At 61.7% G+C, this 50,526-nt stretch carries 49 protein-coding genes and 1 tRNA gene (1 of these 50 cut by a window edge); 14 read left to right on the top strand and 36 right to left on the bottom strand.

The features are described 5' to 3' along the window. Positions 1 to 220 precede the first annotated feature (220 nt). A tRNA-Met gene (locus tag HMPREF2967_RS02070) sits at positions 221 to 297 on the bottom strand. Between the two features lie 157 nt (positions 298 to 454). Next, positions 455 to 3,433, bottom strand: coding sequence for a UPF0182 family protein (locus tag HMPREF2967_RS02065; RefSeq protein WP_070684773.1), 2,979 nt, complete (start codon positions 3,431 to 3,433; stop codon positions 455 to 457). Between the two features lie 123 nt (positions 3,434 to 3,556). Here HMPREF2967_RS02065 and HMPREF2967_RS02060 point away from each other — a divergent pair, with 123 nt between their 5' ends. After that, positions 3,557 to 4,147 (top strand): PPA1309 family protein, encoded by a 591-nt coding sequence (locus HMPREF2967_RS02060; protein WP_070520224.1) that lies wholly within the window; start codon positions 3,557 to 3,559, stop codon positions 4,145 to 4,147. Positions 4,148 to 4,183: 36 nt separating this feature from the next. After that, positions 4,184 to 4,921, top strand: a complete 738-nt coding sequence (locus HMPREF2967_RS02055; protein ID WP_369816012.1) for a beta-N-acetylglucosaminidase — start codon at positions 4,184 to 4,186, stop codon at positions 4,919 to 4,921. A gap of 20 nt (positions 4,922 to 4,941) precedes the next feature. On the opposite strand, the gene HMPREF2967_RS02050 is transcribed toward HMPREF2967_RS02055, so the two are convergent. After that, positions 4,942 to 6,018, bottom strand: a complete 1,077-nt coding sequence (locus HMPREF2967_RS02050; protein WP_070532446.1) for a YlbL family protein — start codon at positions 6,016 to 6,018, stop codon at positions 4,942 to 4,944. A gap of 93 nt (positions 6,019 to 6,111) precedes the next feature. Between HMPREF2967_RS02050 and HMPREF2967_RS02045 the strand changes: the two genes are divergently transcribed. Beyond that, positions 6,112 to 7,530, top strand: coding sequence for a zinc-dependent metalloprotease (locus HMPREF2967_RS02045; protein WP_070684759.1), 1,419 nt, complete (start codon positions 6,112 to 6,114; stop codon positions 7,528 to 7,530). Here the strand turns inward: HMPREF2967_RS02045 and HMPREF2967_RS02040 are convergent. Then, positions 7,527 to 8,024, bottom strand: coding sequence for a M48 metallopeptidase family protein (locus tag HMPREF2967_RS02040; protein ID WP_070520212.1), 498 nt, complete (start codon positions 8,022 to 8,024; stop codon positions 7,527 to 7,529). The genes HMPREF2967_RS02045 and HMPREF2967_RS02040 overlap by 4 nt on opposite strands. Before the next feature lie 73 nt (positions 8,025 to 8,097). On the opposite strand from HMPREF2967_RS02040, the gene HMPREF2967_RS02035 reads away from it, so the two are divergent. Continuing rightward, entirely contained in the window at positions 8,098 to 8,928 is an 831-nt protein-coding gene (locus HMPREF2967_RS02035; protein ID WP_070684757.1) for a TOMM precursor leader peptide-binding protein, read from the top strand. On the opposite strand, the gene HMPREF2967_RS02030 is transcribed toward HMPREF2967_RS02035, so the two are convergent. Genes HMPREF2967_RS02030 through HMPREF2967_RS01995 form a run of 8 tightly spaced genes read right to left on the bottom strand, consistent with a single transcriptional unit; the run spans position 8,925 to position 21,219 of the window. Further along, positions 8,925 to 10,979: an ATP-dependent DNA helicase UvrD2 gene (locus HMPREF2967_RS02030; RefSeq protein ID WP_070684755.1), complete on the bottom strand. Its 2,055-nt coding sequence runs from the start codon at positions 10,977 to 10,979 to the stop codon at positions 8,925 to 8,927. The genes HMPREF2967_RS02035 and HMPREF2967_RS02030 overlap by 4 nt on opposite strands. Beyond that, positions 10,948 to 11,682 carry an NAD(+) diphosphatase gene (locus tag HMPREF2967_RS02025; RefSeq protein WP_070597316.1) on the bottom strand — a complete coding sequence of 245 codons (735 nt, stop codon included), beginning with the start codon at positions 11,680 to 11,682 and terminating at the stop codon, positions 10,948 to 10,950. Before HMPREF2967_RS02025 ends, HMPREF2967_RS02030 begins: the two co-directional genes overlap by 32 nt. After that, the gene (locus tag HMPREF2967_RS02020) at positions 11,682 to 12,794 is read right to left on the bottom strand and encodes a potassium channel family protein (protein ID WP_070520204.1); all 1,113 of its coding nucleotides are present in this window, start codon (positions 12,792 to 12,794) and stop codon (positions 11,682 to 11,684) included. Before HMPREF2967_RS02020 ends, HMPREF2967_RS02025 begins: the two co-directional genes overlap by 1 nt. A gap of 42 nt (positions 12,795 to 12,836) precedes the next feature. Further along, a complete protein-coding gene (locus HMPREF2967_RS02015; RefSeq protein WP_070684753.1) occupies positions 12,837 to 16,049 on the bottom strand; it encodes an ATP-dependent helicase in 3,213 nt (1,070 codons plus the stop codon). Beyond that, positions 16,042 to 19,218: an ATP-dependent helicase gene (locus HMPREF2967_RS02010; RefSeq protein WP_369816011.1), complete on the bottom strand. Its 3,177-nt coding sequence runs from the start codon at positions 19,216 to 19,218 to the stop codon at positions 16,042 to 16,044. The genes HMPREF2967_RS02015 and HMPREF2967_RS02010 overlap by 8 nt, the downstream gene beginning before the upstream one ends. A gap of 3 nt (positions 19,219 to 19,221) precedes the next feature. Then, a complete protein-coding gene (locus tag HMPREF2967_RS02005; protein ID WP_070684749.1) occupies positions 19,222 to 19,995 on the bottom strand; it encodes a hypothetical protein in 774 nt (257 codons plus the stop codon). 28 nt (positions 19,996 to 20,023) lie between these two features. Next, positions 20,024 to 20,965, bottom strand: a complete 942-nt coding sequence (locus HMPREF2967_RS02000; RefSeq protein WP_070684747.1) for a DUF3152 domain-containing protein — start codon at positions 20,963 to 20,965, stop codon at positions 20,024 to 20,026. Positions 20,966 to 20,997: 32 nt separating this feature from the next. Then, on the bottom strand, positions 20,998 to 21,219 hold the full coding sequence (locus tag HMPREF2967_RS01995; protein ID WP_070520196.1) for a DUF3107 domain-containing protein: 222 nt from the start codon (positions 21,217 to 21,219) through the stop codon (positions 20,998 to 21,000). Positions 21,220 to 21,323: 104 nt separating this feature from the next. On the opposite strand from HMPREF2967_RS01995, the gene HMPREF2967_RS01990 reads away from it, so the two are divergent. Next, entirely contained in the window at positions 21,324 to 22,712 is a 1,389-nt protein-coding gene (locus HMPREF2967_RS01990; protein WP_070564923.1) for a DEAD/DEAH box helicase, read from the top strand. Continuing rightward, on the top strand, positions 22,709 to 24,010 hold the full coding sequence (locus HMPREF2967_RS01985) for an Rv3212 family protein (protein ID WP_070684745.1): 1,302 nt from the start codon (positions 22,709 to 22,711) through the stop codon (positions 24,008 to 24,010). The genes HMPREF2967_RS01990 and HMPREF2967_RS01985 overlap by 4 nt, the downstream gene beginning before the upstream one ends. A 10-nt stretch (positions 24,011 to 24,020) precedes the next feature. On the opposite strand, the gene HMPREF2967_RS01980 is transcribed toward HMPREF2967_RS01985, so the two are convergent. Next, complete coding sequence (locus tag HMPREF2967_RS01980) at positions 24,021 to 24,479, bottom strand: hypothetical protein (protein WP_070684742.1); 459 nt, start codon at positions 24,477 to 24,479, stop codon at positions 24,021 to 24,023. 577 nt (positions 24,480 to 25,056) lie between these two features. On the opposite strand from HMPREF2967_RS01980, the gene HMPREF2967_RS01975 reads away from it, so the two are divergent. Further along, positions 25,057 to 25,314 (top strand): WhiB family transcriptional regulator, encoded by a 258-nt coding sequence (locus HMPREF2967_RS01975; RefSeq protein ID WP_010189168.1) that lies wholly within the window; start codon positions 25,057 to 25,059, stop codon positions 25,312 to 25,314. Between the two features lie 85 nt (positions 25,315 to 25,399). Beyond that, entirely contained in the window at positions 25,400 to 25,474 is a 75-nt protein-coding gene (locus tag HMPREF2967_RS13525) for a 50S ribosomal protein bL37 (protein WP_100227335.1), read from the top strand. A gap of 59 nt (positions 25,475 to 25,533) precedes the next feature. Here the strand turns inward: HMPREF2967_RS13525 and rsrA are convergent, their stop codons facing one another. Both rsrA and HMPREF2967_RS01965 read right to left on the bottom strand, forming a co-directional pair. Next, complete coding sequence (gene rsrA, locus HMPREF2967_RS01970) at positions 25,534 to 25,806, bottom strand: mycothiol system anti-sigma-R factor (RefSeq protein WP_070520186.1); 273 nt, start codon at positions 25,804 to 25,806, stop codon at positions 25,534 to 25,536. Next, the gene (locus HMPREF2967_RS01965; RefSeq protein WP_070684145.1) at positions 25,806 to 26,411 is read right to left on the bottom strand and encodes a sigma-70 family RNA polymerase sigma factor; all 606 of its coding nucleotides are present in this window, start codon (positions 26,409 to 26,411) and stop codon (positions 25,806 to 25,808) included. The genes rsrA and HMPREF2967_RS01965 overlap by 1 nt, the downstream gene beginning before the upstream one ends. A 37-nt stretch (positions 26,412 to 26,448) precedes the next feature. Between HMPREF2967_RS01965 and ybaK the strand changes: the two genes are divergently transcribed. Further along, positions 26,449 to 26,952: a Cys-tRNA(Pro) deacylase gene (ybaK, locus tag HMPREF2967_RS01960; RefSeq protein ID WP_070520181.1), complete on the top strand. Its 504-nt coding sequence runs from the start codon at positions 26,449 to 26,451 to the stop codon at positions 26,950 to 26,952. A gap of 188 nt (positions 26,953 to 27,140) precedes the next feature. On the opposite strand, the gene HMPREF2967_RS12695 is transcribed toward ybaK, so the two are convergent. Together HMPREF2967_RS12695 and HMPREF2967_RS01955 are read right to left on the bottom strand one after the other, a co-directional pair. Then, positions 27,141 to 27,875 (bottom strand): hypothetical protein, encoded by a 735-nt coding sequence (locus HMPREF2967_RS12695; RefSeq protein WP_198531004.1) that lies wholly within the window; start codon positions 27,873 to 27,875, stop codon positions 27,141 to 27,143. Between the two features lie 41 nt (positions 27,876 to 27,916). Further along, positions 27,917 to 28,579 (bottom strand): SOS response-associated peptidase, encoded by a 663-nt coding sequence (locus HMPREF2967_RS01955; RefSeq protein WP_070684143.1) that lies wholly within the window; start codon positions 28,577 to 28,579, stop codon positions 27,917 to 27,919. On the opposite strand from HMPREF2967_RS01955, the gene aroA reads away from it, so the two are divergent. Together aroA and rsgA are read left to right on the top strand one after the other, a co-directional pair. Next, positions 28,578 to 29,882 carry a 3-phosphoshikimate 1-carboxyvinyltransferase gene (aroA, locus tag HMPREF2967_RS01950; protein ID WP_070684141.1) on the top strand — a complete coding sequence of 435 codons (1,305 nt, stop codon included), beginning with the start codon at positions 28,578 to 28,580 and terminating at the stop codon, positions 29,880 to 29,882. The genes HMPREF2967_RS01955 and aroA overlap by 2 nt on opposite strands. Then, positions 29,875 to 30,897: a ribosome small subunit-dependent GTPase A gene (gene rsgA, locus HMPREF2967_RS01945; protein ID WP_070522591.1), complete on the top strand. Its 1,023-nt coding sequence runs from the start codon at positions 29,875 to 29,877 to the stop codon at positions 30,895 to 30,897. Before aroA ends, rsgA begins: the two co-directional genes overlap by 8 nt. Before the next feature lie 69 nt (positions 30,898 to 30,966). Here rsgA and HMPREF2967_RS01940 read toward each other — a convergent pair whose 3' ends face one another. From HMPREF2967_RS01940 to HMPREF2967_RS01925, 4 genes are all read right to left on the bottom strand, one after another. Continuing rightward, positions 30,967 to 31,572: a hypothetical protein gene (locus HMPREF2967_RS01940; RefSeq protein WP_070522588.1), complete on the bottom strand. Its 606-nt coding sequence runs from the start codon at positions 31,570 to 31,572 to the stop codon at positions 30,967 to 30,969. A 53-nt stretch (positions 31,573 to 31,625) separates the two neighbouring features. Continuing rightward, positions 31,626 to 31,967: a hypothetical protein gene (locus HMPREF2967_RS01935; RefSeq protein ID WP_070522585.1), complete on the bottom strand. Its 342-nt coding sequence runs from the start codon at positions 31,965 to 31,967 to the stop codon at positions 31,626 to 31,628. An 85-nt stretch (positions 31,968 to 32,052) separates the two neighbouring features. Next, positions 32,053 to 32,559 carry a DUF6912 family protein gene (locus HMPREF2967_RS01930; RefSeq protein ID WP_198531007.1) on the bottom strand — a complete coding sequence of 169 codons (507 nt, stop codon included), beginning with the start codon at positions 32,557 to 32,559 and terminating at the stop codon, positions 32,053 to 32,055. Positions 32,560 to 32,571: 12 nt separating this feature from the next. Further along, the gene (locus tag HMPREF2967_RS01925; RefSeq protein WP_070522579.1) at positions 32,572 to 32,982 is read right to left on the bottom strand and encodes an HAD-IA family hydrolase; all 411 of its coding nucleotides are present in this window, start codon (positions 32,980 to 32,982) and stop codon (positions 32,572 to 32,574) included. Positions 32,983 to 33,105: 123 nt separating this feature from the next. On the opposite strand from HMPREF2967_RS01925, the gene HMPREF2967_RS01920 reads away from it, so the two are divergent. Further along, positions 33,106 to 33,627 (top strand): hypothetical protein, encoded by a 522-nt coding sequence (locus HMPREF2967_RS01920; RefSeq protein WP_227486282.1) that lies wholly within the window; start codon positions 33,106 to 33,108, stop codon positions 33,625 to 33,627. Here the strand turns inward: HMPREF2967_RS01920 and HMPREF2967_RS01915 are convergent. From HMPREF2967_RS01915 to HMPREF2967_RS01875, 9 genes are all read right to left on the bottom strand, one after another. Then, positions 33,624 to 33,950, bottom strand: coding sequence for a hypothetical protein (locus HMPREF2967_RS01915; RefSeq protein WP_232755616.1), 327 nt, complete (start codon positions 33,948 to 33,950; stop codon positions 33,624 to 33,626). The genes HMPREF2967_RS01920 and HMPREF2967_RS01915 overlap by 4 nt on opposite strands. A gap of 180 nt (positions 33,951 to 34,130) precedes the next feature. Continuing rightward, on the bottom strand, positions 34,131 to 36,683 hold the full coding sequence (gene secA / locus HMPREF2967_RS01910) for a preprotein translocase subunit SecA (RefSeq protein WP_070522573.1): 2,553 nt from the start codon (positions 36,681 to 36,683) through the stop codon (positions 34,131 to 34,133). Between the two features lie 274 nt (positions 36,684 to 36,957). Beyond that, positions 36,958 to 37,602 carry a ribosome hibernation-promoting factor, HPF/YfiA family gene (hpf, locus tag HMPREF2967_RS01905; RefSeq protein ID WP_070522571.1) on the bottom strand — a complete coding sequence of 215 codons (645 nt, stop codon included), beginning with the start codon at positions 37,600 to 37,602 and terminating at the stop codon, positions 36,958 to 36,960. 171 nt (positions 37,603 to 37,773) lie between these two features. Then, a complete protein-coding gene (locus tag HMPREF2967_RS13370; RefSeq protein WP_070684738.1) occupies positions 37,774 to 38,454 on the bottom strand; it encodes a ComF family protein in 681 nt (226 codons plus the stop codon). Between the two features lie 21 nt (positions 38,455 to 38,475). Further along, positions 38,476 to 40,185 carry an MtrAB system accessory lipoprotein LpqB gene (lpqB, locus tag HMPREF2967_RS01895; protein ID WP_070522565.1) on the bottom strand — a complete coding sequence of 570 codons (1,710 nt, stop codon included), beginning with the start codon at positions 40,183 to 40,185 and terminating at the stop codon, positions 38,476 to 38,478. Then, positions 40,182 to 41,855, bottom strand: coding sequence for an MtrAB system histidine kinase MtrB (gene mtrB, locus HMPREF2967_RS01890; protein WP_255365779.1), 1,674 nt, complete (start codon positions 41,853 to 41,855; stop codon positions 40,182 to 40,184). The genes lpqB and mtrB overlap by 4 nt, the downstream gene beginning before the upstream one ends. 69 nt (positions 41,856 to 41,924) lie before the next feature. Next, entirely contained in the window at positions 41,925 to 42,611 is a 687-nt protein-coding gene (gene mtrA, locus HMPREF2967_RS01885) for an MtrAB system response regulator MtrA (RefSeq protein WP_070684131.1), read from the bottom strand. 1 nt (position 42,612) lies between these two features. Next, positions 42,613 to 43,233 (bottom strand): dTMP kinase, encoded by a 621-nt coding sequence (locus tag HMPREF2967_RS01880; protein WP_070522557.1) that lies wholly within the window; start codon positions 43,231 to 43,233, stop codon positions 42,613 to 42,615. A gap of 33 nt (positions 43,234 to 43,266) precedes the next feature. Continuing rightward, on the bottom strand, positions 43,267 to 43,620 hold the full coding sequence (locus HMPREF2967_RS01875; protein ID WP_070522555.1) for a DUF4259 domain-containing protein: 354 nt from the start codon (positions 43,618 to 43,620) through the stop codon (positions 43,267 to 43,269). 377 nt (positions 43,621 to 43,997) lie between these two features. On the opposite strand from HMPREF2967_RS01875, the gene HMPREF2967_RS01870 reads away from it, so the two are divergent. Continuing rightward, the gene (locus HMPREF2967_RS01870; protein WP_070684736.1) at positions 43,998 to 44,930 is read left to right on the top strand and encodes a DNA-directed RNA polymerase II; all 933 of its coding nucleotides are present in this window, start codon (positions 43,998 to 44,000) and stop codon (positions 44,928 to 44,930) included. A 51-nt stretch (positions 44,931 to 44,981) separates the two neighbouring features. Here HMPREF2967_RS01870 and manA read toward each other — a convergent pair whose 3' ends face one another. Both manA and HMPREF2967_RS01860 read right to left on the bottom strand, forming a co-directional pair. Beyond that, the gene (manA, locus tag HMPREF2967_RS01865) at positions 44,982 to 46,211 is read right to left on the bottom strand and encodes a mannose-6-phosphate isomerase, class I (RefSeq protein WP_070684734.1); all 1,230 of its coding nucleotides are present in this window, start codon (positions 46,209 to 46,211) and stop codon (positions 44,982 to 44,984) included. A gap of 9 nt (positions 46,212 to 46,220) precedes the next feature. Then, positions 46,221 to 47,174 (bottom strand): exopolyphosphatase, encoded by a 954-nt coding sequence (locus HMPREF2967_RS01860; RefSeq protein ID WP_232770576.1) that lies wholly within the window; start codon positions 47,172 to 47,174, stop codon positions 46,221 to 46,223. Positions 47,175 to 47,203: 29 nt separating this feature from the next. Between HMPREF2967_RS01860 and cobA the strand changes: the two genes are divergently transcribed. Continuing rightward, positions 47,204 to 47,932, top strand: coding sequence for a uroporphyrinogen-III C-methyltransferase (gene cobA, locus HMPREF2967_RS01855; RefSeq protein ID WP_070684730.1), 729 nt, complete (start codon positions 47,204 to 47,206; stop codon positions 47,930 to 47,932). A gap of 22 nt (positions 47,933 to 47,954) precedes the next feature. Here the strand turns inward: cobA and HMPREF2967_RS01850 are convergent, their stop codons facing one another. The 4 genes in view from HMPREF2967_RS01850 to HMPREF2967_RS01835 are tightly spaced (at most 20 nt apart) and all read right to left on the bottom strand, a layout consistent with a single transcriptional unit that may run on beyond the window. Further along, complete coding sequence (locus HMPREF2967_RS01850; RefSeq protein ID WP_070624423.1) at positions 47,955 to 48,971, bottom strand: sulfite exporter TauE/SafE family protein; 1,017 nt, start codon at positions 48,969 to 48,971, stop codon at positions 47,955 to 47,957. Beyond that, a complete protein-coding gene (locus HMPREF2967_RS01845) occupies positions 48,964 to 49,656 on the bottom strand; it encodes a sirohydrochlorin chelatase (protein WP_070624422.1) in 693 nt (230 codons plus the stop codon). Before HMPREF2967_RS01845 ends, HMPREF2967_RS01850 begins: the two co-directional genes overlap by 8 nt. A 20-nt stretch (positions 49,657 to 49,676) precedes the next feature. Further along, complete coding sequence (locus HMPREF2967_RS01840) at positions 49,677 to 49,925, bottom strand: hypothetical protein (protein WP_070624421.1); 249 nt, start codon at positions 49,923 to 49,925, stop codon at positions 49,677 to 49,679. After that, a protein-coding gene (locus tag HMPREF2967_RS01835; protein ID WP_070597284.1) for a nitrite/sulfite reductase crosses the window boundary here: on the bottom strand, positions 49,922 to 50,526 show its 3' portion. It continues 1,066 nt past the right edge of the window; only the last 605 of its 1,671 coding nucleotides appear in the window; its start codon lies off the right edge, out of view — the gene reads right to left on this strand; its stop codon occupies positions 49,922 to 49,924. The genes HMPREF2967_RS01840 and HMPREF2967_RS01835 overlap by 4 nt, the downstream gene beginning before the upstream one ends.

Genomic DNA, 50,526 nt, shown 5'->3' with positions numbered 1-50,526 from the left:
TATAGAAGATGAAGCCGAGGATGTAGTCCTTGTAATCCTGCGCTTCGATCTTTGAGCGTACCGACGATACCGTACAGCGAGAAGATTTTACTTTCTAAGTGCATGGCTTGGGGGGAGCGGCGAAGTCCTACGTGGTGCAGGATTCAAAGCCCCAAATGGCGATTCCAGCACAAAACAGAAAAGGCCCCTACCGGTGTTTCCACTGGTAGGGGCGGGAAGTTGGTAGCGGGGGCAGGATTCGAACCTACGACCTCTGGGTTATGAGCCCAGCGAGCTACCGAGCTGCTCCACCCCGCGTCGAGATGTACTTCCGAACATCAAGCGCTTCAGCACACTGTGGTTAATCACTAGGATTTTTACCCCGTGTGCCGGCGACTCATGTAACTATACAGACGCCATGGCGCCTACCCAAATCCCCTGGGCAGGCGCCATTTCTCTGGACTACGTGGAGCTACTACTGAGACTGCAGCGAGCGGTACTCCTCCACTGCCTTGTCCAGCTCGTCCAAGGCCTTGCCGTACTCCTCAAAGGAACCGTTCTTAGCCTTGTCCACGCCATCGAGAGCCTTGTTGATGGCGTCGATAGCCTCGCCTTCACTCGATGCCTTCGGAGCGGAGGCCGGTGCGGAAGCGTCGGAGTCCTTGGAGTCAGCCGCGTCCTTCTTGTCACCGCCAGTGTTTCCAGCCTGGTCACCGTCCTTGCCGGTATCGCCTTCGATCTCCGTGATGTTCTGCGCGGCCTTCGGGTCGATTCCAACCTGGTCCAGGGCCTCACCGATGGTCGGGGCATAGCCCACACGGCCCTTGTAGGACACCAGCACGCGCAGCAGCTTCGGGAACGCGGACTCTTGGCCCTTACGCTGCGAGTAAATCGGCTCGAGGTAGAGGATCTCCCCATCCCCCACTGGCAGCGCCAAGAGGTTACCGTTCTTCAGGTCATTCGAGCCCTGCCACAGCGTGCGGTCACGCGCCACCTGGTCGGAAGACATCATCGCGTCCTGTGCCTGCTTCGGGCCCTGGGTCTGGGTATTCGTCGGCAGCACGCGCACGGTGATGTTGCCGTAATTGTCCGGGTCAGAGGACACCGCCATGTGTGCGGAGAGGAACTGACGGTTCAGGCCACGGTAGGAAGTGATGAGCTGGAAGCTCGGCTTCTTGGTCTCCGGGTCGGCTGCCAACACGTAGTACGGCGGCTGGTTCAGTCCCTGAGATTCACCGGCGGTGGGGTCCTCCGGCACGGACCAGAAGGCATCGTTGTTGAAGAAGACGCCCGGGTCATCCACGTGGTACTTGGCCAGCAGATTGCGCTGCACCTTGAACATGTCCTCCGGGTAGCGCAGGTGCTGGCGCAGTTCGTCGGAGATCTCCGACTCTGGCTTGACGACGCCCGGGAACACACCCTCCCACGCCTTGAGCACGGGGTCCTCGGTGTCGAACTCGTAGAGATCGACGGTGCCATCGTAGGCGTCGACAGTCGCCTTGACCGAGTTGCGGATGTAGCCCACTTGGTCGTTGACCAAGCGCTGCGTCGTGCCCGTCGGGTTCTGAGTGTCCTGGGTGGTCTCCGTCAGGGAGGTGCGCTGCGAGTACGGCAAGGAATCCAGCGTGGTGTAGCCGTCCACGACCCACTTGACGCGGCCGTCGATAACCGCCGGGTAGGTGGAGGAATCCGTGGTCAGCCACGGGGCGACCTTCTCCACGCGCTCGCGCGGATCGCGGTCATAGAGCAGCTTGGATTCCGAGCCGACACGATCCGAGAGCAGGAAGTTTAGCTCCTGGTATTTCAAGGCGTAGGCAGTGCGGTCAACGATGTTTCCGATGTCTACGCCACCCTTACCGTCGTAGGTGTAGGTGGAGGTATCGGTATCGTATTCCACCGGTTTATCGCCGGTCTTGCCCACGATGGCGTAGTCCATGCCATCCTGTGCGCTAGCGATCACAGGGCCGAAGTAGGTGCGCGGCTGGTCAACCTTGATGCCGAGGGATTCCTCAGCGTTCTTGGTCTCGCCCTCGCCTTCGGCGTCCTTGCCCGCCTGGGTCTGCAGGTCAGCAACAGTGAAGATGGGGAAACCACCGCGGGCGGAGCCGGCGTCACGAGCCACCTCATCGACGGTATTTGCCTGCGCGGCGATAAAGCCGTTGCCGTGGGTGTACACGGTGTGGCGGTTGATCCAGTTTTGCTGGTTCTCCTGCAGCTCGTTGGGGTCCAGCTCGCGCGCGGCAACCACGAAGTCACGCAGCTCGCCGTCGATTTCATAGCGATCCATGGCTAGCGTTTCTGGGAAGCCATAGAAGTTCTTCAGCTGCTGCATCTGGGTGAACGTCGGCGCCAAAATGTCCGGGTCCAGCAGGCGCAGGTTGGAAATGGTGGAGTCATCGGAGGCGACCTTGTCATCGGAGACGTCGTCAGCACCCCAGTTCTCCTCGTAGGTCACCTTGTCATCGGTGAGGCCATAAGCAAAACGCGTGGACTCAATGTTGCGGGAGATGGACTCCGCCTCTTTAGCCTGGCGGTTCGGGTTCACGGAGAAGCGCTCCATGATGAGCGGCCAGCCCTGACCAATAACCAAGGAAGACAGCACCATGAGCACCACGGCCAGGCCGGGGATGCGCAAGTCCTTGATCACGACGGCAGAGAAAATCGCCACGGCCACGAACACGCCGATGATCATCAGAATGATCTTCGCCGGCAGGTAGGCGTTGATATCCGTGTAGGAACCACCCGTAAACAGCGAGTGCTGGTTATACAACAACTCATAGCGGCCCAGCCAGTATCCAGCCACCTGAAGCAGCATCCAGATTCCGGCGGTCACAGCAAGTTGAGTGCGCGCCGACTTCGACAGCGAACCACGCACACCCGAGGCGCGGTTACCCAGGCGAATGCCACCGAGAATGTAATGCCCCACGAGTGCGATGAGGAAGCACACGGCAACCAGCATGGAAGCAGCGCTGACCAGCATCGACCACACCGGCAGGCGGAAGGCGTAGAAGCCGAGATCGTGGTTGAACTGCGGGTCAGCCACCCCAAAGTCATGGGAGTTCAGGAAGAGCATGACGGTGCGCCAATTTGCCTGGCCCAGCAGGCCAGAGACAACGCCGACGAGGACTGGGATGACCTTGAGGAAGACCCTCATCGTGCTTTCAATGGATTTGCGATATTGATAAACCGGGGAATTGAAATCCGCCATGTCCATCGAATCGCCGCGCCCGCGCCAGACAATCAGCCCTGCTACGTAGGTGACGGCCGCCGCCACTAGTCCGAAGAAGATGAAGAGCACGATGCGCGTGATCAGGGTCTTGGTGAAGACCCCGCGGTACTCAATCGCGCCGAACCACTTCCAATCCGTGTAGAAGCCCACGAGCATGGGGCCAATGAACAAGAGGACCGCGATGATGGCGACAACCCACGAGAGAAACTTGGGCGGACGTTTCATCGGGGCGGTGGGTCGGTTGAGTCCGGAAGCCAACTCCAGCTCCAATCAAGTGTCGTGCGAATATAGAGGTATCAAGCTTCTAGTCTAGAGAAGCACTATGACCGTCAACGAACAAGGACGCTTATGAGTTCCCAACCTTCCTCCCAGCCCGCTGTACACCGCGCGCTCAACAAGGCCATGCGCGAGGCCGTGGATTTCATCCACGCCGAGGGTTGGGATGCACCTCCTACCCTTTTTGCTCTCGTCCCCACTGAGCTGGTGGCCGCACAGCTCGGTGACGTCGATGACTCCTCTCCCCTCACCCTCGTGGTGCAGGAATTGCCGGAGGGCATCGAGCCGGGCTCGGAGCACCTCGCGGACTACGTCTCGCGGCTGGCGTGGCCGCGGGAGATCGCCGGCGTCATCCTGGCACAGGAGATCATGTTCAAGGACACCGCGGACGCCGCGCTTGGCGACGCCCGCCCCGCGCGCCTCTTCTCCGGAGTCCTGCGGGCTACCGCCATGGCCGGCAGTTCCACAGCCGATTCGGAGGATATCGACGAGGACGGCGCCGAACTCACGCTTCTTCAGCTGCGCCCCACGGAGGAGGAACTGGCAGAAGCTGGCCCCTTCGCGCAGGACGATATTCAGCTGCGCGGCGGCCCGAACGTGGCACCGGGGGTCATCGCCGCCCTGCGCTACGGATTGGAGCAAGATCCGGAGGAGATGCTCTAATCGGCTCAACCTCTCATCGACTAAACTCAGTCTGCAGTGGCCATTAACGCTCAGCTCTCGGGGCTGGGCACGGAATCGATAGAGGAGTCTCTCGTGCGCTTGACATCTCGCTTCACCGCCGCAGCATCGGCCGTGCTTGCCACCGGCTGCCTGCTCACCGCATGTGGGAAGGACGATGCGCCCTCCCCCGAGCCGGCTCCTGCAAGCGAAGAAACCACTGCAGCCGCGGAGAAATCCAGCGCGCCGGCCCCGGCAACCACTGCCGAGGAATCCGAGACGCTCTCTCCTGCCGCATCCGAGACTGAGACCAGCTCGGACGCGGAGGAAGAATCCTCAACCCGCAGCTCCGCCGACCGAAAAGACAAAGACAAGGACTCCAGCGAGTCCGCTGAGCCCAGTGGCAAGTTCACCGACTCTGTGGAGCAGGCTTATGAGATCTTCGGTGGGCTCGTCCCGGAGGAGATCTTCGCTCAATTCGACCGCTGCGATCCCAACGGCGTGACGGATTCCTTCAACTGCTCCGGTTCCGAGGTGGGACAGTTCCAGTTCTTCAAGTCCAAGACCAAAGCTTCCCAGACCACTCAAGTTCTCACCGAGCTGCGCAGCTCCCGCGTCATCGAGGACAGTGGCAACCGCGTGGTGGGCTGGTCCATGCTGGGCAACACGGCCATCCTCACCGTCGTGGACAACGACGAAGGCCTCATCATGCAGCAGATGATCTCCACGGACCAGGACGATCCGGAAGAGCGCCTCAAGGAGCTTGGCTTGGTCTAGGACCGCAACTTCCTTTAGGGCTAGCCTTCGCAGGTCTCGACGGGCTTGCCCTCTGCAAAGTCGTGCATGGCTGTGATGGCGTCATCCAGCGTGTGGACCTTGGCCACCACCATGTCGCCGGTGCCACGGCTGACCGCCTCCGCGCAATTATCTGCAGGTGCGAGGAAGAGCTCGGCGCCCGCTTCCTGCGCGGCGTGTACCTTGTGGACGATGCCACCAATGGGGCCGACCTCGCCGTCCTCACCGATGGTGCCCGTGCCGGCAACAAACCGGCCGCCGGTGAGATCCTCATCGGACAACTTGTCGATCACCGCCAACGTAAACATCATTCCGGCCGACGGTCCACCGATGTCCTGTAGGTTGTAATCCACGGTGATGTCTTCGGTGGGCACTGAGGTCATGAGGATGCCCAGCAAAGCTACGTCGTCGTGCTCTGGGTGTGCGCCGAGGGTCACCGGGACTGTCTTTTCCTCGCCCTTGCGAATAATCCCCAGCTTCACCTCATCGCCGGGCTTAAGAGCGCGGATCTTCTCCTGTATCTGGCCAGGCTCCGTGACCTTGTCGCCGTTGACGGCGGTGATGATGTCGGCGTCGTCAAGCGCGCCCGCAGCGGGACTGTCGTCGAGCACCTGTGCTACCTCGATACGCACGGGCTTGTGCAGGTAGTCCATGGCTGCGACGGTGGCCGCTGACTCAGACTGGGTAAAAGCCTGTTGATTGGCTTCCTGAACTTCCTCATCCGTCTTGCCTTGCGGGATGACGCTGCCGATGGGGACGATGGTGTCATCGGTGAAAAGCCACCGCCCCAAAGCTTGAGCCAACGTCATGTTGGTGCGAACAGAGACCGTCGTCATGTTGAGATGCCCCTGCGGCTGAAACGTTTCCGGGGCCTCGACGTTGACCACCGGCTCCCCTTCCACTTCACCCAAGGTGTCCAGGGTAGGACCTGGTCCTTCGGCGGCGTACGGCACCGACAGGGTGATATCGGTGCCGGGGATGTGGTCGACGCTGAGCAGGGTTCCCGTCAACACCACCGGAATGGCTCCCCACGTCAAGGTGGACAGGCGGCGGGTTCGGGGGTTCTGCGAAGATTTCACGGAGGATCAGCCTACAGCCTCGTGATGCTTGTTCGCTCTCAGCGTTGCCGTGGTCCTAGAATCCGCACTAGGAAACCTAGTAGATTAGGCCCCATGAGCAACGGATTCGGTTTTTCCTTCCCCAATAACGACGATGACGATGATAACGATCGTCGCGACCAGAACCCGTTCGGCGCCTTCGGCTTCAGCGCGGGCAACGGTGGCCTAGGAGACTTGTTGAATCAGTTTGGCCAGATGCTCTCCGGTATGGGTTCTTCCATGAATTCCCCGGAGGGTGCAGGCCCGGTCAACTATGACCTGGCCAAGCGCATCGCGCACCAGCAGATCTCCGGCGATAAAGAGATCAATGATAAAGACCGCACCGCAGTGCAGGAGGCCGTGCGGTTGGCGGAACTGTGGTTGGATGATGCCACGATTCTGCCTACCGCATCCGGCACCGTGACCGCGTGGAATTCTGCGCAATGGTTGGATGAGACTCTGCCGATGTGGCAGCGCATGGTCACCCCGGTGGCGGAGCACATGAACTCCGCGCAGCTGGAATCCCTGCCGGAAGAAGCTCGCGAGATGATGGGGCCGATGACCTCGATGATGAACTCGATGTCCGGCATGAATTTCGGCATGAAGCTGGGCCATGCCCTGGGTGACTTGGCCGCGCAGGCGCTCACCGGTTCTGACTTCGGCTTGCCGGTTTCCCCCGCGGGCACCACCGCACTCTTGCCACACAATATTCAGGCCATCGCACGCGATCTCAATGTTCCGGGCCAAGAAGTGTTGGTCTATATCGGCGCCCGCGAGGCTGCCCGCCAGCGCCTGTTCAAGCATGTGCCGTGGTTGGTTGAGCGCCTCGTCTCCTCCGTGGAGGAATACGCCATGGGCTTGGTCATCGACACTTCTCACATCGAGGAAGCCACACACGAGCTCAACCTGGAGTCCGGTGACCCGCAGGCCATCCAGGATGCGATGAACAAGCTGCAGGGCATGGACCTGTCCCCGCGGATCACCTCCCGCAATGCGGGCGCGGCTTCCCGCTTGGAGACTCTCCTGGCGCTCGTCGAGGGCTGGGTCGAGCACGTAGTGACCGAGGCCCTGGGTGAGCGCATCCCGTCCACGAAGGCGATGAATGAGGCGTGGGCTCACCGCCGCTCCACCGGTGGTTCCGCAGAAAAGGCCTTCTCCCAGGTCGTTGGCATTGAGCTAAACGCGCCGAAGGTAGAGGCGGCAGCTGAGCTGTGGCGCCGCGCCACCGTCGCAGTGGGCGCCGATAAGCGTGACTCCGCCTGGGACCACCCGGACCTGCTGCCTACCGCAGAGCACCTGGAGAACCCGGCTTCCTTCATCGACGGTTTGCTCGATGACACCCCCGACGAGGGCTTTGAAGAAGAGTTTTCCAAGCTGGAGGAGATGCTCCGCCAGCAGGACGCCAGCGCCAGCGATACCGCTGACGAGGACAAGAACACGGACGCCGGCGAGGATAAAGAAAACAAAAAGGACAAGCCGGAAGACGAGAACTAGCGGAAGCGCTGGTAGGCCTCGAGGTATCCCTTCGCGCGCTCGGCTTTGGGGGCTCGATCGGCCCACTCCCAAAATTCCGGGCCATGGCCCGGGATGAAGGTGTGCGTTAGCTCGTGGATAATGACAGCGTCGAGGACGTAGTCGGGAACATCCTGCAGCCGGTCAGAAATCCGAATATCTCCCGTTGAGGTAGTGCAACTACCCCAGCGGGATTTTTGGTTACTCACCCACCGGATGGATCCCACCGTGGCGCGGCCCTCCAGAAAGCGGGCGTTCAGGGTACGGGCGCGAGAGGACAAGGAGTCGTCGGAAAGCTGCGAAGAACTGTGCTTCTTGCGGACCTTCGCCACGATGCCATCCACTGCTTCGCGCTCCTCCGCCGCCGACATCCAGGCGGGGATGCGCACCTCCACGACGCCATCAACGACGCGGGCTTGGACAGTGCGGCGGCGCCGGGCGGAGCGGATGACGCGTACCTCGGGATTGCTCGACATGACAGGGCATTCTACCTGTGGTGCAATGGTGGCTAAACACAACTGGGGTGGGTTAAAGAACGGGGAGGAAAACATGAATGCTAAGACGTACATGTTGGCGCCAGAAACCGTGGTCATTGAACGCGAGCCTGGAATTCTCCAGTGTGGGATGGATGCCACGCGCGTTGGGGTCTTCGAAGCCCACCCGCAGCTGGCGGGGCTGCTCAACCGGCTGCGCACTCCGCTGACCCGGCAGACCATTGAAAAGTCCATCGAGAACACAGGCGTTAGCGCCTCCGCTGCTCGCAGTCTGGTCGATGATCTGATTAGCTACCGCGTTCTGTGGCCGGCTCCCCGTCCCCAGCGCGTGGCGGTTTTGGGAACCTCGGTCCTGGCCAATGAGCTGCGCGACGTCCTGCTTAGCGATTCCTTCCAACCCCGTTCCCCTCTCCACAGCGAAACCCCCGCCGAGTACATCGCGAACGTGGCCGGGCACCTGCCTATCGTGGCCGTCGATATGTTGGATGGCGCCACGGAATGGGCACAAGCACTGAGCAATTCCCCGGCGACCTGGCTGCCAGTGTCCATGCTCGATGCCCGCGGCATCATCGGACCGGTCCGCGTAGCTGGAGCCGGTCCCTGTCCGATGTGCGCGCACCTGCACCGCATCGAAGCTGACGAGCAGTGGCACGAGGTGGCTCACCGCGCCGCAGCGGTAGAGCCACCGGGTGATCCCATCGTGCGCACGGCGATAGTGATGCATGCGGTGGTGACCATTCGCCGGCTCTTGGGAAGACCCGCCCCACCCGGGGCACCCGGCGGTAAACCGCTAGCTGGTGAGCTCACGGAGATAGACCTCTACGGCATGGAGCAACGCCGCCTGCTCATTGAACACCCGCGCTGCGCGTACTGCGCCGGTGTTTAAGCGCGGGCAGACGCGATGATCTGCAGCACCTCCGCGCCATAGCGCTCCAGCTTGGAAGGGCCTACCCCGGAGATATCGAGCAGCTCCGCTTCGTTTGTGGGAAGCGCCTCCGAGATCGCTTGCAGGGTAGCGTCAGAGAACACGACATAAGCAGGTACCTGAGAGTCCTTCGCCACGGACGCGCGCCACGCGCGCAGTGCGTTGAAGACATCCTCATCGCCCTCGTATTCACACCACTCGTGGCGGCCTAAGACCTTTTCCGCTGGGCTGCTGAGCTGGCCCGAGCACACCCGGCAGCGGCGCGGGCGATAGCGGCGGTTGGAGGACTGGCTTTCTTCGATTCCTGGCACCACGCCATCCAAGAAACGAGTGCGCTCACGCGAGGCTCGCGAGCCGGTGGTCTTTGCCAACGCCCACGACAGAGCTAGGTGTTCGCGGGCACGGGTAATGCCGACATAAAACAGGCGGCGCTCCTCCTCCACGTGCTCATCGCCGGCCTTGATGGCGTGGTTGATGGGCAACAGTTTTTCGGTGAGGCCAACGAGGAAGACCGCATCCCACTCCAAGCCCTTGGCTGCGTGGATGGTGGCCAAGGTGACGCCCTCCATCGTGGGGTTGTGCTTATTTTCGGAACGGCGGTGCAGCTCACCGAGCACGCCGGGAAGGTCGATGCCCTCGTGGTCCTCCACGATTTGTGCGATGAGATCCACCAGTGCGGTGAGCGACTGCCAGCGCTCACGGGCCTGCGCACCCTGCGGCTCCGTGGCGGACAGCCCCAGCTCCACGAAAGCCGCGCGCGCCACGGCCACCGGATCGTTCGGCAGATCATCGCGGCGGGTGGCGGCGATGAGCACGCGGATGGCCTCCAAGATCTCTGGGCGGCGGAAGAAGCCTTCGCCGCCGCGGACTTGGTAGACCACTCCGGCGTCGGCAAGCGCCTGCTCAAACTGCTCCGACTGCGCGTTGATGCGGTAGAGGATCGCAATCTCCGAGGCCTTAACTCCCTGGTTGAGCAAGGTCAGAACCTGGCCCGCGACCTCCTTGGCCTCAATCTCCTCAGACTCATAGGCCTTAAACGTGGGCTCGGGCCCTGGCTCGCGCATACCCTGCAACTCCAGACGGGTTCCCGCAGCGCGGCCCGAAGCCTTTGAGATAACTTCGTTGGCCAAGTCCGTCACCTGCGGGGTGGAGCGGTAGTCTCGCTGCAACTTCACCACAGTGGCCTGCGGATAAGTGCGAGAAAAATTCAGCAAGTACTCCGGGGAAGCCCCGTTGAAGGAGTAGATGGTCTGGTTAGCATCACCCACAACCGTCAGGTCATCGCGCTCCCCCAACCACGCCTCCAACACTCGCTGCTGCAGCGGCGTGACGTCCTGGTACTCATCCACCACGAAGGTGCGGTACCGCTCACGGAATACCTCAGCCACCGAAGGAACGTTCTCGATGGCACCGGCGATATGCATGAGCAAATCATCGAAATCGAGGTACATGACATCCGGGGTGGCCTTCATGTCCTCATAGCGGCGGAAGACCTCCGCCACCTTGGCCGGGTCCCCCGGTGCCTCGCGGTCCGTGGATTCGATGATGCCGGGATAACCCTCGGGGCTGATCAGCGAGGACTTTGCCCACTCGATTTCCCCCAGGAAGTCACGGATGGTGTCCTTGTTGTTGTCCAATCCGAGTGAGCGCACCGCGCGCCCCACGAGGCTGAACTTGTTGTCGATGAGCTGCCAAGGCAGATCCCCCGCAACCTGCGGCCAAAAGTACTTCAGCTGACGGCGCGCCGCGGCGTGAAAGGTTTGGGCCTGCACTCCCCCGACGCCCATGTGATTGAGACGCTCACGCATTTCGCTTGCGGCACGAGTAGTAAACGTGACGGCCAGAACGCGTTGTGGGTTGACGAAGCCCTGGTCCACCATGTGGGCGATGCGATAGGTAATCGTGCGCGTTTTGCCCGTACCGGCACCCGCGAGGATGCAGACCGGGCCGCGCGGCGCCGTGGCTGCGGCCCGCTGGTCTTCATCGAGCAGGGACAGATCCGGTCTCATCACCGTGGAACCACTCCATAATCATCGTGTGTGCAATTGAGCCCTTGCGGGCAATGGTCAGTTCTGGCAGCTCAGCGCGGGACACCCACCGCACTTCCGCGAGCTCTCCGTCAGTATCGCACACGGGCCGGACATCCTCCGTGACCGCGGAAAAGCCCACCATCAACGAACCACTCGGTGGCCAGGGTTGCGAGCCCCAGTAGGTAACTGATTCAACGCGGCGACCGGTTTCTTCCAAAGCCTCGCGGACCATGGCCTCTTCGAGGGTCTCGCCGGGATCGACATAACCGGCAATGAGTGAAAAGAACCCTGATCGGTGCCGGTTGCGAGCCAGAAGAATACGGTCCGTTTCTGGGTGGCGGATGATGCCGATGACGGCCGGATCGAGGCGCGGGAAAACGAGGCGCTCGCCGTCGTGGCCCACGGCCCCCGGGGCAGGATAGGACAGCTCACGCCCAGTGCGCGGATCAAAGCGCGCTTCACGACGGTTGCGAATCAGGTGCAGTGCTTTGAGGATATCGCGCTGCCCGTTGAAAAAGGTGGCATCGCGCAACGTCCCGAGCCGCTCGGCGGACTCAGTGCCCACGAGGAAAGCATGGATGGACCCGGCTGTCACCACGATATCCCCCGCCGGCTCAGCCAGGTAAACAGGTTGCCCTTGAGGCGTTACCGGAACGAGGCCGGCTTCGGTGACGGGCAGGAACATTAGTTGCCTTCGTCCTCATCTTCATCGGTATCTTCCGCGGCTTGCTGCATCTCGTGCTTGATGTAGAGCAGGCGGTCACCGGGCTTGAGCGCGTAGGCATCTGCCGTGTCGACGCGGTGCAGCTCGTTATTACGCAGGACTGCCAAGACGATGTCCGCGAGGTGGCGCGGGTTGGAGCCCACCTCGAATTCGCGTACAGCGCGCTCGGCCACGGAAAAGCCCTCATTCGGAGAGAGGAGGTCCTCCATCATCTCCACCACCGTTGGGGTGACGGTGGCAAGGCCCAGGAGGCGGCCGGCCGTTTCCGCGGAGGTGACCACCGAGTCGGCACCGGACTGCAGGAGAAGGTGGCGGTTTTCGGATTCACGCACAGACGCGACAACCTTAGCCTTCGGATTGAGCTCGCGCACAGACAACGTGCACAGCACCGCGGTATCGTCCGTGGACGGCGTCACCACCACGGAGGAGGCGTGCTGCGCGCCGGCGATGCGCAGGACATCCTGTTTGGTTCCGGAGCCATAGATGGTGACAAGGCCATGGTGCTCGGCGCTAGCTAGGGCCGCACGGTTATTGTCTACGACCACGATTTGGGAGGCTGGGACGTCATCGGCGATAAGCGCGGCGACCGCACCGGCGCCCTTGGTGCCATAGCCGATGACGACGGTGTGGTTACGCAATTGCTTTCTCCAATTCTGGATTTCAAACGTGCGACGGGCTCGATCCGTCAGAACCGACAAGGTAGCACCGACCAACAAAACAAGGAAGAGCAGGCGGGCCGGAGTAACAATAACGAGGTTGATAAAGCGCGCCGTGGGGGTCACAGGGACGATATCGCCGTAGCCCACAGTGGTCAACGACACCGCTGAATAGTAGGCGGCATCGAGGAAAGATAGGTCTTCGCTGTAGCCATCGCCGTCGAAAAAGACGACGATGGTGACGAAGACCAACAGCCCCATGGCCCAAATAACGCGGCTTGCCAGCTGTTTCCACGGGCTGGTGCTCTGCGTGCGCGGGATCGTGATGACGTCGATCAGCGCATGATCTGGCTGCGAGGTCAGCTCAACCTGCGACAAGAAACGCGATGTAAAGCGTTTACCTAAGTGCTTAGGCACGAAGTGCCAACCTCCCTAGACAGTGCGGATTTCCTCGTGAGACTACCTTAGACTCAACCCCGGTGGCGTGGAAACTGCGGAGCTTAAAAGCTCAGCCAACCGTGCTCCGGTGGGCAAGTCATCCGGCTCCAAGAGATAATTCTCATGCACGTAGAAGAACGCCGCGCGGACGGTCTCCACGCCGTGGATGCGCCGCCATGCTTCTGCGTAGACAGCCAGCTGAATCTGCGCCGAGGCCAATGCGGCGCCCTGCGGACGGCGGCCGGTCTTCCAGTCCACGATGAGCCAGGAGCCATCCGGCTGCTGGAACACCGCGTCCATGCGGCCGCGGACAACCGAGTCCCCAATGGTGATCTCGAAGGGTGCCTCGACATAAGCGGGAGTGCGCTGTGCCCACTCGGAGGCCAGGAAAGACTCCTTGAGGGATTCCAAGTCATGGTCCGGTTCGTCGTGCGAGCCTGGCAGCTCGTCCTCCCCCAGCAAGGCTGGGGAACCAAAACGATCCTCCAGCCAGGCGTGGAAAGCTGTGCCGCGCTTGGCATAGGAATTGGGCTTGAAGGGAATGGGGCGACGCTGGCGGCGCGCGAATTGGGTGGGATCCGCCGACATAGCCACCATGTCGGAAGCCGTCAGCTCGCCAGGCAGTTCAACATCGACCACGGGGGCTTGAAGGGCCTTGTGCTCTTCGATGAGCGCACTCGCCTCCTGCTCCCAGAGCCCAAAGACTTCGCCATCACGCAGCGACGGTAAATCCTCCATCGCCGCGCGCACCGCGTCTGCTGCTTTCAGCGCTTCCGCTTGCGGGGTCAGCGAGGGGAAAGACGCCTCTGCAACCGCGCCTTCTGCTTCTTCTTCCGGAACCTCGGGGACCTCCCAATGGACCACCAGATCTGGGTGTTTATCCGCCAGCAACTGCAGGTAGGAATAAGGGCCTTTCTTGCTCTTGCCCTTCTTCTTATTGGTCCCGGAGCCTGTCACCGTCAGCGTGGACTCGGTGCGGGTCATCGCCACATAGAACAGACGGGCCGCTTCCTCCGCTTGGAACTCTCGGTTTTGTTCTTTGAATGCTGTGCACGCCTTGTCGAAGTCGGTGCGTGTCACCGCATCCTCAGGGACATCAATGACGTCCTCATCGCCCGGGGCTTTCTCGATTTTGGTCAGGAAGGTTTCCGCCTGTGCCTTATAGCTCGAGGAATCCGCATGTGCCACGCACACGTGCTCCCATTCCAAGCCCTTGGCCTTGTGCACCGTCATGATCTGCACGCGGTTGCGCACGAGCGGGACCTCTCCCAGCTCGAGTCCATCTTCCTTCTCCTTAGCCAGCTCAAGGTAGTCCAAGAGGCCGGCCAGGCCATCCCCGTGGAAGCCCGCGACGAAGTCAGCGAAGGCGTCGAGGTGCGTTGCCCCGCCCGGTTTGCCGGAAGCAAGCACTTCGGTGCGCAGGCCGAAGAGCAGCTCAATGTCGGCGAAAATGTCATTCAACGACTTACCCAGGGAATAGGTGCGCAAGTAACGCAGCTTGGAGGAGACCTCCTCCATGCGTTCCAATCCTTCGGCGCTGTAGCGATCGCGTTCGCCGAGGTCTGCGAGGGCGTCGGCAAGCCCCAGCACCTGGTCCGGGCCCTCCGCAGTGATCTCCTCGACCTGGATAGCCAGGTGCTCCAAAGGATCACCGCCCTCCCACCGCGTGCGGCCCTCGGTGGCGCCTGCCAGGTTACGCTGACGCGAATGCAGCGCCTGGATATCGGCGATGCCCAAGCCGCACATCGGACCGGTCAGCACACGCAGTGCCGCCGCGCTGTCCTGTGGACGCACCAAGAGCGTAGCCACCGCCACGAGGTCTTGGATCTCTGGCTGCCAGAGCAGGCCACCCAGGCCGAAGATCTCATTGGGCACGCCAGCCTCATCCAAGGCGGCGGCGATCAAAGGCGATTGCCTATTGGTGCGCACGAGTACGGCGGCGCTGAAATCCTCGCCTTCCGGCGTGGACTCATAGAGCTGACGAAGGTGCTCAGCGATGAAGGCGCGCTCCTCGTCCTCAGATGTGAAGTAACCCAGCTCAACCGTGCCGGCCGGTGCCGTGGGCTTGGGCGACAGCTCATCGACGGGGCGCTCGCCGGGGCTTGAGGAGAAGAGCTCCGAAGCCACGTCATTGGCCAGCCCCAGCACCGTCGACGGGTTGCGCCAAGAGGTGGTGAGCTGATCCTTCGGCGCCGGGGTGCCATCAGGCTGCGGAAAGTCCGTGACAAAAGCCTCCAGGTTTTCGGCCGTCGCGCCACGCCAGCCATAGATGGACTGCATGGGATCACCAACCGCAGTAACAGATAGTCCCTCGCGCTCGCCACCAAAGAGGGAGCGCAATAGGATGCGCTGCGCGTGGGAGGTGTCCTGGTACTCATCCAACATGATGACGCGGTAGCGCGCGCTTTGTTGCTCACCCAAAAGCGGGAACTTTTTGGCCAGGGTGGCGGCGATGGACATCTGCTCACCGAAGGTGATCACCCCGCGCTCCGCTTGCTCTTTCTTGAGAGCTTCCACCAAGGGCAGGTACTCCAAGCGCAGGCGCTGGATATCCAAGTACTTCTGCAAGTCTTTGCCGAACTCACCTTTAGTCCGGTTGCTCTTTTCTAGATCCTCAGCGGTCTTTCGGAAGATGTCCTCGTGCTCATAGAGATCCTGCGGATCCTTGAGCTCCCCGTCCATCGTTTCCGCGAGCTTGAGCAAGGTCGCGGTCACCGTGGCCACCGCGTTATCGGTGCTCAGCGAGCCCGTGTAGTTGCTGACCACCTCATGAGCGATGGCGTAGCGTTCCGCCTCCGTGATGATGCGGGCATTCGGCTCCACCGGCATGAGCAAGCCATACTCGCGGACGAGATCGCCTGCATAGGAGTCATACGTGGACACGTTGGGGGCGATATTCTCCACCGCCTCAGCCGCCGGGCTGCCCGGGGCAAGGATTCCAGAAGAACGCAGCGTCAACAGCTGGCGGCGGATGCGTTGCTCCAGTTGCTGGGCGGCCTTGCGGGTAAAGGTGAGGCCGAGGACCTGCTCCGGCCGCACCAGACCGTTTGCCACGAGTGAGACCACGCGGGAGGCCATCGTCTCCGTCTTACCGGCGCCGGCGCCGGCCACGACGAGTTTCGGACCGAGCGGACCATCGATAACAGCGGCCTGTTCCGGGGTGGGAGGAAAAGGCTTGCCCAGCGCGGCAGCAAGCTCCTCAGAGCTGAAGTGTTGAGCCGGATTCTTAGGCATTGGTCACCAGACCTCCTTCATTCATCACGGGGCAAATAGAGCGGATTGGGCAGCGATCACAATCGGCATTCTCGCGCGCGGTCAGATCCGGTCCGCGCAGCTCAGCCACGAGTGCGGGCAGCATTTGTGCAAATTCCGCAAGCTCTTCTGGGGGCTTGGTGGCTTGTTCTCGGGTGGGCACGGAGGCAGCGCTCGACCGCGGGAACACCAGAACACCACCGCCGCGCGGCAGGCCATCACCGGTCCGGATGGACACGTCATGAGATTCGCTACCTGGTTCTGCTGCAGCCCCGACGAGCTGGCCGTGTGCTAGCGCCAGCTGATACGTCATGAGCTGAGTGTTGTCCTGAGCGCTGGTCGCCGACGGGACTTTTGTCCCCGTCTTGAGATCCACCACAACATAGTCCTCGCCGGCTTTTGCCAGCCGGTCGATGAACCCACGGATGGTGACATCAGGACCGATATCCACGGTGACGGGAACCTCGACGCCCACGGGCTCGAGCGAGACTGAACTCGAGAGCACCCAGCCATGGGTGCGGTCGATGAGGCGTTCAAAGTCCGCGCGTTCAGCTTCCCGGTGCCACGCTGGGCCTTCCACAAGCGAGTCGAAGGCATCGAGCACCAGCCGCTTCGCAGGCTCTGCGGCCGCGCCGCGGCCTAAAGCCTCCAAGAAGGCATGCGCCAGGTTGCCCCGCACGAGGTTGATGTTCGAGGAATCATCCTCCACCAGCTGCCCCAACACGGCGTTGAGCGGGCACGTGAGCAGGGCATCGACCCGGGACGGCGATACTGTGCTCGAACCACGCAGCGGAAGCTCGGAGGCCACGCCGCGCGCGGCCCACCAGTGATCCGGATGCGCCCCTGGGACCCCAGCCTTTGCCAAACGTGCCAACTGCCGTACCGCTTGGGAGCGCTCGGCCTCGCCGACCTCCGGATCAGTGGCACAACGGCGCAGTTGTGCCACGAAGGCGGGCACCGAGAGCACCGAGACATCGAGGGGATCGAGCTCTTCCTCCCCACTAGCAGCACTGGGCAGCGTTACCGGATTCGGCTCCGGCACCTCGAGGCCCAACTCGCGTGGCCAGGCTTGGCGTGCGAGGCGCTCTCCTGCCTCCCGGCGCGCTTGTGCCCCGGGAACATCGACGCCGCGAGCGGACAGGAATTCGTCGATGAAGCGGGAGGGCTCTTCCACGACATCGCCTTCCGGCGAATCGACCGCCACGATGAGTAGGCGGTGCCGGTGGCGGGTAGTGGCCACGTGGAAAAGGCGGCGCTCCTCCGCTAAGCGCCCGGAGACGTGGCTCACCGGTGTGCCGGGCGTGATGTCGCGGTCGATGAGATCAATGAGGTCTTCTTGTCCAAAGAGGGAGCCGGTCTCCCCCACCGAGGGCCACGTTCCTTCCTGAACGCCCGCCACGATGACGGTGTCCCACTCGCGCCCCACCGCGCCGTGTGCAGTGAGGATTTCGACTGCATCGGGCAAGGCCGAGCGGCGATCCCGTACACCGGTGGGCAGTTCTTGCTCCGTAATGTGAAGAATGAAGGACTCCAACGATGCAGCCGGACGGCGCTCGGCGTAATCACCGGCAGCGTCGAACAGCGCCATCATCGCATCCAGGTCGCGGTCTGCCTGCGAGCCCGCGGCACCACCGCGCAGAGCCGCTGCCTGCAGGCGCGTGTCCAAACCGGTGGCCTGCCACACCTCCCAGAGGACTTCCTCAACGGCAGCGCCTTGCTGCAAGGCCGCACGCCCGGCAGACAGCACCCCGCGAATACGCGCCAGAATCGCTTCCTCGCGCTCGGTGAGGAGGTTATTGAAGTCCGGCAACTCACCGTCCAGCAACTCTCGCAGCGTATTCATTCCGCGCTGCTCCGGTTTCCAGCGGCGCAGGCCGCGGATGAGCCGCCGCAGCGTCACCGGATCAGCGCCGCCCACAGGGCCGGTAATCAAGTCCTCCAGCTCCGTGGGTTCAAGCTCGTTCTCCAAGGCACGCAGAGCCAGAAGCACCGCTTTAACCAAGCGTTGCTCAGCAAGCACAACGTCCGTGGGATTAATGTGCACTGGCACGCCAGCGCTGAGCAGCGTGCGACGGGCAGGTCCGATATCCCCGGTGGAGCGCACGATCACCGCGATATCACGCCAGTCCACGCCCTCCTCTAGGTGCCGGCGGCGAACCGTATTGGCCAGAACATCACGCAAGGTACGCCGCGAATCTACAACGCTGACGCAGGCTGGGGAAGGAGTGCGGTGCGCCGAGTCTAAGCGCAGCTCGTTCTCTGCCTCCCAGGTGGTGAGGAATTCCGAATTGGCGCCACGGAAGGCAAAAACTGCTTGGTCAGGATCACCGCCAATCACGGTAAGGCGTGCGGTTTTCGCTAGCTCTGCGATGAGCTGGCCGGAGGTCGGGTCCAGCAACTGCGCGTCATCGACCACGATGGTGTGCCAGGGGTGCTCGCGCAACAGCTCCGGGCGCAAAAGCACCTGGCTGACCAGCTCCGCAGCGGAATAGGAATGCGAACCCGCCAGCGCCTGAGTGCGCTCATACTCGCGCAGGAAGTCTCCGGCAGCCACCCACATGGGCCGGCCGTAGCGTTGTCCCAGCTCCTCCAAGTCCGTCGGGCCCAGCCCCCGTTCGATGGCGCGCAGCAACAAATCACGCAATTGGCGCGCAAAGCCCACATACTCCAGGGCCGGGCGCATCTCCTCTGGCCACGCGCCCCGGCGATCGGCCGCATGGCCCTGCAGCAGCTCACGGATCACTGCATCCTGTTCCGCACCGGTGATGAGACGCAGCTCCTCCTCGCTGCTTTGGCGCAGAAGCGCAAAAGCCAGTGAGTGCACCGAGCGCACCATCGAAGTCTGTGCGGCGTAGTTATCGAGGTTTTCTGCTAACTCCCGGCGCAGCAACGAGCCGGATTCCTTGGATGGGGCGACGACGAGGATGCCGGAGGCATCGGCTCCAGCATTGAGTTGGGCCAAGACAACGTCGATCAGCAGGCTCGACACCCCTGATCCCGCTGCACCAAGCACCCGCCAGGTACCTTGCTGTGGCAAGGGAACATCCCACTCGCGCGACGTGGCGCGACGGGTTCGGGGAATGAGGCGGACTTCCGGCGAGGGAGGAAGCGTGACGCCGGTACGTGTGGGGGATTCGCTGCTGTACTTCACGCCCTATAGTGTGTCAGATGCTGCGGACACGAGGGCCTCTTCGACCCTTTCAATATTCGAACGCACGGTCGCTTTGGAGCGCGGGTGCAGGGTATTGACGTAACGGCGATACGCCACTGCGCGCAAGAGCAGCTGCTGTATGCCGGGAACCGACGCAAAGCGGGCACAAATATCATCATCTACTGCGCCTGCGATGAGGCCATCCACCATGACCAACGCGGCGGACCAGCCAACCGGGCGCGGTGCCGCGGAAGGAACGATATCAGTCAGCGCTGGCGGGTTCGCACCAGAGAAAACCGTGGTACCCAGCACGTCCATGTGGGCGGTGACAAGTGGGAGCTCCGCAAGCTCAGCATCGGAGTAGGCCTCCCCACTTTCCTCCCAGGCCGCTCGTTCCGCCCGCGCAAACACATCCTCTCGCCGGTCCACTGTGGGCAACGGTGCCAGCTCGAGGGCCTCATCGAGACGCAGCGCTAACTGCACTGTTTCATCGATGCGCCCCCGCAACTGCCCCTCCACGAATTGGGTGGCCTTCCACCCGGCGGCTGTGTAGCGACCATCCGCAGTCAGCACTGGCCGGGCAATACGTGCTCCCGGCAAGCTGAGTTTCTCGCGTACTTTGGCGGACCAGCCAGTCCACGGCCGCGCCTCGGCGAAGACAATATCCCCCACTCGGATCCCGTTATCCCAGGCAGGACCTACGAGTTCTCCCTGTGTCCGGCGCGGGTGAAATTCGGCGTTGAAAGCAGCAAGAACGGGCTCAGGTGGCAGTGGCATGAGAAACAATCCTTAAGTTTGGGGCGACCTACTCGGGCTTAGCGTGATCAGAATTAGCCGGGTTCGGGTAGGGCCACGGGTTCGGCTCACACGTGACATCCTCGTCCGGATAAACCTCGTTGGGTTCCTTCTCAAAAAGCTGGGCGTTGTTCAAGCTCAGCGTCTGTTGCATCATGACCGGCGCGAGTTTACCGTCCCCGCCACAGGGCTGGTGGGACGCAAAACCAATGGCATGGCCAAATTCATGGTTGATCAGGTACTGGCGGTAGTTGCCCAAGTCGCCCTCAAATGGCGTCGCGCCGCGCACCCACCGAGACTCGTTGAGGTTGACCGCGGACTCCCCCGTAATGGTCGTGTGACAGGAGGTTTCTGATTCCAGCTGCGCGCCACACAACTTCGCCGTGGTTCCCAATGACGTCAGACGGATGTGCGTATCGGGGTTGTCATCGGCTTTGACGTGGATGAATTCAAAATCGCCGTTGGCCGTCCACCCGCGAGGGTCGGCCAAGGTGGCGTCGACCAGCGCGACGACAGCACTGTCACCACCATATGCGGAGGTGTCCACACCATTTTCAATCTCGACGGAAAAGCGGATGGTTTGCTTCCCGCCCTTGCCAGCGTGCATGGAAGACGGCCCTGCATCGCGGTAGGTTTCCTCACCTTGCTCAGTGAAATCACCGCCGGCGGGCAAACCATCCTTGGCGGCGGCCACCGCGCTGGCATTGGCGGGATCCGGCCCCTTGCGCGAGGAGGCGGATGCGGCTGTGCTGCTTGCCGACGTCTCCCCTGCCGCCGTCACCTCCGCATCCTGGGCTGGGGAACGAAAAACATCAACCAGCACCCACACCGTGATGACGACCATGACGGGGATCGCCACCACTCGCCACCAGCCGTACTCGCGAGCGAAACGCTCCACCGCCGAGACGAACTGTGGGCGCTGCTTAAGTTCCGCGGGATTATCCATGGCCATTTAGGCTACCCGCTGAGGCAGCGAGCGCGTACTTAGCCTGCGAATCCTACGGTGTGGGCGCGCACGGTGCCGATTTCCACGTAGACCACACGCTCGGTCCGCACGATATAGGTGCGGCCCTTGGTGTCCTTCAATTCGAGAGTGGAGTTCTCCCCCAAGGCGTTGTTGATGGTCTGGGTCAGCTCTTCTCGCTCACCATCCGCGTGAATGACCAGTTCGCGGGCGGTATCGGCGAAGCCAAATTTGATGTCCATGTGGTGTCTACTCCCTTAGATCGTGTTCTTTAGTCTGTGCCGTGAGGCCTGCGCCCCCGGCGCTCTAATGGCCCCACTATAGCCACGTCCTCTACTATCAAGGTGTGCTTGCCCCGAAATCATCCCGCGATTCCCGTGAATCCCCTACCTTTGCCGAGCTCGGCGTCGCCGTAGAGATCTGTGATGCCCTCGCTGAGAACGGGATTACGCACACCTTCGCCATCCAAGAGCTCACCCTGCCCATCGCCCTGAATGGCCACGACCTCATTGGCCAAGCGCGCACCGGCATGGGCAAAACCTATGGTTTCGGTGTGCCGTTGCTGGATCGCGTTTTCGATGACGCCGACATCCCGGAGCTCGACGGCACTCCCCGCGCGCTGGTCATCGCGCCGACCCGTGAGCTGGCCATCCAGGTCAGCGGGGACCTCAAGGTTGCTGCCGCCAATCTTCCGCTCAGCATCGTCACCCTGTGCGGCGGGCGCCCCTATGAAGAGCAAATCACACAAATCAAGAGGGGCGCGGACGTCGTCGTGGGCACTCCGGGCCGCCTGCTCGATCTCTGCCAGAAGAAGCACCTGTCCTTCGAGCAGGTCAGCGTTCTGGTTCTGGATGAGGCCGATGAGATGCTGGACTTGGGCTTCCTGCCGGATATTGAGAAGATTCTCTCCCTCCTGCACGGCAACCCGCACCAGACCATGCTCTTTTCCGCCACCATGCCCGGGCCCATCGTGACGCTGGCCCGCACCTTCCTCACCAAGCCGGTCCACATTCGCGCCGAGTCCGGCGACGCCCAACAGACCCACTCCTCCACGCGCAAGGTCACCTTCCAGGCACACCGCATGGACAAAATCGCGGTCTTGGGAAAGATCCTGCAGGCAGAAGGCCGCGGGCGCACCATCATTTTCACGCGCACCAAGCGCTCGGCAGCCGCCGTCGCAGACGAGCTCGCGCAGCGCGGCTTCAGCGTGGGCGCGGTCCACGGCGATTTGGATCAAAAGGCTCGCGAGCGCTCGCTCTCCGCCTTCCGCGAAGGCACCGTGGAAATACTCGTGGCCACGGATGTCGCTGCTCGCGGCATCGACGTCGATGATGTCACCCATGTCATTAATTATCAGGTGCCGGATGACCCCATGACCTTTGTCCACCGCATTGGCCGCACCGGTCGCGCTGGCCACACCGGCACGGCGGTAACGCTCGTTGGCTACGATGAGCTGAGCAAATGGCAGGTTATCAACGATGAGCTTTCTCTGGACCAGCCCGAGCCGCCACAGTGGTTCAGCACCTCTCCTGAGCTTGCGCAAGCGCTCGATATTCCCGAGGGTGTTTCTGACACCGTTGGTCCGCCCACCAAGGTGCTGGGCGCAGCGAAGCGTTCGGGCTCGCGCGGGGAATCGCCGCGTGGAGGCTCCTCGCGTTCCTCGGCGGCTTCCGCCCGCGCCTCTCGCCGCACCCGTTCCCGCAAACGCAATCCCCGTCAAGGAGGGCACCGATGAGCACCGAGCACACCCAGGAATCCCAGCTGGATAAGGCCCGGGCAAAGGTCGACTCGTCGAAGAAGGCTCCCATCCTGCGCTCCACGAAGGCGGACTGGATTGCCGTGGGCGCGATCAGTGCGGTCTGCGCCATCGCCATCGGCGGCGCGGTCATCACCGCACCCATTCATAAGGCGGAGCTCACCCCGGCGGTGGACGCCGCGTCCGGCGATGAACCGGCGCTTCTCGATGCCATCCCGAGCTCCCTCACCGAAGCCTTCAGCCTTCCCAACACTCTCGTGCCGGGACAGGCTCGCGCGGTATCCTCCAGCGGCCTGTTAATCACCCATGACGGCGATATGCTCAGCGCTTCGAACGCCTCCGGCGACGAAGTCTGGACCTATCAACGCCGCGATGCCGACCTGTGTTCGCTCACCACAGCGTGGAACAAAATTGTGGCTTCCTATGACGCAGGCAATGGTTGCGGCGATGTAGTGGCGATCGACGCCGCCACCGGCCAATACTCCGATACCCGTAGCGCCCGCAATTCCGAAGAGGTGGTCCCCATCATGTCGAATGACCGCGTGGGCACCGTTTCCGCAGAGCGCGTAGAGCTCTGGCGCTCGGATCTCGTGCGCTCGGTTGAGTACGGTGATGTCGACGCCAAACAGGAGCCGAACCTACAGCCCCACGAGGACTGCGCCATCACCTCAGCGCTGACCCGCACCGAAACACTGGGTGTCACCGAAACCTGCCCAGATTCCCCGGACTCCACCTGGCTGCGCATTCAAAATACCACCCCTGAGGATTCCCGTTCTCCGGAAATTTCAAAGGACATCGATATTGAGGATCCTGGTGCGCGCCTCATCGCCTACGGCCAAGAGGCAGCCGCGGTCTTCCTCCCCGGCGATTCACCGCGCATCGTCTCCTATAGCTTTGAAGGTGAAACACTGTCGTCCACGGACGTTGAGCCTTCGAAGTCCATCACCAACGCCGCGTCCCCCTTTGCGCCCGCGATTGCGGATCTGCCGCACCACATGTCGTGGTTCGACGGCGAGCGTCTCTACCTCTTTACCCCTACAGAGCTCAAGGTGGATCACATTCTCGAGCAAGCGGTGGGAACCGGCGTCGCAGTCGACGAACGCCTACTCGTCCCCACTGAGGAGGGGATCGACGTGGTGAACTGGTCTACCGGGAAAACCGAGAAAACCATCCCCGTTGACCGTGACGGCTATTCCGGCCCGATTTCGCTAACGCTAGCGGGCACGGTCATCGTTGAGCAGCGCGGCGACACCGCTGTGGCGCTCACCGCCGCCTAGGCATGCCCTACTAAAAGTGGCTTTCAGCCCACTGCGCCGTCTCGGGCCGCGCCATAAGCAGGTATAGGACGAGCCCGGCGCTTGCCAAGGTCACGATGCCTAGCAGCGCTGAGCCGCCGCTAAACATCTGAAAAGCCATGGCGCCCAGGATGAATTCCACAAGCACGATGGCTCCGCGGCCCCAGCGTTTGCCTTTGACGAAGGCCCACGAGCCGACGATGACAAAGCCGAACACGATGAAGATGAAGATGGCAGTGCCCAGGCCCACAAAGCTCGATGCGCCGGAGTCGGACACCATGGAGCCATTCTCAGCGCCAGCAACCTCACGGACGATGAGGAAGATGCCGAAAATGATAACCGCGATGGATTGGACCACGGCGATGCCGGCAGCCGCCATCACCGTACGCGGTGCACGGTTTCCGGCAGCTCGGTCAGGTGTCGTTGAGGGCTGGTTCTTCTTCTTATTCACGGGCGTTTAGTCTACTTCCCTGCCCCATGGTTTAGGCAGTCTCCACGCCAAAGCTTCACCCTCTGCCAATTCGGCCGCCGCGGTACTCGCACGTCCTGTACTCAGCTTCGGCTTTCCTCCTGCTGTGTTTTCGGGGGCAGCGAGGAGGATCTGGATTTGACGCGATCCAGGTCACCACACTCACCCCAATCTCCCCGTCGCCGCAGGTAGAGACGCTACTGACAGGTTTCTTACAGCCGCCCACCCATTAGAAAAGTGCAAATTGGAAGAATTTATTTAGTGACGTTGGACACTTTTCTCCCTTTACCCCTAGCGGACTTTGAGTAAACGTGTCATTATTCTCAGGTAGCAAAAACAACGAGCTGTTAAATCAGTTCTTAACCCGGAGAATCCTTCGAGTTAACAGAAAGTGAACCACGGCGGCGTCGACGCTGGCCCTAACTCGAGACAGGGCCCCACTGACCGCAGACCAGTCCACTTACACCCAGTAGCACTCAGTTCAGTTCACCACCGTGGACTGCCCTTGGTGCGCCTACTTCGCCCACTGCTGTCAAAAATTTGTTAGGAGATTTCAATCATGGATTGGCGCCACGAAGCCGTTTGCCGCGACGAGGACCCGGAGCTCTTCTTCCCTGTCGGTAACTCCGGCCCCGCACTCACCCAGATCGCTAAGGCCAAGCTGGTCTGCAACCGCTGCCCAGTTGCCTCTTCCTGCCTCAAGTGGGCCCTCGAGTCCGGCCAGGATGCCGGCGTGTGGGGCGGCCTTTCTGAGGAGGAGCGCCGCGCTATCAAGCGCCGCAACCGCAGCCGCGGCCGTGCCCGCGTATCTGCCTAAACAGACACACCCCCGATTAACACCCAGGCATACCCTGCCGCTACAGTTGAATAAGTTCATTTACCCTTAACAGAAGGAGTACGCGATGAGCAAGCGTGGCCGTAAGCGCAAGGATCGCCGCAAGAAGTCCGCTAACCGCGGCAAGCGTCCTAACGCATAACGTCAGCATTCAGGGCTCGTTCCTCACCCCACCACCGTGGGCGGGAACGAGTCCTTTGCTTATCCCCAGGTAATTTCAGTCCTCGTAATCTGCACGCTAATGCGCTGGCGCAGCGACTGCGGCGCGGCCTGTCCCCCACAGCACTTGCGTACGAGTGCCCGAACTACTTCCTCGCTCTCAAGGCGTTGCTGGCAGGCATCGCACTGCGCAAGATGCTCGCGGATTGCCATAGCTCGCGCGTAGCTCGTCGATTCATCGAACAGCTCCCTAAAGAGCGCTTCAACCTCCGGAGAGTTACACGCACCGCAATTGCGTCCTGTTGCGCGTTCCATTACTTCTCCTCCATCTCTGGGTGGTTGCGACCAATGCCTTTTTCTCGTGCTACGTCCTTCAACGCCTCGCGAAGCAGTTTTCTTCCGCGGTGGAGGCGGCTCATCACCGTTCCCAACGGTGTACCCATCACATCCGCGATTTCCTTATAGGCCAGGCCCACTACATCCGCGTAGTACACCACCATGCGGTAGTCCTCCGGTAGGTCATTCATGGCCTCGGAAATCTCCGAATCCGGCATCTGCTTGAGGGCCTCGACCTCCGCCGATTCCAAGCCCGTGGAGTCATGCCCGGCCGTGGTATACAGCTGAAAGTCGCTCAGCTCATCCGCTGAGGATTCCAGCGGACGGCGCTTGGCCTTCCGGTAGGAGTTGATGTAGGTATTCGTCATGATGCGATACAGCCAGGCCTTGAGATTCGTCCCCTGTTTGAAGGAATCAAAGTTGCTATAGGCCTTGAGGTAGGTCTCCTGGATGAGATCCTCTGCATCCTGGGGGTTGCGCGTTAGGCGCATCGCTCCGCCGTACAGTTGGTCCAGCAAGGGCAAGGCTTGCTCCTCAAACAATCGCTGTTTCTGAAGCGTCTCGCTCGTCGTTTCGGTGGCCATGCTCACCATCCTAGCGCTCCGGACTAGGGTGGATTCTATGGCCAAGAAGACCCCGCACGCCGCTACCCCCGCTCTCAAAATCCTCGAAGAGGCAGGAATCGACCACAGTGTCTCCACCTTCGACGGTGGCCGCGAGCACTTCGGCGACGCGGCCGCGGCGGCGCTCGACGTCGAGCCTGAGCGCATCTTCAAAACCCTCGTCATCGACCTGAGCGCCGGCAAAGGCCCCAAGCGCCAGCTCGCCGTGTGCGTCCTTCCGGTTACCTACCAGCTCAGCCTCAAGAAGGCCGCCGCTGCCTTCGGCGCTTCTAAGGCCACGATGGCCGCGCCTGCCGACGCCTCCAAATCCTCCGGCTACATCCCCGGCGGCATCTCCCCGCTGGGACACAAGCACATCCTCCCGACAGTGGTTGATGAAACGGCACTGCTTTTCGACACCATCTTTTTCTCCGGCGGCAAACGGGGACTCGACATCGAGATGAACCCGGAGGATCTCCCTCGTGTACTCGACCTTTCCTTCGCTGACGTGCTCGCCGCCTAAACCTCACGCGCTAGAACTGTGATGTCTAGTGGCTTTTTGGACGTTTACGGCGGTGGAATAGCCGTACTAGTCAAAAATCTTGACATCACGGGGACGTGCCACCTATAGTCAGAGTCAGAAAGCAAGGACATGGTCCCTTGCTATGACTAAAAAGGGTCTTCTGGACGTATGCGCCAGATGGCTCTTTTTTATTGACCAGGACGCTTATTAAATACCTTTGATACCTGGCTTCGGGACGACACCCACGTTGCAATTTGATGATCCATCGAATCAATCAATTCAAACGCTCTCCGCGATTCGACAATCACGTTCACATTCAGAAGACTGTCCATGTGAGCGACTTTATTACGCAAATCGTTACAGTGCGATACGTTCCAATACGTAATCGATCCGTCGGGGTCGGTCACGTTAGGGAACGCAGACTTAATAGCCTGATTCCATAAAACTTGTCGTCCTACATTCTCGGGTGCAGCATGATTAGCATTAGGGTGATGATTCGGTAGTAGCGTACGCCAAAGACCGAAAGTCGTATGGGAAAGCACATCATCATGAGTGATAGCACAACCGTGACGAGGATGAGATGAAGGACGGCAATCTACCGCTGCTTGTGCACGCTTAATCGCCCTTTCCCTCTGGGAGCCGACAATCGAACGCAAGGGGCGAGGAGGCGGATCAAGTAGCCAGCTTTGAGGACCATTATTACGGGCGTTCCAAGCAAGCAATTCCTTGTCAATTGCGTTTCTCAGAAAGATTTCTGTTAACGCCAAAACATCTTTAACAGCAGACGATAACTCTGCATGCCATCCATATAACGCCAGCGCGCGCTTACAGTTCCCGCCACACTCATCCAAAAACGGTTGCATGCGAGCATCCGACAATCGGTCGACAATATGCCTTCTGTCCATACCAGTATCCAACCACATGTCTGGCAGATTCCACCGGCGTTAGCCGGTCGCCGGGCGAGTTAGAACAAGGTGGTCGACGGTGGTTCGTCGATAAGCTCTGCGTAGTCGTTGCACACATTGCCCACCGCCGGGTCCGCGGGGCGTGCCTGAAAGCCCCGCACGGTGCTCGGCTCCAGAAGCGCCTCCCCCGCCAGCCAGGGCGCGATTTCCTCCGTGGTCAAAAACTTGGGCAGCCGGTGGTGCAGCCATGCCATCTCCTCCGTGGCAACCGTGGTCACCATCGTGGCCGACAGCCTATCCATGCCCGTGGCCCATAGCCCTGCTGCCCACAGCAGGCCATCAGGGCCGGTGACGTAATAAGGCTGCTTCTTGGATTTCTTGTCCTCCCCAGCCTTCCACTCGTAATAGCCGTCCAGCGGGATGACGCAGCGCTGTGCCTTGAAGGCATCGCGGAAGGAGGGTTTCTTCGCCACGGTCTCCGCGCGTGCATTGAATAGCGGCGGGCCGTCCAGATCTTTCTTCCAGTGCGGAATAAGCCCCCAACGCGCAGGTTCCACGCGAGCGGTATGCTCCTCAACTCGGACGATGGCGATGGTCTGGGTTGGGGCGATGTTATACCGCGCCGGTGGCAGACCTTCCGGTGCGTGGACCTCCGTGATGGACTCCCACGCGCCTACTTGTTCCAGTAGGGACTCGGTGAACAGAACAAATCTTCCGCACATGCCCTTTATTATGGACTACATGTCTGAATTCTGGAGCGCACCCCAACCGTCTGGGCCATTGTCCTGGGCGCAAAACCTCCCCGGGTCAAAATCGATGACCAACCGCGCCCTCATCCTTGCTGCGCTGGCTGACTCCCCGTCTATCGTCTATCACCCGCTGGTCTCCCGCGATACCAACCTGATGAAGGAGGCCTTGCAGGCCATGGGCGTGGGTATCTCCGAACAAGGCTCGCATCTTCATGTGACTCCCGGAAAGCTGCATGGAGCGAAGGTAGATTGCGGCCTAGCCGGCACAATTATGCGCTTTTTACCACCGGTGGCAGCGCTAGCGGATGGCCCCGTTGTCATCGACGGTGACCCTTATGCCCGCAATCGCCCCATGTCCACGATGACCGCGGCTCTGCGTGAGCTGGGCGTGGACATTGTGGGCGACAGCCTGCCGCTGACCATCACCCCCCACGGCGTTCCGGAGGGCGGCGAGGTCACCATCGATGCGTCCGCCTCCTCCCAGTTCGTCTCCGGTCTGCTCCTAGCCGGCGCACACTACCGCAATGGACTGATCGTGCGCCACGAAGGCGGCACAGTGCCCTCCCAGCCACACATCCTGATGACCGTCGGTATGCTGCGCGAAGCCGGTGTCCACGTCGAGGTGGGCGAGGACACCTGGGACGTGCGCCATGGTGAGATTGAAGGCCGCGAGTGGCGCATTGAACCGGATCTTTCCAACGCCACTCCGTTCCTTGCCGCTGCCGCCGTCTCTGGCGGCAGCGTGAGCATTCCGAACTGGCCGGAGGAAACCCACCAGCCGGGTGATGCCTTCCGAGGCATCCTGGAGCAGATGGGCGCGAAGGTCGAGTATGTCCCCCAGGCTCCCGGCGAAGAGTCTTACCTAAAGGTGACCGGCCCGCAGGAAGGCTTGCGCAGCCTGCGCGGCATCGATCTCGACATGGGCGATATCGGTGAGCTCACCCCCACTGTGGCTGCGCTCTGCGCGCTAGCTTCCACCCCGTCGACGCTGACTGGCATCGCACACCTGCGTGGCCACGAGACGGACCGCCTGGCGGCTCTCGCTGCGGAGATCAACGCCCTTGGTGGCAACGTCACCGAACTTGACGACGGCCTCCGCATCACCCCTGCCCCACTCCACGGCGGGGTATGGCATTCCTATGCGGATCACCGCATGGCGACAGCCGGAGCCATTATCGGGTTGGCCGTTGACGGCGTCCAGGTCGAGGATATTGACACCACGTCCAAGACTCTGCCTGGCTTTGCTGATATGTGGGAGGCCATGATCCGTGGCTAGGCGCGCAAGTAGCTACGACGAATCCGACGTCCGCATCCGGCCCGGAAAGGGGTCGCGACCGCGCACGAAGGACCGCCCGAAGCACAAGGATGCCAAGTTTGGCATGGTCATCACCAAAGACCGCGGGCGCTGGGGTGTCGCGCTTGATAACGACGGCCCCGTGGTTACCGCTATGCGCGCCCGCGAAATGGGCCGCACTCCGGTCGAGGTTGGTGATCGGGTCGGCGTCGTAGGCGATACCTCGGGTAAGAAAGACACCCTCGCACGCATCGTGAAGCTCGAGGAGCGCCGCTCCGTCCTCCGGCGCACCGCAGATGACACCGACCCTTATGAGCGCATCGTGGTAGCAAACGCCGACCGCCTACTCATCGTGAGCGCCGTGGCCGATCCGCCGCCGCGCTCCGGGTTCGTGGAGCGTGCTTTGATCGCTGCCTTTGCCGGAAATATCCAGCCGGTGCTGTGTCTGACGAAGACAGACCTCACTGATCCCACCCCGTTTGCACAGGAGTTTGCGGATCTGGATGTCACCGTGGTGGAGGCTGGCGTCGACGACGGGCTAGAGCAAGTCTGTGCGGCAATCGACGGCCACGTCACCGCCCTCATCGGCCACTCGGGCGTGGGAAAGTCCACCCTGGTGAACCGGCTTGTTCCGGATGCCAACCGGGAGACCGGCGAGGTTTCCGCCGTGGGCAAGGGCCGGCACACGTCGACGCAGTCGGTAGCGTTGCGTTTGCCCGCTGAAGGAAGCACACCACACGGCGGCTGGATCATTGACACCCCCGGCATCCGCTCCTTCGGCTTAGCCCACATTGACGCGGAAAACGTTATTGAGGTCTTCGACGATCTTGCCGAAGCCATCGAGGACTGCCCGCGTGGCTGCACGCATGCCGGGCCACCCGCGGACCCCGAATGCGGGCTCGACCTACGCATCGAAGAGGGCACGGCTTCTGCGCGCCGTCGCGATGCAGTGCGCACCCTGCTGGCGTCCCTGCGCACCAATGTTGACTGGGCTTAAGGCCTATAGGGCCTTAAGCCCGAAGCTTCCTATAGGAAGGGGCTTGCGCGTTCTTAAGGCACCTAGGCTTTAGATCGGGAGCATTGCCGTCAGCTGCGGTGGCAGGACGGTCTTCAGGTAGGGGCCTGCCGCGCGAAGAGCCATGAGGATCACGGCCAAGCCACCGGAAACCCCGAGAATGACAGCGCCGCCCGTGTCAATGTTGGAAGAGGTGTTGCCACCGCCTTCCTGTTCCTTATTGAGCTCTTCTTTCTTCGCACAGGCCTTGAGAGCTTTAACGTAGTCGGGCGCAATTTTGCGGAAGGCCTCCACCACCGCAATGTTGTTCTTGGCGCGCTTGGCGGATTCCTCACCATCGAGTTCAGCGTCTACCTCATAGCCAGCTAGGGCACGGTAGAGCTCTTCCGACTGATTCTCCACGTCACGTGCACGCTTTTCGGCGTCCTTGGGCAGAATCTTCAGGCCATCCTTCAGCAGGCTGCTATCGACATCGTTGTCCTTCGATTCCGCATTCTTAAGATCACTCGCCTCCTCCTCGCTCAAGGTAATGGTGCACTTCTCATCCTTGATGGAAGTGGTTACGGCTCCGGCCGTGGGGGCAACGACACCGCTGGCTAGGACAGCAACAGACACGGTAGAGGCGGCAACTACCCGGCGAAGACGAGAGGAAGACATGCTGAGGGGACCTTTCGATCAGGCTGACTATTACCCCTGCAGGCTATCAGCATTTAGCCCAGCTTGGGCAGGTAATCACCGAACTCCTTGTACGCGGCTAGGCCGATGCTCACGATGCCGAAAAGGATCGCGATGATCACGCCTGCCGGCCCCTGCGAGGAACCCTCAAGAATTCGCAACCACGGAGTCTTAGGCATCACGGCCATGTCGGGGTCCGGATTGCTGGGATTCGGTTCGTTGTGAACCGTTCCCTGAGCAGAGCTCCCCTGCGCGGTCTGAGTAGTCTGCGCTGTCGGCGCTACTGCTTCCTCAGCTCCGGCAGCTGGCACTGAGACGAGAGATGCGGTGCTCAGGGCCGGAGCGGTGACAAGGCTAGCAAAGCGAGTTGCCTTCATGATGGTGCTCCTTTTCTGGCGACGACAATAAAGGCTCAGATTAGCACCATGCATGAACCCACGGCGATGAAAGCCCAGAAAATACTTAGAGAAGCTCCACGAGGATAAGCAATTCGGTCGGGTCATAGAAGGCCATGAAATTATCCAGGGCATCACCGACGGCGAGCTCAGCATCTTCGTCACCAAGGTCGGCGTTATCGATGGCGTCGATAGCCTTGGCAGTAGCGGCTTCGGACTCTTCGATGTCCACGTGGATGGCCTGAAGATTGTCCTTCGTGATGGTCGCGGGCTCCAGCGCCACGACCGGTTCCCCCATGTCCGGCTTCGGGGTCACCACGGACTCGTCCACGTCGACGGAAATGACGACTCGGCGGTGCGGAAACTTCTCCTCATCACCGATAGCCAAGAGCCTCAGCGAAGCCATAGATGCTTCGAGGAACGCGGAGTATTCGATCTCTTCCTCGTCACCCTCGGTGTAGAACTCGCGCAGCGCGGGGGTTAGCGCAAAACCCCAACCGCTGCGGGCAGCAAGCTGGCCGGTTTCCTCGAGCTCAGCCAGCATAGAAAAGGTTGCCGGCAGGAAGACGCGCACATCCTTCGACACTTAGAACTCACCTTCAATGTCGAAGACTGCCTGAACCTCTACGCTCGTGCGGTCGAAGACGGTGTAGAGCATGCCGACCATGCCGTTTTCCACCGCCGCACGCACGTTAACGATGGAGTCATCCACCATGACGCAGTCATTAATCGGCAGATCAATGGCATCCGCTGCGGCTTGGAAAGCAGCGCGCTCCGGCTTCTCAGCGCCGACCTCACCAGAAAGCACAACGGCATCAACGATGCCGCGGTATTCCCACTCACGAATGTGCTCAGCGCCCGGGCCGCCCGGATCGTTGGAAAGGATTGCGGTGGCAACTCCGTTTGATTTCGCGGCGGCGAACAGATCCCGCCAGCGCTTGACGTCTTCTTCGGTGCCGTCAAGAACGCCTACAAAATCGACGATGAGTCCACGCATATTATCTACCCTTCGCATTGAACTGTGTTTATCGTCCGAAAGTATAGCGAACATACCGCCTGCCCGCTCTCACCGGCTTATGCACTGCAGTGCTCTAGCCGCATATAGGCCTACCGTGGCACAATGAACGTGCGTCCACCTTCCTTCACCGCGCCCGCCCCGAACCTAGCCTTCGTGCACTCCTCCGCCCCGCTTATCGCGGAAGAGGACGCGATCCCCATGTACACCCCCATCCCTGGCATGAGCCATTTGCAGCTGTATGTCGCCCCACAGCGTATCCGCTACGAGCGTCAACCTACTGCGGGTGACCTCGCTACGCGGAAAGAGATCCACGGGCTTGTAGTCATAGTTCTAGAAGTTGCCGCCGCGCTGCGGCCTTTAAGCCACCTCAACAACCCACGTTTTGCACCGGAAATTGCAAACCATGTCCGCGCTTGGCGGAAGGCCCAGGCGTCCTCGGAGTGGCGCGGAGGGATGGCGCTGCGTAGCTTGCATGCGCGCTCGAATGGCGAGTTCTTCGGCTCAGTGCTGATGGGATCGACGCGACGCGCCTTTACCGGCGCCGCCGTTGGACGGCACCTGAGTTCCTTCCGGTTGCTTTCAGTCGGCATGCATCCCCACGGCAACGGGGAGCCGGAAGTTTAGAAAAGCGACCCCAGCTTGATCAAGATTGGCGTCCAGTCGATGCCCGCGAATGCAGCGGAAGCACTCACCAAAGCCAAACTGATACCGCCGAACATCGTGGCCCCCACTACCGGTGATTTCTTGGTGGTTTCTTCCACACTTTCCGGCGTGGCCACTGCGCCACACTCGGTGGGGACAATGTCCTGGGAGCTGAGTACCGTGTCCTTGGCGGATACATCTCCCTGCGAGCTCAAGACGGAAGAGAGCTGGCACTGTTCTTCGGGAGCAAGCTCCACAGCAGATGCAGCCGCGCCGCCACCCAGCAGGGTGGCAGATGCGAACACGGATAGACCTACTCGCACAGACAAGCGGCGCATACTCACTCAACCTCCGAAGAATAATAATTACTAATTTGCCAGTATATACCTAAGTGCCTCCAATAAAAAAGACGCCGCGGGGAGTACTTCCCACACGGCGTCTCGGAAGTGCCTCAGCGCTCAATAACGCTGTGGCGTTGGCATTTACTAGGCTTCCGCCTCGTCCGCGGCATTCGCCTCTTCCTGCGCCTTGAACTGCTTACGCAACATAAACAGCTGGCGCACAGTTTCTTCCTTCACAGCTTCGTTCATGGCGTTGAACATGTCGCCGCCCTCCTTCTGGTATTCCACCAGAGGATCACGTTGTGCCATTGCACGCAGGCCAATGCCCTCCTTGAGGTAGTCCATCTCATAGAGGTGCTCACGCCACTTCTGATCAATGATCGGCAAGATGATCATGCGCTCTGCATTGCGCATCTGGCTCTCGCCGCCGATGGCGCTGACGGACTCTTCAAGTTTGTCGTACTCGGAGTTGGCATCAGCCACCAGTGCATCGCGCAGCTGCTCAGCGGAGATTTCGCCGGCGGAGCCGTACTCGGTACCGTCGACAAGCTCCTCATGCGTCTTGGTCGGCCCATACAGGGACTCCAAGGCATTCCACAACTCGTCCAGGTTCCAGTCCTCCACATAGCCGGTGGCCGTAGCACCCGCCACGTAGGCAGACACGGTGTCGTCGATCATCTCGCGGATGTTGTCCTTGATGTCGCTGGCCTCAAGGATGTCGTGGCGGGTAGCGTAAACCACCTTGCGCTGTTCGTTCAGCACCTCGTCGTACTTGAGCACGTTCTTACGCATCTCAAAGTTCTGGTTCTCGACCTGCGCCTGTGCGCCCTTAATAGAGTTGGACACCATCTTGGCCTCAATTGGCACGTCATCCGGCACATTGAGGCGGTTCATCATGTTCTCCATGGACTGGCCCACGAAGCGCACCATGAGCTCATCACGCATGGACAGGTAGAAGCGGGTCTCGCCCGGGTCACCCTGGCGTCCGGTACGGCCGCGCAGCTGGTTATCAATACGACGCGACTCGTGACGCTCGGTGCCCAGCACGTACAGTCCGCCGGCCTCGCGGACCTGGTCACCCAGCTTCTTGGAGTGTTCCTTTTCGCGATCGATTTCGGCGTCCCAGGCCTCCTGGTACTTCTCTTCATCTTCGAAGGGATCGAGGCCGCGATCGCGCAGCTTTTCATCCAGGATGACCTCGGGGTTACCGCCGAGCACGATATCGGTACCACGGCCGGCCATGTTGGTGGCTACGGTAACGGTGCCGGGGCGGCCGGCACGGGCGACAATCTGGCCCTCTTCCTCGTGGTGCTTGGCGTTAAGCACCGAGTGCTTGATTCCGCGCTTGCTCAGCAACTGGGAGAGGTATTCGGAGCGCTCCACAGAGGTTGTACCCACCAGCACCGGCTGACCTGCGGCGACGTGTTCCTCAATGTCATCAACCACCGCGGCGAACTTCGCCTCTTGGGTCTTGTAGATACGGTCGGAGTGGTCGATACGTTGGTTCGGCTTGTTGGTCGGAATCGGCACCACATCGAGACCATAGATGGAGTGCAGCTCGGCTGCCTCGGTCTCTGCGGTACCGGTCATGCCGGAAATCTTCTCGTACAGGCGGAAGTAGTTCTGGAGCGTAACGGTGGCCAGAGTCTGGTTCTCGTTCTTAATCTCCACATCTTCCTTAGCCTCAATGGCCTGGTGCATGCCCTCGTTATAGCGACGGCCAGCAAGCACGCGGCCGGTGAAGCTATCCACGATGAGAACCTCGCCGTTGCGGACGATGTAGTCCTTATCGCGGGTGAAAAGCTCCTTGGCCTTCAGGGCGTTGTTGAGGTAGGACACCAGCTGGGAATGCTCTGGGGCGTAGAGGTTCTCAATGCCCAGCTGATCCTCAACGAATTCCACGCCTTCCTCCAGCACACCGATGGTGCGCTTCTTGTGGTCCACCTCGTAGTGGATACCTTCGCGCATCTTCGGCGCCAGCTGGGAGAAGACGCCGTAGAACTGGGAGGAGCCGTCAACCGGACCGGAAATAATGAGCGGGGTACGGGCCTCATCGATAAGGATGGAGTCAACCTCATCCACGATGCAGTAATTGTGGCCGCGCTGGACCGTGTCATTCAGCGAGCGGACCATGTTGTCGCGGAGGTAGTCAAAGCCCAGCTCGTTGTTGGTGCCGTACGTAATATCGCACGCATATGCTTCCTTGCGATCCGCAGGGCGCATCTCAGAAAGGATGACGCCCACGGTAAGGCCCAGCCAGCGGTGGACACGGCCCATCATCTCGGCGTCACGCTTGGCCAGGTAATCGTTGACCGTCACGATGTGCACGCCCTTGCCCTCCAGCGCGTTGAGGTAGGCCGGCAGCAAGGAGGTCAGGGTCTTGCCCTCACCGGTGCGCATCTCGGCGACGTTGCCGAAGTGCAGGGCTGCACCGCCCATGATCTGCACCTTGTAGTGCTTCTGGTCGAGCACGCGCCAGGCTGCCTCACGCACGGTGGCAAATGCTTCGAGAAGAATGTCATTCATCTTCTCGCCGTCCGCCAGACGCTTCTTAAACTCGTCAGTCTTAGCCTTTAGCTCATCATCCGACAGCGCCGCGAATTTATCTTCTAGGGCAATAACATCATCTGCAATTTTAGCCAGGCGCTTGACGGTGCGTCCCTCACCGGCACGGAGCAGCTTGGAAAGTCCAAACACGTCTAGATAATCCTTCTTGTCGCGACAAATAAGTTAACTCGTCGCCATTGTACTCACTAGCTTTTCTGTAATGATTCGCCACCCAACCCAAAGGGCGAATCCGGCCACTGCCCGGCACCCCTCTTGCGGCCGCCTCCTCCCCACGCAAAGCTCAGCAGACAGGGATTAATAGATGTTAATAGAGGCATAAGAAGGCTCCCTGCCCCGCTGCGCGCGTGCGCTGCGGGGCAGGGAGCCTGTGGGTTGGGGCGCTAGGCCCTTGAAGGCTTAGGCCTTAAGCATCAGCATCCGTCAGGGAGATGAGACCGTAGTCGAATGCGTGGCGGCGGTAGACCACGGAAGGCTTGTTGTTCTCTTCGTTGATGAAGAGGTAGAAGTCGTGACCAACCAGCTCCATCTCGCTGAGTGCATCATCAACAGACATCGGGGTAGCTGGGTGCTCCTTGAAGCGCACAACCTGGCCCGGGCGAACGTCCTCGACGGTCTCTGCGTAGGGGTCGATGTAGCGCTCTTCCTTGGCCGGCTTGGCTGCTTCAGCCTCTGCGACCAGCTCAGCAGCAATCTCACCAGTACCCTTCTGAGCGCGGTGGCCGGACTTCACGTTCTCGCGACGTACCTTGACCTTGCGCAGGGAGCGCTCCATCTTGCCCAGGGCGGTTTCGAGCGCCGCGTAGAAGGAATCTTCCTTGGCCTCGGCGCGTGCGATGTGGCCCTTACCGGTGGCGGTGATCTGCAGGCGCTCAGCCTCGGACTCGCGGCGCGGGTTCGGCTCGTGCTGCAGCTCCACGTGGAAGAACGTCAGGGTCGGATCAAGACGCTCGATCTTGGCCAGCTTTTCAGTGACGCGATCCTGGAAGTGCTCCGGAACCTCCACGTTGCGGCCGGTGATGGTGACCTGAGCGTTGGTCTGCTGGGACATTAAATGCCTCCCTATTCTCGTGGGGACTGAATGACTGCACATTCTGCGGACGCTCACAGCCCTGTGATGAGGGGCTTGATGCCCGCTTCCCTGTGACACCCCTCATGCTACCACTGGTCATAACCAACCCGGTCAGTGGCCCCCTCTGCGCATGCTTGGCGACGCCCCTCCCTACGTATCTGCCAGCACAATCGCACCGGCCACGTCACCCCCGATGGCCCACACGCGAGCGGCGCTGGCGCGAAGAGTTGCTCCGGTCGTGATGACGTCGTCGACAAGCAGCACACTGCGTCCCACCAGCTCGCGGGCACAAGGCCGCAAGAGCACTGCCCTGCGCATATTGTCGGCGCGTTCCACCGCGCCGAGCTGCGACTGGTCCGCACTACCTTCGGCCGTGCTCAAGGCATTGACCACGTCCCAGCCCGGAAGCCGGGCGGACGCCGCCTGGCACAGCGCAGCGACGGGATCACCACCGCGCTGGCGGGCCGACGACGCGCGTGTGGGCGCCGGCACGAGCAGCGCGGTCTCCGGAATATCGCCGCGTGCGCGCAGGTACTCGATTCCGGCAGCCAACACCGCACCGAGGTGAGCTCGCACCGCCTGGTGCCCGCGCTCCTTCATTGCGATGATGACCCCACGGCGAGTATCGGAATAGGGGCCAAGGGCCCAGGCCGGAAAACCTAGAGGCTGCGGACGTTCCACGCGGCGTGGCACCTGTCGAAGGTGTTCCTGGCAGGCCGTGCACAGCACCCCGCCTGCAGTGGTCTCACCGCCACACCCCGCGCACGGGCGCGGCAGGAACAGCTCCAGAAATGCGGCGGCGGCCTCCCCTATCCCCCGGTTTTTCGGCATGCGCCCCACTCTAGCGCGACTCTAGCGCGCGATGATGGGTGAGGAGCGCACGCCCTGCAGACCTTCGACCTCACGCCAATAGGAGCGCTCGGACCCGCCCGCAGGAAGCTGCAACAGGGCGTGCGCATCGGTGACGTAGTGCGTCGACGGTGAGGACGCCACCGCCACCACGGGCGCGGTGATGTTTCCGGTAGGCAGTGTTGTTGCCGAAGAACCATCCTGCTCGATGCGCCACACCGGAGAATTCGAAGCGGAGGTACCCACGAGCAGGGAGCCGTCCGTCTGCCACTCCACCGACAGCGCCGAACCGGTCAGCTCCGGGCCCACCTGGTGGACGTTGACAATGCGGCGCTCTCCCGACGTCGCGCGGGCAACCACACCGGTGTACACGCTGCCGTCGATAATCATGGCTATACGCGCTCCCGTGAGTGACAGACGGATGACCGAAATCTCTCCCTCCACGTTCTCCAACGCAGAGGTGTCAACCTCGGCGGTGCTCAGCTCTCCGGTGGCCGGAGAACGCGTCACGCGGACCACGTGTTTGCCGTCGACGACGGTCCACGCCACCTGGCCGCCCACCTCAAAAGTGGGGCGGGCCAAAGTCTCGCCCTTGATCGAATTCTCGAGCTCGTGGCCCAGCTCGCCCATCGTTAGCTGCGACTCCTTCTCGGAGCGCTTGCGCACGGCGGCCACCATCCCCTCATCGGAGATATCGGCGGACTGAATGTCATGAATCTGCCCGGCCATGCCCGGCACCTCGGCGCTGCCTTCACCCTTAACCTCAAGCAGCGAACCATCGTTGACTGCATAAAGCTTGGGCACCGATTGGGCGGCTACCTCGGGGTTAAACTCCGCGAAATCATCAATGGTCATCTCCTCCATGCCATCCACAAGCGGGCTGCCATCGATGGTGGCGCGGACGGAGTTCGTGATCTCGGCGTTGTTGAGGGTCCACACCAGCTGGGCGGCGAACTTAAGGCGCTCCTCCTGAGTCATCGAAGCCATGCCGCTGAACTCATAGACTCCATCATTGATTCCCAAAAAGGTGGCGTCCTTGGGGATCAGGCTGGAAGTTGCCGGCGCGATATCGGAGGATGGTCCCTGCAGCAACAGCGTGACCAGCTCCGAGGCAATCGAATCCTTTCCCGAATAAAGCCAGCGACGATCCGCCACAAGCAGGCGTTGAGTCGTATCGAAAAAGTACAGCGACTGCGGGCGATAGCGATTGCGCAATTCGGTGCGCTCAATCACGGCACCGGTAGGCAGATCCGTAATGCGCCATTGCCCATTGAATTGGCGCAGCCGAACGGTCGCCTCAAGACGCGAGTTATCGGGGACATAGGCCCCGCCGTTGGCCAGACGGCCGATGATATTGCCGCGCACCGAATACTCCAGGGCACCGTCCTCCATGTTCGAGGTCACCAGATCGATGGAGTCCACCACGAGAACGGTGTCAGTAGGGTCCCAAGAATTGGCTATCTCAGAGGAAAGGAAGGTGCGTGCGGCAGCGTAGTTTCCGGTGGGAATCGCCACGGCCGAATAGAAGTCACGGACAAGCAAGTCAGGTTCGCTATCGGCGCGCGGCTCGACGACGGCATCGTCGGCCCGGTCATGCGGTTCGAAGGTACTAATCACCTGCGGATCGGTGTTATGTGGCAACGTCGAACAACCAACGAGAGCGGTGAGTGCGACGCAACTGAGTACTGCGAGCGGGCGGCGGGCTGGAATCATCGCTGAGCCTCCTCCTCGAAGTCGGACACGCTGTCTTGGTTAAAAGGCGGCTCCACGGCGCGGGCCTCACGCTCGGAGGGCCACACAATCCCGTTGTCCGTTTCTGCTTTAACCGCAGGAGCCTCCGGATCAGCGCTCAGCTCAAGAGCGGATTGTTCCTCTGCTTCTATGGGCTTCGGTGCCCCCGGCTCTTCCAGAGCAATGGGCTCGGACTCCACCTGCTGCCCCGGGGTGCGTGGAAGGATCAATCGGAAGCGCGAGCCTATACCGTAGTAGCCGATGGCGTCGAGCGTGCCCCCATGGAGCACGGCATCCTCGCGAGCGATGGCAAGGCCCAAGCCGGTTCCACCAGAATGGCGCTTGCGCGAAGAATCCGCGCGCCAGAAGCGGTTGAACACCAGCTCTTCTTGGCCTTCCTTGAGCCCCACACCGGAGTCGGTGACGGCGATGCCGACGGCGTCCTCAGTCGCGCCGACGTCCACGATGATGGGATTGCCCTCAGAGTGGTCGATGGCGTTCGCGAGCAGGTTGCGCAGGATGCGCTCGACGCGACGCGAATCGCATTCCACGGCGACGGGTTCCTCCGGCACATGAACGACGACCTCCACTCCGAGCTCCGAGGCGAGGTGCTCCACTTGGCTCAGCGCGGAGTCCACGCAGGAGCGAATGTCGATGGAGGCCGTGGAGAGGTCAGCCACGCCGGCATCGTGGCGAGAGATCTCCAACAGGTCCGCGAGCAAGTCCTCGAAGCGATCCAGCTCCTTGATGAGCAGCTCCGCCGAGCGCTTGGTGTAAGGGTTGAATTCATCCGCATCTTCCGCGATGACATCCGCCGCCATGCGCACCGTTGTCAATGGCGTGCGCAGCTCGTGGGACACGTCAGAAGTGAACTGCCGCTGGAGATCGCCATACTCCTCCAGTTGGGTGATCTGCTTAGACAGCTTATCTGCCATGTCGTTAAAGGAGGAGGCGAGGCGGCCCATTTCATCGTCTGAGTTGACCACCATGCGCTCACGCAGGTGGCCGGCAGCAAAGCGCTGCGCAATGCGGGAGGCGGAGCGAATCGGGACGATCACCTGCTGGGTGGCCAGCCAGGCGATGCCAACGAGGAGGACAACCACCACCACTCCGGCAGCCGAGAGCAAACCACGCATGAGCGCCATCGTGGATTCCTCAGATTCCATTGACAATACGAGGTAGACCTGGGTATTCGGGATGTCGCTTTCAATGGGCGTGCCCACCATCAGCGCGTTGTAGGTTGCTCCCGATTGCTGGTCCACCGTGGCGTATTGCTGCACGACTTGGCCCCGGCCAACGAGCTCGCGCATCCCGTCGGGGATGCGGTAGCCCTCCGGGGACGTCGTGGCCGTGCCGTCGGAATTCTCCACGACGATGACCGGTTCATACACGGCCTGGGCGTCGGGTTGTTGCGCCGATAATTGGCCCAAGGCGGCGCGTGCAGAATTGATGCGCACCTGCGTTGAGTTTGCCGTACCGGTGGCATCGATCTGCTGTTCCACGGCCACGCGGGCGCGATCGAGCTCCTGTAGCGCCGTGTCCTCCTTCTGGCTCACCAGCTGCTGCGTCAGCACCGACACCAGCGCGTAGGCCAGGATGATCATGACCACCGTGGAGGCCACCAACATCATGCCCAGGACACGTGTCTGCAGGGAGGTGCGCCAGCGCTCGACGACGCCATCCCGGACTCGCCTTAACCAACCAAAAATAGCGGCAGTCCTTTACTCGGCGGTTTTCCCGGTCTTATACCCCACGCCGCGCACGGTGAGGACGATGTGTGGATCCTCGGGGTCGTGCTCAATCTTCGCGCGCAGGCGCTGGACGTGCACGTTGACAAGGCGCGTATCGGACGCGTGGCGGTAACCCCAGACAGATTCAAGCAGCGCCTCGCGAGTATGCACCTGGCCGGGCTTGCGCGCCATCTCCAGAAGAAGGTCGAACTCCAGCGGAGTCAGCGAGATCTCCTCGCCGCCCTTGCGGGTAACGGTGTGCTCGGGGACGTCGATAAGCAGGTCCCCCACCTCAATAATTTCTCCCGTACCTCCATCGATTCGACGCAGGCGCGCGCGGATACGGGCGATGAGCTCCTTCGGTTTGAAGGGCTTGGTGATGTAATCATCCGCCCCCGATTCGAGGCCGAGAACCACATCAACGGTGTCTGTCTTCGCCGTCAGCATGACGATGGGCACCGAGGACTCAGTACGAATGGCGCGGCAAATATCCACGCCATTCATGCCCGGAAGCATGAGATCCAACAGGATCAGATCCGGGTCATGCTCGCGGAAGGCCGGGATCGCCTCATTTCCATCGTTAACGGCAATAGGCTCCAGCCCTTCTGCCTCGAGCACGATGGTGAGCATTTCGGCGATTGCCGGGTCATCATCCACGACCAAGATTTTCGGTGCCACTTTATTGTTCTCCTACAAGCTCCTTGACAGCTTGGATAATCATATCGGCATCCGCGGTGGCGATCCACCGCCCTGCCCACTGCTGCTCTGCTAAGCGACGGTAGGCGGCCGCCGTGCGAGACTGCAACGCGGCATCGCGCTCATAGCGGTCGCGGTTGCGCCCTTCATCCTCTGCTGCACGGGCCACGGCTCGCTGGCCGGCAAGGGCGACGTCGGTATCCAAAAAGATCTGCAGCTGCGGCACCGGCAGGCCGAAGCGTTCAAACTCGAGCTCATAGATCCAATCGACGATGAGCTCACCGCCAACCCGCGCCGCGGAATACGCGGCGTTGGAAGCCACATAGCGATCCAAGATGAGCAGGGTATCCGTGGACTCAGCGGCGGCAAGGAGCTGCTCTTTGGCTCCGTGCCGATCCAGCGCAAAGAGCGTAGCCATTCCATAGACCGAATCGGTCAGATCCCCCATACGCCCATACAGGGCCTCCTGCGCGAGCTGCGCATGGATGGACTCTTCGTAGCGGGGAAAGCTCAAGACTTCGACATCGCAGGCTAGTTCTTCCCGCAGGCGCTGGGTAATGGTGTTTTTACCCGCGCCATCGATTCCTTCAATACTGATCAGCATGCTGTTATATCTAGCGTGTACCTAGTACTGCCGTTAGGACAGGGCCTCAATAAAGGGTTCGAGGTCGTAGTCTTCCTCGACCTCTTCGAGCAACTCCAGGGCATGTTCGTTGAGGTTTTCGCTGCCGGATCCGGCGAGATCCCGGATGAAGGGATAGTCTTCGACGACTTCCCCGGCGCTGAACGGGGCGCCTGCCCAGATCGCGGCTATCGTGGCCGCCGCCAAGGCGTTACGCTGCTCCTCCTCGGTCTGTTCTTCGCCCGAGACCGCAAGCGCGCAGGCATCATCTACCGCGGCAACGATTTCTTCATCCTCGAGGTCTGCCAGTTCATCCAGGAAGTCGACGTTGACCTCGTCGGCGAAGATGTCCTCATCCCATGAGCTCATTGCTTTCTCCTTCATCCTTAAGTGAATTAGGGGTCTGTGTTTTTATCCGCGTTCCTGTATCCACGGTGGGCCGGTGCAGCTTTACGGGCGGGCGCTCCGCGCAGCCGGTATCTAATCCAATTTCTACCATTCTTTAGATGCCCTCATGCAAGGCTTCGGTCAAGAGCGCGGTTTTATTACGGTCACATCGCTCCGTGCCGTCTTCCGACTGCCCCTCCTCCTGCCCTCCTCCATATGTTGCATTTCACCCACTGCCCTATACCACGCCTGAACGGGGAATTTTGCCCAGGCCATTTACTATCTCCAGATTCGTGTTATCGTTGTTACCGACTTGTGACATTTACGCAGGCTTTTGTGCAGGAAGGAGAGCGCCCCGCATGACGAGCAGTTCACGCCGCATCTTGGTCTTTGTCGCGGCCGGCCTCCTCTGCGCCGTCGCCGTAGGCGTCGCAGTGTGGCGCATCAGCGCGCCCGAATCCGTCGTGTCTAAGCCCTCCGCTGCCACCGCTGTGTCGAGCACCGCATCTTCCGCTCCCTCGACAACGCATTCCTATACGACCACGGCTACCCCGACGTCCACGCAGTCGAAGCAATCGAAAACTAATGTCGCCGCGCCGGCAGAGGATCCCTACCTGGCGCCGAATGCCGTGGTGAACCGCACGGAGCCGGTTGGCCCCACGGCCGTCTACCGCCCAGACAATGTTTCCTCACTGCAGAACCAGCAGCCGCAGGCAACTCCGAACAATCCGTACCCGCAGGCGCCGGTCAGCATGGCCCCTGCCGTGCCGCCAACGGACGGCTCTACTCCGGCCTCCGAAACACCGATTCCGGGTACTCCTCAGCAAAGCTCCGAGCCCACTCAGCCGTCGGCCACGCCGGAATCTCAGACCGCCGTGCCGCAAGAGGGCCCAGTGGAGGACCAGGACGGCAGCCAGCCCGCTGAGCAGCCGCAACCCAAGGAACCTACGCCCTCGCAGAACACTGGAGTTCCTGAACCGCTTGGCTCCTTCATCCCGCACCCCGCCGGGTTCACTCAGAACGCGCCCGCGCCTGATGCGGAGCCGAAAGCGCAACAGGGCGAGCCTATCGATGCCGCTCCACAGGGCGGCGAGGTACAAGGCGCCGATGTAGTGGAAGCAGTGGAGCGCGAATCCGCGGCTTACCGCACCAACGAGGCCGCCCCGACTCCCGCCGCGCCGACGGATGATGCTCCCGCGGCGGAGGAGCCTTCCGCTGCGACCCCCTCCGCTTCTCATTCGGCCGACAACGGCGAAACTACCGCCGCATCAGCATTGACGCAGTCCGCCTAATTACCCGCGCCGTTAACTAAACGGCAGCAGAGTTAACGAAACAGCCGCAGACTAAACGCGGGCGATAAATACCTCGGCGTCTTCGCCACCGGTGGAACGAACGGTGGCGGCCGGGTCGCTAGCGGGAATCCACGCCGCGTGACCCGCGCCAAGGCTGACGTTTTCTGCCTCGGCATTGCTCAATGCCACCGAGCCGGAGGTGCACAACACAATCATGGGGCCATCGCTGTCGACCTCGACGCTCTCCTCACCAGAAAGCTCGACGCGATCCAGCAGGAACTCCTCAATCGGCACTGGGTAGGACCATGCCTCTGCACCCTTTATGCCTCCTGTCTCGGCTGCGTCTTTCAGGTCCACGCGCGGATCTTCTGCCGCCTGGTAGGTGAGGACTTTAACCAGCTCGGGGACGTCAACAAACTTCGGGGTCAGGCCACCGCGCAGCACGTTATCGGAGTTAGCCATGATCTCTACACCCAGGCCAGAGACATAGGCATGCAGCTGCCCAGCGTCAAGGTAAATCGCCTCCCCCGGCTGCAGGACGATGTGATTGAGCAGCAACGCGCCCAACACGCCGATATCCCCCGGATATTGCTCGTTGAGCTTGGCCACGGTTGCCATCACGGTGGCCATCCACGGCTCGCCCGCCTGGTTGCCGCGCAGGCGCTCGCCCGCCGCTACCACCGCGCTGATCAGCTCCTTGCGCTTGGCACCCGGGATCGTAATCCACGTGGTAAACAGCGCGCGGAGGCTGTCGCCTTCAGCGGCAGGATCGGTGTCGAGCATGCCCTCGTAGTGAGCCAGTTCTTCGCAGTCCAAGGCCGCAAAGAGGCTGCGGGTCTGCGCTAGCGGACGGAAACCCGCCATGGCGTAGAACTCCGTGAGCGCCACGATGAGCTCTGGCTTGTGGTTGTCATCCTTGTAGTTGCGGTTTGACGCCGTGAGGTCGATTCCCGCCGCGTTCTCGCGGGCGAAACCTTCCTCGGCCTGCTGCTTCGAAGGGTGCGCCTGCAGCGACAGCGGCTCTGCAGCCGCCAGAATCTTCAGCAAGAAGGGAAGGCCGGCGCCATACTTGTCAGCCACCCGCTGCCCCAGCTGGCCTTGCGGATTCGCCGCGATGATCTCATCCAGCTTTTCTCCCTCAATCGTTGAGGGATCCGCCGGGTGCGCACCAAACCACAGCTCAGCAACCGGGCTTTGAGCCTCGGGCTCGCCGAGCAGCGTCGGAATCAGCGTGCGCGAGCCCCACGAGTAATTGCGGGCAGCACTGGTGAGCAACTTCATTGACTTCCTCTATTTCACGTCGTAGGCGGTCGCGGCATAACTGCGCGTAATCAACTGCAGCGCGCGAGCCAATTCCCCACAGGAGGTATCGGTGCTCGCCGCTGCGAACGAGTGGGGAAGGTTCGCCTCTTCCTGTCCCCATAAAACAACTTTCAAGGGTACCAAAGGCTCTTCCGCTTCAAACGGGTCATAGAAGATGTCCGTCGGATTTGTCTGCAGAATCGGCCCTAAGCCTTCCGCGTCGACGACGGTCCCTCCTAGCCCATGGACTGTCCACAGCGTGCCCGCCATGCGGGCAACGAGAGCGTCGAGGTGCACCCGCGTGCGCTCCTCCGAGAACGCATAGGGATCGGGTCCACAGCTGTGGATGATTCGGCCGCCTTCCACAAATTCACGCAACGCGCGCCCGGGGTTCGTCGTGGAATCGCGCTGCGGTGACAGCGCTTCCAGCTCGCGGTCCACGGCATCGGCAACGTCCTCCAGCCGGCGGGAGACCAACACCGGGTCTTCGCTTAACACCGCGCTCACCGCATGCACTGCCGTGATGGCGCGCACCGGTGAAATCCCTTCGGCCGTGGGAAGGGTGTCGATGACGACGGTGTCCTCGGGAGCATCCTCGAACTCATTCAGGAGAATCGTCGTCGCCCCTCGGCGCGCGGCGTCGTGCAGCGCGCGCTCTGCCCATGGGCTATCCCCCGCCACCACCACGACGTCGAGGGCACCGACAAAGAGCGGCAGCGATTCGCTGACCATGATGGGAACCTCAGCGGGCTCGGCTAGGCCCACGGCGACGTGGGCAGCGGCGCGGGAAACCTGGTCAGCGGCAAGGACGACGATGCTGCGCGGGCGCAGCCCACCCAGCACGCGAGCCAGCTCCGGTACGGCGGCGGCCACCACGCGAGCTTGCGCACCTTCGTGGGCGATGTCAAAGAAGCTCACGGATTCGGGATCATAGGAAGTCATAGGCCCGAGCATAGCTAGGATGAGTGGCCATGAGCATTCATCCGGTAGTCCTTGTCGGCGGCGGCCCTGGCGCGTGGGATCTCATCACCGTGCGCGGCATGCGGGCGCTGCAGGAAGCCGAGGTCATCGTGGCTGATCACCTCGGCCCCACCGCCCAGCTGGATAAGCTGTGTGATGTTGACGCCAAGGAGCTTATCGACGTCTCCAAGATCCCCTACCGCGCCCAAGTGGCCCAGGAGCGTATCAACGAGATTCTCATCGAGCACGCCCGGGCAGGCCGCCGCGTGGTGCGTCTGAAGGGCGGCGATCCTTATGTATTTGGTCGCGGCTTCGAAGAGCTCACCGCCCTTACCGCCGCGGGTCTCCCAGTGGAGGTCATCCCCGGCGTGACCTCGGCGGTGGCCGTCCCCGCGCTGGCAGGAACGCCGGTGACCCACCGTGGCGTCGTCCATGCCTTCACTGTAGTCTCCGGGCACCTGCCGCCAGGCCACCCCAAGTCCTTGGTGGATTGGGCAGCACTCGCGCGGTCTGGGGCCACGCTTTCGGTCATCATGGGTGTGAAGAACGCGGCGGCCATTGCCACCGCGCTGATCGACGCCTCCCTCTCACCCCACACCCCCGTGCGCATCATCCAGGAGGGCTCCCTCGATGGTGAGCGGGCCTTCCACTGCGAACTCGCCGAGCTAGGCGCAACCATGGAGGAGAACTCGGTGGCTCCCCCAGCGGTCATCGTTATCGGCAAGGTCGCCGGACTCTAGTCAACGCCAATACGGCACGTTCCTAGGATCGCGGCGAGCTCACTCCGACGGGTTCTGAATCCTCCGCTGGAGTGCCGGCCGGAAAGCCATCGCGTCCGGTCGGCTCCGTGGTTTCGACAACGCGGCTGCCGCCCCGCTGGGGCGCGGTGCTGGAACCGCTGTGCTCGTTTTCCTTGCCGCTAGCGCGGCGCGCACGGCGGGCATTTCCCCATACGGTCACCGCCACGCCCAGAACGAACGCGATGGACTGCACGATGAGAGTCTGCGGGTGCTGCAGGGCCCAACCCAGAGCTTTGGGGATGTTGAGCACCACGATGACCGTTCCTACGAATCCACCGAGGAGCGTGGGATTGATGCGGGAAATGAGCCACGCCGCAACCGGCGCAGTGATCGCCCCGCCGATAAGCAGGGCCACGACCGCGGCGGCGTTGGCCACGATTTCTTCCCAGAGGCCGACGATGAAGCCTGCCGTCGCGCCAAAGGTAACAAGGAATTCTGCGGTGTTGACGGTGCCGACAATGCGCCGCGGTTGTTCGCGGCCGACCGCCAACAGTGTCGAGGTGGAAATCGGGCCCCATCCGCCGCCACCCGAGGCGTCGACGAAGCCTCCCACCACGCCGAGGCCGGCGAGGAAAGGAGTCGAATGCGGCCGGGATTCTCGCGGTGCGGCGCTGCGCGTTCGCGAAAAGCGCCAGACCAGGTTGATGCCCAAGGCGATGAGGATGGCGGAGGTTACGGGCGCGGCTGCTTCCAGTGAGAGGTTGGACAGAACCGTCGCCCCGATGAAGGCAGACAGGCCTCCCGGCACACCGAGCTTGAGCACGGTGGGCCAGTGCACGTTGCCGAAGCGCCAGTGGCTGATTCCGGAGACCAGGGTGGTGCCGAGCTCCGAGGTGTGCACTACCGCAGAGGCTGTTGCCGGCCCCAGACCAGCCAGCAGCAGGATGGTCGTGGAAGTTACGCCAAAGCCCATGCCGATGCCGCCGTCGACAAGCTGCGCAGCAGCACCTGCCAGCGCGATGAGGATGAGGCTACGCATGGACCACCTCCGCATAGCGGTGCGACACAATTCCGGCGAGCGCCTCCCCCAGGGGCGGGAGCACACGCCTAGACTGGCCGCCGCCATCCCCGGAATCCGTGTCGAGGCGGTCTAGGAGCAGTCCTGGGCTCACGAAGAGCGGCACGACGACCTCCTGGCTCCCCTCCGAGCCCACGGGCCGGCGCTCGCCGCGCGTGGCAAAAGAGACCCGCGCCGCACAACCGGTGAGCTCTCCCACGCGCCTTGCTAGGTCAGCTACCGCTGCATTCGCTCGCTCATCGGAGGAACCGACGGAGTACACCACGACGGTATCCGTTCCTTCCGGCACCTGCTGCGCGAGCAGCCTGGCCATATCCTCCCCGGTGCCGAGGCCACGTGCTTGGCGGAGGGCGACTCCGGAAGCCGCGGAGGCCTGAGCCAGTGCGGCGGGAACGTCGACGCGCTGGTGGTAGCCCTCAGTAAACAGCAGGGGCACGACCACCGCCTCACGCACGCCTTGTTCAGCAAGGTTGCGCGCGGCCTCTTCGAGGGGAGGATCGTTGAACTCGAGGTGCGCGGCGGTGGCTGGCGCACCGGCAAGCTCGCCGGCAGCGCGGGTCAGGGCCGCCACGCTCGCCGCGGCCGCGGGATGGCGCGAGCCGTGCGAGAGGGTCAGCAGTGCGGTGGTGGAAGTCGGGGCTGTCATGGCTGGGCGGTGTCCTTTTCCTAGGCGGTGGCGGTGGAGTGGCCGCGGCGAGCGAGGGAGCGCTGCAAAGCCTCCGTTGAGGACACCGCCGGCGCGGGCGCTACCGGGGCATCGTCCTGTCCGTGGAAGCGTACGGAAAAGATGCGGAGGCACTCCTGACACTTCCACGCAAAGTCGTCTTCCTCGTCTGGGAAAAGATCAGTGCCGGCACAGTAGGGGCAGTACGCCGGGTGGTTGCGGTTGGGGTTGGGCTTGCGGCGGAAATTCATTGCAAGTCCTCCTCGTCCGCGCGTAGCACCCAGTGGCGGAACTGCTCGCCATCTTCGCGCTGCTCCTTGTATTTATTGACCAAGCGGATGACATAGTCGGGGACTTCATCGGCCACCACCTTGTGCCCGCGCAGCTTGCGGCCCCAGTCCGGGGATAGGCCGAGGGCACCGCCGAGGTGGACCTGGAATCCTTCGACGCGATTGCCATCGGCATCGGTCACGATCTGTCCTTTAAGCCCGATATCCGATACCTGCGAGCGCGCGCAGGCATTGGGGCAGCCGTTGAGGGCGATGGACAGCGGCACGTCGAGGTCACCGAGGGTATCTTCCAGGATGTCGACGAGCTCGATGGCGCGGGCCTTGGTGGTCACGTGGGCGAGCTTACAAAATTCCAGGCCGGTGCAGGAGATGACGCCGCGGCGGAACTCCGAAGGCTGGGAGTACAAGCCCGTCTCATCCAAAGCGCGGGACAGGGCGGGGATATCCTCTTCCGCGACGTCGAGGAAGAGAAGCTCCTTCATCGGGGTGGTACGGATGCGGTTGATTCCGAATTTCTCGGCCACGTCGGCGATGGCGATGAGCTGCTCGCCGGTGGCATGCC

It is taken from the genome of Corynebacterium sp. HMSC059E07 (assembly GCF_001814395.1).
GTDB lineage: Bacteria > Actinomycetota > Actinomycetes > Mycobacteriales > Mycobacteriaceae > Corynebacterium > Corynebacterium hesseae.
Note: the sequence above shows the minus strand (reverse complement) of the source record. Positions and strands in the feature narration are given on the sequence as shown.

Bases quoted from the DNA above. Each gene is read 5' to 3' on its own strand.
- HMPREF2967_RS01955 (WP_070684143.1), bottom strand. From the start codon at position 28,579: ATGTGCGGAAGATTTGTTCTGTTCACCGAGTCCCTACTGGAACAAGTA.
- HMPREF2967_RS01935 (WP_070522585.1), bottom strand. From the start codon at position 31,967: ATGAAGGCAACTCGCTTTGCTAGCCTTGTCACCGCTCCGGCCCTGAGC.
- HMPREF2967_RS01840 (WP_070624421.1), bottom strand. From the start codon at position 49,925: ATGAATTTCCGCCGCAAGCCCAACCCCAACCGCAACCACCCGGCGTAC.
- HMPREF2967_RS02015 (WP_070684753.1), bottom strand. From the start codon at position 16,049: ATGCCTAAGAATCCGGCTCAACACTTCAGCTCTGAGGAGCTTGCTGCC.
- HMPREF2967_RS02060 (WP_070520224.1), top strand. From the start codon at position 3,557: ATGAGTTCCCAACCTTCCTCCCAGCCCGCTGTACACCGCGCGCTCAAC.
- HMPREF2967_RS02040 (WP_070520212.1), bottom strand. From the start codon at position 8,024: ATGTCGAGCAATCCCGAGGTACGCGTCATCCGCTCCGCCCGGCGCCGC.
- HMPREF2967_RS01995 (WP_070520196.1), bottom strand. From the start codon at position 21,219: ATGGACATCAAATTTGGCTTCGCCGATACCGCCCGCGAACTGGTCATT.
- HMPREF2967_RS02025 (WP_070597316.1), bottom strand. From the start codon at position 11,682: ATGTTCCTGCCCGTCACCGAAGCCGGCCTCGTTCCGGTAACGCCTCAA.
- lpqB (WP_070522565.1), bottom strand. From the start codon at position 40,185: ATGATTCCAGCCCGCCGCCCGCTCGCAGTACTCAGTTGCGTCGCACTC.
- HMPREF2967_RS01965 (WP_070684145.1), bottom strand. From the start codon at position 26,411: ATGGCCACCGAAACGACGAGCGAGACGCTTCAGAAACAGCGATTGTTT.
- ybaK (WP_070520181.1), top strand. From the start codon at position 26,449: ATGGCCAAGAAGACCCCGCACGCCGCTACCCCCGCTCTCAAAATCCTC.
- HMPREF2967_RS02000 (WP_070684747.1), bottom strand. From the start codon at position 20,965: ATGGCCATGGATAATCCCGCGGAACTTAAGCAGCGCCCACAGTTCGTC.
- HMPREF2967_RS02035 (WP_070684757.1), top strand. From the start codon at position 8,098: ATGAATGCTAAGACGTACATGTTGGCGCCAGAAACCGTGGTCATTGAA.
- HMPREF2967_RS02045 (WP_070684759.1), top strand. From the start codon at position 6,112: ATGAGCAACGGATTCGGTTTTTCCTTCCCCAATAACGACGATGACGAT.
- manA (WP_070684734.1), bottom strand. From the start codon at position 46,211: ATGAAGTTGCTCACCAGTGCTGCCCGCAATTACTCGTGGGGCTCGCGC.
- rsrA (WP_070520186.1), bottom strand. From the start codon at position 25,806: ATGGAACGCGCAACAGGACGCAATTGCGGTGCGTGTAACTCTCCGGAG.
- aroA (WP_070684141.1), top strand. From the start codon at position 28,578: ATGCCCTTTATTATGGACTACATGTCTGAATTCTGGAGCGCACCCCAA.
- HMPREF2967_RS01985 (WP_070684745.1), top strand. From the start codon at position 22,709: ATGAGCACCGAGCACACCCAGGAATCCCAGCTGGATAAGGCCCGGGCA.
- HMPREF2967_RS02005 (WP_070684749.1), bottom strand. From the start codon at position 19,995: ATGCCACTGCCACCTGAGCCCGTTCTTGCTGCTTTCAACGCCGAATTT.
- HMPREF2967_RS01875 (WP_070522555.1), bottom strand. From the start codon at position 43,620: ATGAGCTCATGGGATGAGGACATCTTCGCCGACGAGGTCAACGTCGAC.
- HMPREF2967_RS02065 (WP_070684773.1), bottom strand. From the start codon at position 3,433: ATGAAACGTCCGCCCAAGTTTCTCTCGTGGGTTGTCGCCATCATCGCG.
- HMPREF2967_RS01880 (WP_070522557.1), bottom strand. From the start codon at position 43,233: ATGCTGATCAGTATTGAAGGAATCGATGGCGCGGGTAAAAACACCATT.
- HMPREF2967_RS12695 (WP_198531004.1), bottom strand. From the start codon at position 27,875: ATGTGGTTGGATACTGGTATGGACAGAAGGCATATTGTCGACCGATTG.
- HMPREF2967_RS01850 (WP_070624423.1), bottom strand. From the start codon at position 48,971: ATGCGTAGCCTCATCCTCATCGCGCTGGCAGGTGCTGCTGCGCAGCTT.
- hpf (WP_070522571.1), bottom strand. From the start codon at position 37,602: ATGTCCCAGCAGACCAACGCTCAGGTCACCATCACCGGCCGCAACGTG.
- cobA (WP_070684730.1), top strand. From the start codon at position 47,204: ATGAGCATTCATCCGGTAGTCCTTGTCGGCGGCGGCCCTGGCGCGTGG.
- HMPREF2967_RS01860 (WP_232770576.1), bottom strand. From the start codon at position 47,174: ATGACTTCCTATGATCCCGAATCCGTGAGCTTCTTTGACATCGCCCAC.
- HMPREF2967_RS01845 (WP_070624422.1), bottom strand. From the start codon at position 49,656: ATGACAGCCCCGACTTCCACCACCGCACTGCTGACCCTCTCGCACGGC.
- HMPREF2967_RS01940 (WP_070522588.1), bottom strand. From the start codon at position 31,572: ATGTCTTCCTCTCGTCTTCGCCGGGTAGTTGCCGCCTCTACCGTGTCT.
- HMPREF2967_RS01975 (WP_010189168.1), top strand. From the start codon at position 25,057: ATGGATTGGCGCCACGAAGCCGTTTGCCGCGACGAGGACCCGGAGCTC.
- HMPREF2967_RS01920 (WP_227486282.1), top strand. From the start codon at position 33,106: ATGAACGTGCGTCCACCTTCCTTCACCGCGCCCGCCCCGAACCTAGCC.
- HMPREF2967_RS01925 (WP_070522579.1), bottom strand. From the start codon at position 32,982: ATGCGTGGACTCATCGTCGATTTTGTAGGCGTTCTTGACGGCACCGAA.
- HMPREF2967_RS13370 (WP_070684738.1), bottom strand. From the start codon at position 38,454: ATGCCGAAAAACCGGGGGATAGGGGAGGCCGCCGCCGCATTTCTGGAG.
- HMPREF2967_RS01870 (WP_070684736.1), top strand. From the start codon at position 43,998: ATGACGAGCAGTTCACGCCGCATCTTGGTCTTTGTCGCGGCCGGCCTC.